This window comes from Candidatus Pelagibacter sp. HIMB1517 (assembly GCF_052047895.1).
Taxonomy (GTDB): Bacteria; Pseudomonadota; Alphaproteobacteria; order Pelagibacterales; family Pelagibacteraceae; genus HIMB114.
In genome coordinates, this window is record NZ_JBNAIW010000005.1 from 55,932 (window position 1) to 109,771 (window position 53,840).

Genomic DNA, 53,840 nt, shown 5'->3' on the forward strand with positions numbered 1-53,840 from the left:
TTAGGATGTCCAATTATGTTAGGACCATCAAGAAAAAGTTTTATTGGCAAAGTTATGAAAGATAAAGATAGTAAAGATAGATTGGGCGGTACTTTGGCTGCGGTCATAACAGGGTATAACCAAGGTGTGCAGTGTTTTAGAGTTCATGATATAAAAGAATCGTATGAAGCACTTAAAGTTCAGGAGGCTTTGAATTCGATTTAATGAAAAAATATTTTGGAACAGATGGTATTAGAGGGAAAGTAAACCAAGGTGTAATTAACGGTGAAAAATTCTTTAAATTTGGTTTGGCCGCGGCGACCTATTTTGCAAACCCAAAAAAAAATAAACCCGTTGCTATTATTGCAAAAGATACAAGGTTATCAGGTTATACATTAGAGCCTGCATTAGTATCTGGATTAACCTCTGCTGGAATGAACGTTTATACTTTTGGTCCTATGCCAACCAACGCACTAGCAATGATTACAAAGCGTATGAAAGCAAATATGGGTATCATGATTACCGCATCTCATAACCCTTATGATGATAATGGTATGAAACTATTTGGCCCAGATGGAATGAAGTTGTCAGATAAAATTGAAAAAAAAATTGAAAAAATTATTGATACCAATACTCAGAAACACCTTATCAATGCAGAAAAATTAGGAAGAGTAAAAAGATTAGAAACGGGTACCGATCTATACATTGATATTTTAAAGAAAAATTTTCCAAAAAACTTTAATCTTAAGAAACTAAAAATTGTTTTAGATTGTGCAAATGGCGCAGGTTATAAGGCTGGACCTAAATTACTTAGATCTCTTGGTGCAAAAGTTATTGCTATTGGAACTGAACCCAATGGATTAAATATAAATAAAAATTGTGGATCGACTTTTCCAAACAAAATTCAATCAGCAGTAAAAAAATATAAAGCTCATATTGGAATAGCGCTTGATGGAGATGCTGACCGAATTATTATTTGTGATGAAAAAGGAAAAATTATTGATGGTGATCAAATTATTGCAATGCTAGCCACAAGGTGGAGAAAAAAAAGATTACTCAAAGGCGGTGTTGTTGGAACTTTAATGTCTAACTATGGTTTAGAAAAATATTTTAAAAATCAAAAAATTAAATTTAAACGCGCAGATGTTGGTGACCGCTATGTAAAAGAAGTAATGAAAAAAAATAACTTTAATTTAGGAGGTGAGCAATCTGGACATATTATACTTGGAAAGTTTGCAACAACCGGTGACGGTTTATTAGTTGCTTTAGAAGTTTTATTTAGCTTAAGAAAATCAAAAAAGACAAGTAACCTATTTAACTTGTTCAAACTTACTCCTCAAATATTAGAAAATGTAACAGTAAAAGATAAAAATATTATTAATTCACTAAAATGCAAAAAGGCGATTAACCAAGCTAATAAATTAATGAAAGGCCAAGGAAGGATGCTGATTAGAAAATCTGGAACAGAGCCTAAAATTAGAATTATGGGAGAGTCTGATAATAAAAAATTATTACAAAAGTGCATTTCAATTATTAAAAAAACAGTTCATTAATGAAACCAAGAGCAAAGATTTTAATTATCGCAGGATCAGATTCTTCTGGGGGCGCTGGAATACAAGCAGACATTAAAACAGTTTCTGCACTTGGTGGCTATGCGATGACAGCAGTTACAGCCATCACAGCACAAAATACAACTGGTGTGAAATCAATTGTTGCCATACCACCAAAAGAAATTGCAAACCAAATCATGTTTACAGCAAATGATATTAAACCTGATGCCATCAAAATTGGTATGCTTCATTCTGTTGAAGTGATTAAGCAAGTTATTAGTTGCTTAAAAAAAATTAAAACAAAACATATTATTCTAGACCCAGTGATGGTTGCAAAAGGTGGGGCTAAATTAATTAATAATAAAGCAATTCAGTTTTTAGAAAAACAAATGATCAAACATGCATATTTGATTACACCTAATATTCCTGAAGCTGAAGTTTTATCAAATATGAAAATTAATACGTCAGAAGATATGATTTATGCAGGGTCAATTTTAATTAATAAAGGTGCAACGAATGTTCTAATTAAAGGAGGCCATTTAAAAGGTAGTTTTGTAAGAGATGTTTTGATTAATAAAAAAGAGATTAAAGTATTTAAAAATAAAAAAATTAATTCCAAAAATACTCATGGAACTGGTTGTACATTATCAAGCGCAATTACAACTTATTTAGCATGTGGAAAAACTATAAACAAAGCATGCGAACTCGGTATCAAATATGTTAATCAAGCTATTGGATCTAAGATTAATTATGGAAAAGGTCATGGTCCAATTAACCATCTAACATCTGTTAGTATAAATAAAGAGTTTAAGTAAGTATGAAGAATGTGGTTGTCGTAGGTTCGCAGTGGGGAGACGAGGGCAAAGGTAAAATTGTAGATTGGTTGTCAGATCAAGCAGATGTTGTTGTTCGTTTTCAAGGTGGTCATAATGCAGGACACACACTAGTTATTGATGGCATCACTTATAAATTAAAACTTTTACCTTCAGGAATTGTCAGACCTGGTAAGATTTCAGTTATTGGAAATGGCGTTGTAGTTAACCCTTGGGCACTATTAGAAGAGATTAAGTCTATTCAAGATCAGGGCGTTAAAGTAACAGAAGAAAATTTAATTATAGCTGAAACTGCTAATTTAATTTTACCTTACCACAGTGAAATGGATGAAATTAGAGAAGATGCTGCTGGAAAAGGAAAAATTGGAACAACACGAAGAGGAATTGGTCCAGCATACGAAGATAAAGTAGGAAGACGAGCAATTCGTTTAATGGATTTAAGATCTGAAAGTAACCTAGATCAAAGACTGGATATTGTGCTTCAACATCACAATGCAATTAGAAAAGGGTTGAATAAAAAGATTTATGAAAAAGAGGAATTAAAAAAAGAATTGATGAAGATTGCGCCTGAGATTTTAAAATATTCTCAACCGGTATGGAAAAAAATTGATGAATTTAAATCTGAAAACAAAAAAATATTATTTGAAGGTGCGCAAGGTATTTTACTCGATGTTGATCATGGAACCTATCCTTTTGTCACATCATCTAATACGGTAGCTGCAAATGCTGCAACAGGATCTGGTTGCGGACCAGATACCATTGGTTATGTTCTTGGAATTACAAAAGCTTATACGACTAGAGTGGGCGAAGGTCCTTTTCCAACAGAACTTGAAGATGCTGATGGAGAAAAATTAGGAAAACGTGGACATGAATTTGGAACAGTAACAAATCGAAAAAGACGTTGCGGTTGGTTTGATGGTGTACTTGTTAGACAAACGATCAAAGTTGCAGGTATTCATGGAATTGCATTAACTAAACTTGATGTCCTTGATGATTTTGATGAAATTAAATTTTGTGAAAAGTATGAACTTGATGGAAAGGAAATTGATTATTTTCCTGCAGCTGTTGAAGATCAAAAAAAAGTAAAACCAATTTATAAAACATTTAAAGGTTGGAAATCTGAAACAAAAGGAATTAGAAATATTGAAGATCTTCCAGATCTTGCAAAAATTTATGTTGGTGCCGTAGAAGATTTTATTGGTGCTAAAATTTCAAGTATTTCAACAAGTCCTGAAAGAGAAGATACCATTCTTCTCGAGAATCCTTTTGATAATTAATTTACAGAAATTAGTTTTTGATCTTTTGCCTGTTCAAGCATTTCTTTTTGTAGTTTTTCAAATGCTCTATTTTCAATTTGTCGAATTCTTTCACGACTAATATTATATTTTTGGCTTAATTCTTCTAATGTCTTTGGTTCTTCATTTAATCTTCGATCAAATAAAATTTGTTTTTCTCTTTCATTTAAAATAGACATTGCTTTGTCCAATAAAGCTTTTCTTTTATTAGTTTCTTGACGGTGTGCAATTTGTAACTCTTGATCAGCATTTTCATCAACGACCCAGTCTTGCCACTCCGATTCACCTTCTTCACCAGAAATGGTAGCATTTAATGATGCTTCAGGACCTTTCATTCGCTGATCCATTGAATTCACTTCATCTTCAGTCACATCAAGTCGGTTTGCAATTTCTGTAACTTGTTCTGGCAAAAGATCAGTTTGGTCTGATCTCATAATTTGGTTTTTCATTTTTCTTAAATTAAAAAATAACTTTTTTTGTGCAGCAGTTGTTCCAATTTTAACTAAGCTCCAGGATCTTAAAATATATTCCTGCATAGACGCTTTTATCCACCACATTGCATAGGTTGCTAATCTAAAACCTCTTTCAGGATCAAATTTTTTAACAGCAGTCATTAATCCAATATTACCTTCAGAAACTAATTCACTCATTGGAAGACCATATCCTCTGTAACCCGTTGCAATTTTTGCAACCAATCTCAAGTGAGAAGTAACTAGTTTATGAGCAGACTCTTTGTCACCTTTTTCCCTCCAATTTTTAGCTAGGATATATTCCTCAGCTGCATCCAGCATTGGAAATTTTCTTATTTTTTGTAAATAAGAATCAAAACTCCCATCAGGAGATAAAACAGGTAGATTGGTTTTACTTATTTCTTTACTCATGCTGTATATGTAATTTTTAATTTCAAACCTTCAAGGCTCAATTTTTTAGTGTTTCCAGCCTATTTTTTAATTTATTTAAATCATCTGGCAATTCTGAGGCAAAGAATACCTCCTCATTTGTTGTTGGATGAATAAATCCAAGAGTATGTGCATGTAGCGCTTGTCTTTTTAATGATTTTAAAATTTCTTCAAATTCTTGATCGATACCTCTAATCTTTTTTATTTTTTTACCATAAGTTTGGTCTCCTAAAATTGGATTACCCTTATGAGACATGTGAACTCGAATTTGATGAGTTCGTCCAGTCTCAAGAATACATTTGACTAAACTGATATCTGGAATTTTATTTCCTTTAAAAACTTCTAACGTTTCATAGTTGGTTATCGCATCTTTACCTCTGATCACATCTGCACTCATTTTTTGTCGGTTAGTTTTGTTCCTACCAATCAAGGTTTCAATTTTTCCATGAAGAGGTCTGAGAATTCCGTAGACAAAAACCAAGTAACTTCTTTTAATTGAGTGCTCCTCAAACTGTTTTGCAATAAAGGCATGTGCTTGATCATTTTTAGCAACCACTAATAGTCCACTGGTATCTTTATCAATACGATGAACTATACCAGGGCGATCTTCACCATTCATGCCTGAAAGATTATTTTTACAATGATAAAGCAAACCATTAACCATTGTATCTTCATAATTACCCGCACCTGGATGAACAACCATTCCAATAGGCTTATCTATGATAATGATATCTTGATCTTCAAATATAATGTTAAGGTCCATTTTCTTTGGAATAAGATTAATGGTTTCTTCTTTTAAATTTTCAAATTCGATCTGGTCCCCTGATTTAACTTTATGAGATGGATCTTTTAAAACTTCACCATTTAATTTAAGGAGCTCAGTTTTTATAATTTTACTAACCTTTGATCTGCTAATTTTTGGATATTGTTGTGCTACAACTTGATCAATTCTTTTTTGATCAAAGTTTTCATCAACTACAAAATTATAGTTATTCATCTGAGTTAAAGTATATCTTATATAAACAAAAAGTTTATAGAATTTGACTTAGGAAAAGTTTTGTTCTCTCATTCTCTGGGTTATCAAAGAAGTCTTTAGTCTTTTTAGCTTCTACAATATTCCCTTCATCCATAAATACGACACGGTCTGCAACTTCTTTAGCAAAACCCATCTCATGAGTTACCACGCACATTGTCATACCGCCTTTTGCTAAATCAACCATCACATCTAAAACCTCTTTAATCATTTCAGGGTCTAATGCAGATGTGGGTTCATCAAAAAGCATAATTTTTGGCTCCATACAAAGTGCTCTTGCAATTGCAGCTCTTTGTTGTTGTCCACCTGATAACTGTCCAGGAAACTTAGCAGCTTGATCATCAATTTGAACTTTTTTCAAATAATCCATCGCTAAAGCTTCAGATTCTTTTTTAGTTTTTTTCTTCACCCAAATTTGAGCAAGTGTACAATTTTCTAAAATAGATAGGTGTGGAAACAAATTAAATTGTTGAAATACCATTCCAACTTCACTTCTAATTGCTGAAATATTTTTGGTATTTTCATCAAGAGTCATACCATCCACTATGATTTCACCTTTTTGATGTTCTTCTAATCTATTAATGCATCTAATTAATGTGGACTTTCCTGATCCAGAAGGGCCACAAATAACAACTTTTTCTTTCTCGCTAACTTCAAAGTTAATGTCTTTAAGGACATGAAAATCACCGTACCATTTATTAACTTGTTTTAATTGAATTATGTTTTCCATTGTCCCTAGTTAGTTGTTTTTAATTTCCTCTCTATATTTAAACTATATCTGCTCATAGCGAAACAGAAAATCCAGTAAACTAAAGCTACAAATACATAGCCTTCTGTTGCCATTCCAAGCCAAGCAGGGTTTGTTTTTGCTAAATTTACCATTCCTAAAATTTCAAGTAGTCCAACCACAAAAACTAAAGGCGTATCTTTAAATAGTGCAATGAAAGTATTTGCAATTCCAGGTATCACTAATTTCAAAGCTTGTGGAAGAATAATAAAAATATGACTTTTCCAATATCCCATACCAATTGCTTTTGATGCATCATATTGGCCGCGACCTACAGCTTGCAATCCACCTCTAACCACTTCAGCCATATAAGCAGCTTCAAACAAGGTAATTGCAATAATAACTCTAACTAATTTATCCATATTAGTTCCTGCTGGTAAAAGAAGTGGGAACATAACGCCTGCCATAAATAAAACTGTAATTAAAGGAACCCCTCTCCAAAATTCAATAAAGCCAATTGAAAAATATCTCACCGCCGGAAGGTTTGATCTTCGTCCCATTGCCAAAAGAACACCTAATGGAAAACAGAAGATGATTGCAAATATTGATATGACAAGTGTTAAAAATAATCCTCCCCATTCTCTCGTATCAACTGGCATCAAACCAAGAAAACCACCAGAAAAAAGCATTAAGGAAAGAATTGGAAATGGAATAACTAAAAATAAAAACAGATATTTTTTATATTTTTCATTCAAAAATCTGTAAACAATGATTGATACTACCAAAAATCCAAATGGGAGATTTACTCTCCAAATTTCATCATTTGGATACATTCCATATAAAAATCTATTAAACCAAGTTTTAACAAACACCCAGCACGCTCCACCTGAAACACATTCTTTTTTACTTTCACCTGAAAAAGTTGCACTGATGAACATCCAATCAAGTAGTGGTGGAATAGTTAGGTAGATTAAGTAACTAATTGATATTGTAAGAAATGCATCAATGGGTGATGAAAAAAATTTCTCTCTAATGTAATTTAAAGTTTTATTCATATTATCTTTCTGTCAAAGAAACCTTTTTGTTGTACCAATTCATAAAGATAGAAATACTTATACTTAAAGTTAAATAAGTAAGCATCGTGATGGTTACAATTTCAATTGCTCTACCTGTTTGCATTAAAGCCGTTCCAGCAAAAACTAAAACAATATCTGGATAAGCAATAGCAGCTGCAAGAGATGAGTTTTTAGTCAGATTTAAATACTGGTTTGTTGTTGGTGGTATAATAATTCTTAATGCTTGAGGAATAACCACTAATCTTAAAATTTGAGTATTCGTTAAACCTATTGATGCTGCAGCTTCTTTTTGCCCTTTATCAATTCCTAAAATTCCAGCTCTAACATTTTCTGCAATGAAAGTTGATGTATAAATCGACAACGCAAAAGCTAGGGCTAAAAATTCTGGTATAATTGATGAACCTCCAATGTAGTTTGCAATTCCCATTTTAACTTCAAGTTTTGGATGAGAAAACTCAACACCGACACCAAAAATAAATATCACTAATGTTGGTAAAATAATTAAAATTCCAAGCGAAATTAGAAATTGAGGTAATTGTTTTCCAGTATTTTCTCTTAATCTTTTGGCATAGACATTAAAGAAATAAATAGAAATAAATGTAAAAATTAAGCCATAAATTAAGAAACTTAAATTTGTCCAAATAAACTCTGGAAAATAAATACCTTTGATATTTGCATAGATAGAGTCAAAAAACACAATGGAATTTTCTGCCTGAGGTAACAAACGAAGTACTGTGAAATACCAAAAAAAGATTTGAAGTAATAAAGAAATATTTCTAAAAAACTCAATATAAGAAGTCGCTAATCCTGATGCTAAAGGATTTGATGAAAGTCTTAATATACCAAATATAAAACCAAGAATAGTTGCAAATATAATTCCAATAACAGAAACTAGAATGGTGTTTAATAAACCTACTAAATAAGCACGACCATAAGTCATACTCGAGTCAAACTCTATTAAACTAAACTGAATATCAAATGATGCTTTATTACTTAAAAACCCAAACCCAGTATTGATACCTCTTGCTGAAAGATTTGAGCTTGCATTGAATGAAAAATAAGAAATGACTGATAAAACAAATATAATAAGAATTGCTTGTGGTAATAAAAATTTTACTCTTGGATGATCATTTAAATACTGATCAATTTTTTCTAGATGATTTTGAATAAAAGACATTTAAGGTAAATTAAAAAAAAGGGCTGGAAAATCCAGCCCTTTTTTAAATAGTGTTTTATCTAACTGGTGGTACGTAAAGTATTCCGCCTTTAGTCCATAAGTTATTTGGACCTCTGTCAGGTAAAATACCAGTATCAGCTATATGTTTTTTATAGCTTTCACCATAGTTACCAATTTGCTTGATAATTCTATAGCTCCACTGATTATCTAAACCTAAAGCTTCACCATTTTTAGTACCTTCAGCACCTACTATTCTCTGAATAGCTGGGTTCGGACTGCTCTTAAGAGAGTCAATATTGCCTGAATTTACGCCGTACTCTTCAGCTTCAATCCATACATTTAATGACCATCTAACAACATCTTCCCATTTAGCATCACCTTGTCTTACAACAGGGCCTAAAGGTTCTTTAGAAATTGTTTCTGGTAATACAATGTGGTCACCAGGTGCAGACATTTTAGTTCTTTGAGCTGCTAATCCTGATTTATCAGTTGTATAAGTATCACATCTACCAGCATCATAAGCTTGAACAACTTCGTCCGCTTTTTCAAATACTACAGGCTCATATTGAACACCTTTAGATTTAAAGAAGTCAGCCATGTTAAGCTCAGTTGTTGTTCCAGTGTTTGTACATACTTTTACACCGTTTTTAAAATCATTAACTGATTTTATTCCAGTTGCTTTTCTTACCATGAAACCTTGACCATCGTAGAAGTTTACACCAACGAATGTTAATCCGATTGAAGCATCTCTTTCTAATGTCCAAGTTGTGTTTCTTGATAGTACGTCGATTTCTCCAGCTTGTAACGCAGTGAATCTCTCTTTAGCACTTAAAGGTGTATACTTTACTTTATCTGCATCACCTAAAACTGCAGCAGCTACTGCTCTACAAACATCTACGTCGATACCTGTCCAGTTTCCTGATGCATCAGCATTAGAGAATCCTGGAAGACCTTGTGAAACTCCACATTTTACAAAGCCCTGACTTTTAGTAGTATCTAGAGTACTAGTTGTTTTTTTAGCTCCACCGCCGTCGCCGCAAGCTGTTAAAACAAAAGCTAATACTGATAAACTACCAATTGCTTTCATTATGTTTTTCATTGTTCCCCTTTTAATTTAAATTAAAGATGCCCTAAGATAGAAAAATCTATGTTAAATTACAATTGTTTAATTATTTCAGTTATGAATTTGAGATATAACAAAAACAATTAAAGGTTGTATTTATTTAATTATTTTTTGAGTAATTCGGTCAAATATAATTGCGATTAAAACAATACCTAGCCCACCAACAAAAGCTTGTCCTATATCCAATCTTCCAAGACCAACATAAACGGTCAGACCAAGTCCACCAGCTCCAATCAAGGCAGCAATCACCGCCATTGATAATGACAGCATTAAAGTTTGATTAACTCCAGCCATGATTGATCTTAAAGCTAATGGTAACTCAATTTTATACAATATTGTAAATTTACTACATCCAAGAGCTTTACCTGCATCTTTAACTCCTTTGGTCACTTGTCTTAATCCTAGATTTGTTAAACGAATGATTGGGGCTAGTGCAAAAATAATAATTGCTATAACTCCAGGAGTAAGACCCACGCCAAATAACATCACCACAGGTATTAAATAAACAAAACTTGGAATTGTTTGCATAACATCAAGTATAGGCCTTAGTATCATCTCAAAGACATTGCTTCTTGAAGCAGCAATACCAAGAGGAATTCCAATTAAACAACAAAATAATACAGCAGTAACGATCATTGCCATTGTTGTCATAGTTTCTTCCCAAATATCTAGCAGATCAATAAAAACTAAACTGACTAAAGTAAAAATAGCAAATTTTATCCCGTTAGTTCTAAATGCTGCAAAAACAAAAAAAATAATTACCAACGGTAAAGGAACAAAGTTAAAAAAATTATCTAATGCATCAAGCGTACTTTCAATAGGTACAGAAAGCTTTTTAAAGACTGGTCGTTGTGCAAACAACCAGTCTTTAACATACTTTTCAATCCACTCGGCTAATGGAACATAGCCATAATTTGAAGGGTTTAAAAAGTTCAATTCAGATTACTTTTTTGCTTTCGTTATCCAGCTATCAAATGTACTCTGGTTAGCCTTTACCCATTCTTTAGCATGACGACGAACATCTCTCTCACTTTTTTCGCCTTTGTTCATTTTTAAGTTTTGAGCAGAAATATCCGCTAAAGGTATAGAGGCAACCTCTAAAAATTTTCTCACTTCTGGATTTTTTTTCAAAAACTCAGCATTAGCGAATGGTCTAATATCGTCTGCGCCAAAACCCATGTTAATCTTTGATTTTGTTGCATTGGCAACCTTAACTGCTTTAGTATCTTTCATAGGAACTTCAATCCAAACAACATCTTTTCCTAATTTAAAAGCTCCAACAGTCCAGTTTGGCGTCCAAGTATAAAACAGAATTGACTTTCCATTTTTATATCTTGCTAAAGCATCAGCCATGGATGCAGAATACTCTGCTTTGATTGGATTGATAAAATCGCCTAAACCAAGTTCTGCAAATTGCTTTGTAATCCTTTTTTCACAGCCCCATCCTGGAGGACACGCAACCATGTCGGCTTTACCATCTCCATTTGCATCAAATTGTTTTGCATGTTTTTTAATATCCAATACAGTTTTGATATTTAATGCATCAGCAGTTTTTTTATCAATTAGGTAACCTTGCAATCCACCCTTTTTCATTACATATCCGACTGCTTTAACTTTACCTTTAACGTTTTTATCTTTTAGATAAGTTTGATGAGTACCTTCCCAGCCATTAACCCAAAGATCAGCGTCTCCAGATGCAGCCGCAAGATAAAATACTGAAGGTTTGATTGCCTGAGGTTTTTTAACTTTATATCCAAGCTTTTCTAATCCTAATTTATATACTTCGGCTTGAAAGTATCCCGTATCCCAATTTGCTTTTGCCATTTTCACAGTTTTACTAAATGCCTGTGTTGCACTTCCGAAGGCAAGTAAAAAAGTAATAGCAAATGATGCAATTATTTTTTTTGTTTGTGTCATTATTTTTCTCCTATTTTTTTATTATTTGTTTAATTTTTTGGCTTCATTTATCCAGCCATCAAATTTATTCTGATTTTTTTTGATCCAGTCTTTTGCATGTCGCTCAATGTCTTTTTGAGACTTTTCACCCTTGTACATTAAGAAATTTTGAGCTGATATGTCTGCCACTGGTATACTTGCAATTTCTAAAAATTTTTTAGCTCTTGGGCTTTTGTTTAAAAAATCTTTACTCGCAAATGGTCGAATATCGTCTAATGCAAAACCAAAATTAATTTCTTTCATTGTTGCATTTTCTGCACTTACCTTTTTTGTAGTTTTTGTTGGCACATCAATCCAAACAACGTCACGACCTAGTTTTAAGGTCCCAAATATCCAATTTGGCGCCCATGTATAATAAAAAATAGGTTTTTCATTTTTATATGCTGCGACTGTATCCGCTAAAGTTGCAGAGTACTCAGCCTTTAATGGGTTTATAAATTCACCTAAATTAAGCTCTTTAAAATGAGCAGTGATAACTTTTTCGCATCCCCATCCAGGCGGACATGCAACCAAGTCTGCTTTACCATCATTATCTCTATCAAAAATTTTTGCGTGTTTTTTTATATCTAATATAGATTTAATATTATATTTCTCTGCAGTTTTCTTATCGATTAGATAACCCTGCATCCCCCCATTTTTAGCCACGTAGCCTACTGGAATGACTTTGCCTCTAGTTTCATCTATGTAAGCTTTTTGATTTGTCTCCCAACCGTTGACCCAAAGATCAACATCTCCTTGAGCTGCACCAATATAAAAGACTGAAGGCTTTACATCCCTTAATTTTTTAATTTTGTACCCAAGCTTCTCAAGGCCTAATTTATAAATTTCAGCATGAAAATAACCGGTATCCCAGTTTGCTCGAGACATTTTTAAATTTTTTGAATATGAGCTAGTTGTAAAAAATACAACTGACAATATACATATTACTATTCGTAGAGTTTTAATCATAATCATATACCAGAAGTAGTGGTAACAAATATTTGTAATCAGCGTAACCGTATACAACTATAAAGTGGTATTTGGCATATTTTGTGGTTTGAAAAAATATATTGGCATATTTGTAAGTTTTTTTAGGACTTTTTATTTTGGCGCGCCTGCAAGGAGTCGAACCCTGAACCTCCAGAGCCGAAATCTGGCGCTCTATCCAGTTGAGCTACAGGCGCATTAATAATATTTATCAATATTTTTGTAATTATTCACCAATATTAACCAAAGTTCCGTTTCTTTTGGCGCTGACAAATGATTTGTAAAATATTGAAATAGCGAGGGTGAGGTAAATTAGATTAAGACCAATTGCGTAATTAATGTTTGTAAAACTCACTGTTTGGTTAACAAGAATATTACGTGTTTCTTCAAATATATGCGCAAGTGGCAACCCAAGTGCGATAGGCTGAACCCAACTAGGCAGAATCTCTACAGGGTAATAAATGCAACCAAGTGGGGCTATAAAAAACAAACTTGCCCATGCCACATTTTCAAATGATGGACCAAATCTAACAAGGCCTGCGGTAACTAAAAGTCCAAGGGTTACACCAAACAAATAAAGACTAAATAATAAGAGTATCAAGGGAACCCCAAGTTCAAATATGGATATTCCAAATAATGGAATAGCTATAAAGGCAGCGGGAACCAATCCAATCATGGTTCGAATTAAAGCAGATGAAGTTAATGCCATGATAATTTCAGATATTTTAAGAGGAGAGACAAATAAATTAATAATGTTTCTGCTCCATATTTCCTCTAAGAAAAGCATATTGTAGCTAATGCTTGATCTAAATAAGAAGTCGTAAAGAATTGCAGCGCTTAATATGACACCAGCAACATTATTAAAATAATCACTGTGCATCGTGAAAAATTTAGAGACAAAGCCCCAAAGAATAATTTGGACGGTTGGCCAATAAATGAGGTCAAAAATTCTTGGGAAAGATGACCTGATTAAATAAAAATGTCTTAACATTAATGAAGAAGATCTTTTAATGTTCATTTTTCTGCCTCACCAATTTTAAAAATACTTGTTCTAAATTTTCTCTTCCGTGTTTATCAATTAAATCTTTTGCTTTACCATGATCAATAATCTGACCTTCTTTCATCATTAAAACATAATCACTTAATCTTGTGACCTCATCCATATTATGAGAGGCTAAGAGGATACTAATATCATTTTCTTTTTTATACTTTTCTAGATAACTTCGTACATAGTCACCGGTATCAGGATCTAAACTTGCTGTTGGTTCATCAAGTAGTAAGATCTTTGGATCATTGATTAAAGATTTTGCTAAGGACACTCTGTTTTTTTGACCAGAAGAAAGTTCACCTGTTCTTTTATTTAAAAAATTTTTTAAGTTTAAATCTTCTATAAGTTGATCAATTTTTTCTTTAAAATTTTTTATCAAATACATTCTCCCATAAACTTTTAAATTTTCTAAGACAGTGAGTTTTTTTGGAAGCTCGACATAAGGAGATGCAAAATTCATGATATTTAAAAATTGATGATCTTTGTAATTTAATTCTTGCCCATTAATAAATATGTTTCCTGATGTTGGAGTAATTAATCCAAGTAACATTCCAATAGTTGTAGTTTTCCCACATCCATTTGGACCAAGAAGTGCTAAAGTTTCACTTTGATTAATTGAAAAATTAATTCCTTTTACAGCTTCAGTTGTTTTAAATTGTTTTTTTAAGTTTTTAACTTCAATTGATTTCATGATGATGCTCTTTTTAACCTGTCATTAATCGCTATTCCAATACCTTGATTTGGAATTTTTGTAACAGATATCGTTTTATATTTTAATTTTTTAATTTGCCTTAACTTTAGATATAGTTTTTTTGCACACTCATCCAATGATTTAGATTTTGAAAGATAGAATATATTTTTTCCTTTTAATTTTGTTTTGCCAAATACAAGCAAAGCACCACCTGGTTTTGGTTTTTGTTGGTTTAAAAAAACAGGTATACCAGGAGAGTAATGTTTTTTAAGCTGGCCAGGAGACAAAATTTCTTTAGATATATTTTTTGTAACATGTTTTATGACCTTTTGAATTTCATGCTTTGTTATTTTGCCAGGACGCAATACTTTAGGTCTTCCAACAAGATTAACTACAGTAGATTCAATTCCAACCTTTGATTGTTTACCATCTAATATGAATTTAATTTTTTTTCCAAATTCATCAAAAACATCCTTTGATGAAGTAGGGGATACATGATTACTGATATTAGCACTTGGCGCTGCTAGAGGTGCATGAGTAAGTCTTATTATTTTTCTAAAATATGTATTTGCAGGAACTCTGCATGCAATGGTGCCATTTTTATTCATAAGTTTTTTTGAAATTTTAGATTTCTTTTTTAACTTTAATACGTAGGTAATGGGTCCAGGTGAAAACTTGCGATAAAGTTTTTGAAGATATGGATTTTGCTCGGTATCTTTAAGGATAGATTGAAGGCTATCAAAGTGAACAATTAATGGGTTTTTCTTTGGTCTTTTTTTTAAACTATATATTTTTGTAACAGCACGATTTGAATATGCATTTCCAGCTAATCCGTAGACCGTTTCAGTTGGTAATGCCGCGATGCCATGGTTTTTTAATATCTTAGAGCACTTTTTTAAATTTTTATCAGTAGGGCTAAAGATATTTGAATAGTTTTTCATTTTGAAATATTTATTATGCATCAAAGTTAAAATCTATAAATGAATAAAGCAAACAAATACGCTGATATTGAAAAAATGTCCTTTGAAAAGGCAATGGCTGAACTTGAGACAATTGTTTCTGATTTAGAAAATGGGTCAATTGAGCTAGAAGAATCTATTGAAAAATATCAACGTGGCATTCAGTTAAAAAAACATTGCGATCAAAAATTAAAAGAAGCAAACATGAAAATTGATCAAATCGAAATTGATAAAAATGGCAATGTTACAGAAAAACCATTTGTAAGAAAAAAAAAATAACAATTCATGTCTAATTTTCAGCAAGAGCTAAAGCTTACTGCAGATAAGGTTAATGCTTTTCTTAAAAGTTATTTCAAGAACCAATCTGCAGATAATAAATTATACGAAGCTATGGAATACGGATTATTCTCTGGAGGCAAGATGATTAGATCTTATCTTGTTCAGTCTGCGTGTAAAATTTTTGATATTGATGAAAAAAAATATATTCCAATTGCTGCAGCAGTAGAGTGTGTTCACAGTTACTCTTTAATTCATGATGATTTACCCTCGATGGACAATGATGATTTTAGAAGAGGAAAAGAAAGTACGCATAAAGCGTATGGTGAGTACACTGCAATTTTAGCTGGAAGCTCTTTGTTAACCTTGGCATTTGAAATGATCTCTGATCCAAAGTTTGAAATTGAGGAAGATATTAAAGTCAAAATCATTCATGCTTTATCATCTTCATCTGGACATCTTGGAATTGCAGGAGGACAATTTTTTGATTTAAGTTTAAAAAAAAGCGAAGTTGATAAAGAGACTATTATTGATATGCAAAATAAAAAAACTGGAGCACTCATGGGTTTTTGTACAGAAGTTGCACCATTACTTTCTCATAAAAACGAATTAGCAAAAACATTTAGAGATCTTGGAATTAAAATAGGTTTATTATTTCAAATTGCAGATGATTTTTTAGATAAGTATGGAAAATCTGAAACTTTAGGTAAACCCACTCAACAAGATGAGAGTAAAGGAAAAAATACTTTAATTGTTCATTTAGGAGAAGAAAAAACCAAAGCACTTATTGCTGATTTAAAATCTGAAATTACAAATCAATTAAGTTCTTTTTCTCAAACTGATGAATTATTAAATTGTATTAATTTTATTATTGAGAGAAAAAATTAATTTTCTCTAAGTTCTCTTGGAAGTTTAAACTCAACGTTTTCTTTAATAATTTCTACATCTTGAACTTTAATATTTCTGATTTCTTTGATTTGATCTATTAGTCGATCAACTAATACTTCAGGCGCAGATGCACCAGATGAAACTCCTATACACTTTGATTTTTTTATAAGATCAATAGGTAATTTAAATTCTTGGTGAACAAGATAACTTTCTTTGCTTCCATTTTTTTTAGCTACTTCAACGAGTCTTTTTGAATTTGAAGATTGCTGACTTCCTACAACAAAAAAGACATCACATTTTGCTGCAATATTTTTAACCGCTGCTTGTCTATTAGTTGTTGCGTAACAAATATCACTTTTAATAGGCTCTTTAATATTTGGAAATTCTATTTTTAGAGCATCAATAATATCTTTCGTGTCATCAACGGATAGTGTTGTTTGAGTAATATAAGCTATTTTTTCTTTGTTAAGTTTGATGTTTTTTATGTCTTCAATATTTTCTATTAATGTAACTTCCCCTGCTGGTAACTGACCCATAGTTCCAATCACTTCAGGGTGATTTTTGTGACCAATAAGAATAATTTGGTAACCTTGTTTATTTAGTAACTCTGCTTCTCGGTGTACTTTTGAAACTAATGGACATGTTGCGTCAATAAACTGAATATTTTTTATTTCAGCATCTTCATAAACTTTTTTTGAAACTCCATGGGCTGAAAAAATCACTGGTCTTGTTTTATCTTCAATTTCATCAAGCTCATCAACAAAGATGACTCCTTTATTTTCTAAATTTTGAACAACATGTTTATTGTGAACGATTTCATGTCTTACATAAACTGGTGCACCAAACTTTTGCAAACTTTTTTCTACAATCTCAACGGCACGGTCAACTCCAGCACAAAAACCTCTTGGAGCACAAAGCAATATATCTAAATCTTCACTCATTATTTTTTATCTAAAATTTCTAATAATATATGAGGAAGTGTAAGTGAAGCCAAACCAATAAAAATCGTTTTAATGATATTTTCATCAAGTTTTTCACTTAATAAAAAGACAAATAATATTGCAGCTAGTGCCGTAATGCATGTTAAGGGGACCGCTTTAACAGAAAATAGCTTTAATCCATTTTTTATATCCTGCTTATCCAGTTCTCTTGCAAGTCCAATAATGTGTTTAGAAGAATGAAGAAAGCAAAAGTAAAGTGAAAAGGCAAGGATGAGAGGTAAATAGACAAATGTTAAAGTGATTAACAAAACTTCAAGTAAGGTTAATACGAGGTGATTAATACTATCTTTAAATAAATAAATTAAACCGGCAACCAAACATATTAAATTAACCGAGAATAAAATAGATTTTAAAGGAATGAGTGCCTCATAATAATTTTGTGGAACCATTAAATATTCAAAAAATAATGACGTGTTTTCAAAACTATAATGAAAGGACAATGTAATAATCAAAAAACCTTTTAAAAAACTTACTAACGTAAAGATAATGCCATTATCCTCTTTGAAAAAACTAAGATCCTCTTCTCCAAAATGATAACCAGCAGTTATTAAAAATAATAATAAGGTTACTGGTGGAAAGGTAACCCAGCTAATAATGACGATTAAACCTAAAATAATATATCCGGGAAAAAATAAGATGGACCATGCTTTATTAAATTTTGGCTCCAAAATTCTTTTGCCACGAATATGATCCAGTGCACCATGCGATACTCCAAGCACAAGAATTAAAAAGAAACAAAAAAATAGCAGGGTTAAATCATCCTGAATGAAGTTATTGGTAAATAATACGTATGAAAGGGATCCAAATATAGAGAATATAATAAGTAATATATTTTGAATTTTGTTTAATGGCATATGACTAATTAAATAAATTTTTTAAAAATAATAGTTTTGGCATCTTAGATATAATTTTCATATCATCTAACCAGCTTCCTTCACTAGATAAAAATCTAATTACGCTTTCCTGATTATTTTGATCAAAAAGTCTAAAAAATATATCAGGCATTTGATTTGTGTGGCTCTTTAATACTTTAACAAACAATTGATCTAAAAATTCATATTTAGCTGAAATTGGTCTTTTGAAACTTAATTGATCTAAAGCATTGGCAATGATTTTAGAATGTGCTTGTATGTATGGGAATGCATACCCTGTACTCATACGATTTATGTTTCCTCTGATACCGATATCATAATAACCCGTTTCATTTTTTGAGGATCTTCTAAACATTGGAATTGCACCGATTTCTTCACGAATAATATTAAATTGATTGATGCCAAGATCATTTTGAATGTACTGATGAATTTCATCAACATACTTATCTTTATTTAATCCATTTAATTTTGATAGCCAGGTTGTCTCAATTAAAGCCAGATTACTTTTAAATGGTAGAATATAAAAAAAATGAACACCTTGTTCTTTTTGTTTAAAGTCCATTAAAGTTAATTTATTTTCATCAAAAGCATTTTGATCTGTTTCAATAGTAAGGCCATAAAAATGTTGATAAAGATTTCCAATTTTAATTTCTGGTACACGGCTATCAAAGATTAATTTACTTTCTATAACTTCGTTATTATTTTTAATCTGAAAAACTTCTGAAGTTTTTTGAATGTCATTAATTTGAAATCCTAATTTGAGAACAAATTTATCATTTAAATTATTTTTAATTTTTTCATAAAATTTTAAACTATTAATCGTTTGATAGGGATATTTTGTTTGGTTAAATATTTTTATTTGCTCTTTGTTTTTCACTTCAAAATTAGACCATTGTTTTTCTAAACAATCCTCAAAGTCATGATCATCTGTTTTCCAAAAAGACCATGTACGATCATTTTGAAATTCAGTTTTAGAATCTACAATGAGAACTTTTTTATTCTGATTAGTTTTAGAAATTTGATGGGCAAGAGATAATCCTGCACATCCTGCTCCAATAATTGCAATATCATAAATCATATTTAGAAATAATTTGAATGAAGCTGATGGGTTAAATGAACAGGTTCTTTTGATTTATATTTTGTAAATACATTTGCTATTAAGATTAAAAGTTTTTCAAAAGTATTTAAGTAAATTCGTTGTTTCAAAAAAAGCGTTTTGTTTTTGATAATTTTTTTACCAATAGAGTTATAGAGTACTCCAGCAATTAAAATACTAAACTTATTTTTTCTAGGTATATAATAAATACCTTCAAAGCCACTTTGATAATATGTTTCAGCAATTTCAAGTAATTGTTTTGTTATATTAAAAATTAATCCATCATTTGACCCATCAGTAATGTCAGTTGGCTTAAAATTATTTGGCAGCATATCTTCTGGAATATAAATTCTGCCGTTTTGTGCATCTTCTTTAATATCTCTGGATATATTTGTAATTTGCATTCCAATTCCAAGATCTACAGCAAATTTCCAAGCATTATGATCATTTGCACCAAGGATCTTTGCCATCAAACCTCCAACAGTCCCAGCAACTTGATAACTGTATTTTATTAACTCACTTAAATTTTTAGGTTGCTTAAAATTGATGTCTGATGAGACACCTGTAATTAAATCATCAATAAATTTTTGATTTAACTGATATGTCCTTTGTAACTTTTTAAATTCCTTATTAATTAGGTCTTCTGGATCTTCTTTTTTATAATCTGTAATTAAATCATTAAGCTTAGTTTGTTGATCTTCCTCATCAGCCGCATCATCAAGTTGTCTGCAAAAAGCATATAAAATTGCTGCATCATTAAGTGTTTTTTTATCAAGTAATAACCCTGCAAAATAAAAAGACTTTGCATGTTTTTTTAAAATATCTTGAGCAGTATTATTCATTATTTAAATATCAAGGTGATCTAAAACTTTAGCAGAAGATAATACTCCTGGAATACCAGCTCCTGGATGTGCACCCGCTCCTACAAAATATAGATTATCTAATATTTCAGATTTGTTATGAAACCTAAAGTATGCTGATTGTGTAAATACAGGTTCAATTGAAAAACCAGATCCGTATTTGGTATTTAATTCTTTTTCAAAATAATCTGGAGTAACAAAAATTTCTGCTTCAACATGTTTAGATAGTTCTGGCATACAAGTTTGTTCTAGTTTTCTTATCACTTTATCTTTAAAAGCTTCGCCTTCTTGTTCCCAGTTTATTTGAGATTGATTATTGGGAACTGGCACCAAGACATAAAAACAATCTTTTCCAGCTGGCGCCATGCTTTGATCGGTTGCTGAAGGTCGGTGTAGGTAATAACTAAAATCATCATCAAGCGTTTTGGTATAAAAGATTTTGTCTAATAATTGTTTGTGGGATTTTCCAAGGTAAATTGTGTGGTGTTCAATATTTTCATATTTCTTTTTTGTTCCAAAATAATAAACATATAATCCCATTGAATATTTCAACCGATCAGTCTTTAAATTAAATAATTTATTATTAATTTTTGGATGTATTAGTTCATCGTAAACTTTAGGTGGATCAGCATTACAGACAACACTATGAATTTCTAAAACATCATTATTCTTTAAGACTATATTTTTAACTTTTCTATTTTCATGATTTATTTTTACAATTTCTTGTCCTTTAATAATTTTTACACCCACTTCATTCATTAATTTCTCAAATGCACTAATAATATTTCCAGTACCTCCCATGGAATAATGAACTCCCCATTTTCTCTCTAGAAACAAGATCAATGCATAAATTGAAGTCGTACTGTAAGGGTTGCCACCAACTAGTAACGGATGAATAGTAAATGCTTTTCTGAGTTTTTCATTTTTAATAAACGAAGATATGAAAGTAAAAACTGAATTATAACTTTTTAGTTTAAGTAATGCTGGAATTTGTTTGAGCATAAACCACACTTTGTGAAAAGGTTTGTCTGCTAATTTTAAAAATCCAATATTAAATATTTTTTCAGACTCAATTAATAACTTTTCAAATCCTTTTTTGTCATTTGGATCAATTTTTTCTATATCTTGTAACAGTTGGTCTAAATCTTCACCATAATTTAATTTAGATAGGTCATCAAATATGAATTGATACCAAATTTTGAGAGGAACGATGTTTACATAGTCTTGATATTTTTTATCAAACAGTTCGAAAAGTTCATAAATTAATTGTGGTGCAGTGATAACAGTGGGTCCAGCATCAAAAGTGTAGCCATCTTTTTTAAACACTCTTGCACGTCCACCAAGATCATTTTGTTTTTCAATTAAAGTAACTTCATGACCTTTTGCTTTCAGTCTTAATGCTGCAGCAATGCCACCAAAACCAGATCCTATGACTGCAATTTTTTTAACTTCACTCATTTTGAACTATCTAAAAAGTATATTAAAAGTTGCATTTTTTCAGGAAAAAAGCGTCTTTTTGTGGAAATTAATGTTTTTTAAGGGTTTTAATGAACGCAAATTTGAGTATAAATTGCCGCATCTAAAAGCGACTCCTAATGGTTTCGCTTTTTTTTGTTTAAACAAAAAGGAGAAATATGAAAAACGTAATACTACAGTCAAATGACTTCACTGGAGTTACTTTCTGGTTGATTTCAATGACTATGTTAGCAGCTACTGTTTTCTTTTTCATCGAAAGAAATTCAGTAAAAGCATCTTGGAGAACTTCAGTTACGTTATCTGGTCTAGTTACTGGTATTGCATTCGTGCACTACATGTACATGAGAGACGTTTGGGTAACAACTGGTACTTCACCAACTGTATTTAGATATATCGACTGGTTACTAACTGTGCCGTTATTGATGATTGAGTTCTACTTCATCTTATCAGCAGTTAAAAAAGTTTCTGGTGGTATTTTCTGGAGACTATTAATCGGTACTTTAATCATGCTAGTAGGTGGTTACTTAGGAGAAGCTGGTTACATCGGCATCAACTTAGGTTTCATCATTGGTATGGCTGGATGGATCTACATCCTTTATGAAGTATTTGCAGGTGAAGCAGGTCAAGAAGCGAAAAAATTAAAAGGCGCTGCTGCGAGCTGTTTCGAATTCTGTAAGTGGATCGTTACTATCGGTTGGGCGGTATATCCATTAGGTTACCTATTTGGTTATATGACTGGTTCAGCGGATGAAGTTTCGTTAAACATCATTTACAACCTAGCAGACTTTATTAACAAGTTGATCTTTGGTTTAGTGATCTGGCATACAGCTAAGTCACTTACTCCTGCATCAGCGAAGTAATAAGGCTTAGAGCTTAAATTAAGGCCCGCTTCGGCGGGCCTTTTTTTTTATTTATTCCAATAATTTTCTAATCAGTTAAAATATACACATGTCAAAAACTCCATTGCTGGATAAAATTAATTATCCTCATGACCTTCGTTCTTTTGATAAAAAAGATCTTACAACACTAGCAAAAGAATTGAGAGAAGAGATGATTGACGCTGTGTCTGTAACAGGAGGTCATCTTGGAGCAGGACTTGGTGTTGTTGAACTTACTTTAGCCATTCATTATGTATTTGATACTCCAAAAGATAGATTGATCTGGGATGTTGGGCATCAAGCCTATCCTCATAAAATTATAACAGGAAGACGTGATCGTATACGAACATTAAGACAAGGAGGCGGGTTATCAGGGTTTACCAAAAGATCTGAAAGTGAATATGATCCTTTTGGAACCGCACATAGTTCAACTTCTATATCTGCAGGACTTGGAATGTCTGTGGCTAGAGATTTAGATGGTAAAACAAATAATATTATCTCGGTCATTGGTGATGGAGCCATGAGCGCGGGTATGGCTTATGAGGCAATGAATAACGCTGGATCCATGGATTCAAGGTTAATCGTGATTTTAAATGACAATGATATGTCGATTGCACCACCAGTCGGAGCGATGAGTTCATACCTGGCAAAATTATTATCTGGGAATAAATATATTGGTTTTAGAGAGTTCTTTAAAAAACTATCAAATAAGTTTCCAAAATCTTTAAAGAAAAGCATTGGTCAAGCTGAGGAATATCTTAGAGGACTTGCAGTTGGGGGGACTTTGTTTGAAGAAATGGGTTTCTTTTATGTGGGTACTGTTGATGGTCATAACTTTGATCATCTATTGCCTGTTCTAGAAAACGTTAAAAATTCTAAACATGAAGGGCCTTTTTTAATTCATGCTATTACAGAAAAAGGAAAAGGCTATAAGCCAGCAGAAGACTCAAAAGATAGATATCACGGGGTAACTAAGTTTAATGTTGAAACAGGTGAACAGTCTAAATCAAAATCAAATATTCCATCATACACTTCAGTCTTTGGAGAAACTTTAACAAAGCATGCTGAAAAGGATAGCAAGATTGTAACTGTAACCGCGGCAATGCCATCTGGAACTGGAGTAAATATTTTTCAAAACAAATTTCCAAAAAGATCTTTTGATGTAGGGATTGCTGAGCAACACGCGGTGACTTTTGCTGCAGGACTTGCAACAGAAGGGTATAAACCTTATGCAGCAATTTATTCTACATTCTTGCAACGTGCTTACGATCAAGTGGTTCATGATGTGGCTATTCAAAAACTTCCAGTTCGATTTGCAATTGACCGTGCAGGATTAGTTGGAGCAGATGGTCCAACACATGCAGGGGCATTTGATATTACATACCTATCAACACTTCCAAACTTTATTGTGATGGCGGCAAGTGATGAGGCAGAGCTTGTAAGAATGATTAATACCTCAGTTGAAATTAATGATGCACCGTGTGCATTTAGATATCCAAGAGGGAACGGTGTTGGACTAGAACTGCCTGATATTAATGAGACCATTGAAATTGGGAAAGGCAGAGTGATACAAGAAGGGTCCACTGTTTGCATTTTAAATTTTGGAACAAGATTGGAAGAATGCAAAACAGCTGCTAAACAACTTGATCCAAAAGGAATTACTACCACCATTGTTGATGCAAGATTTGCAAAACCGCTTGATCAAGATTTAATTTTAAGATGTGCAAGAGAACATGAAATGATGATTACGATTGAAGAAGGATCAATTGGTGGCTTTGGTTCTCATGTCTCACATTTATTAGCTGAAAAAGGTTTTTTTGATAAAGGTTTGAAATTTAGATCAATGACTTTGCCAGATATATTTATCGATCAAGATACGCCTGAAAAAATGTATGACATAGCAGGTCTTAATACCAAACAAATTGTAGAAAAAATTGAGAACGTTTTTTTTAATAAAGATGGAATAAAGATTATAAAATAATCAATATGAAAAAAATTATAACTTTTTTTCTAGCATTTTTAATTTTCAAAACTGATTTATTAGCAGATATTACTAAATTAAAAGTTGATGGACGAGTTAGGTACTTTACAACTCTGGTTGATGATCTTGGAACACGTTACGATGATACAAGACCAGGACCTGCTTTAGATTTACATTTTACTTATCCTTTAACAGATAACCTATCGATTAAGAGTTTTAATAACGTTATCAATTATAATGACACGACTTCTGGTGATGAAACAATGAATACCGAGTTTAACCAAAGATTAGGATTATTATATAAGAGAAGAGGCACTATATTTTATCCGTATGGAAAAATACTTTGGCATGATGAAAATCCGGCAAAACAAGTTGACAATTCTCATCTAGGTATTGTTGTCCAACAATATTTTTCAAAAGATGTATTTATAAGTGCTGATTATAGAGAAGAGTTATCGAATGGTGCGGTTTTAGCTGGGGTAAGACATTCTCAAAGAGTGTTTGATTTAAGATATAATAAAAAAAACCTTACAAGTATTTCTGATTATCCTGTTCATTTAAAACTTGGATATGCTGAGGGTGTGAATTTACGTGGAGTTAAATCAATTAGATTTGATATGGATGTAACAAAGCGTTTAGAGCTTTCTGTAAAATATGTAGATAATATGGGAAAAGGTCCAATTTCCTCAACTTTAGACTCTCAAAACCAAGACTTCTTAGTTGGTAGTATTGGTTACAAATTCTAAAAATACTTGAAACCCATTTTAGGTTTAAATTGCCCATTTTGAGTAGTAAAATCTCATTTTAAGTTTAAGTGTTTCAAAGCTTTTAGAGAGAGGGAGAATTTATGAGTTCTGCGATTAATAAATTAACTGGTAAACAGTTAATGAAAGATCAAGTCGATCAACCCAATAGTGACTTGTCAATTGCATCTTATGCTTTTCTAGTTTTTTTGACAGATTATTATCGTAGAGTCAAAGTAGATTATAAATTAGATTTTGATACATTTATGATCATTGCTGTAGTCATGCAGCACGCAATTTATGAGTCTAATAAAATTAGAGAAGAACCTATTGCAAGATTAGATAAGTTAAAGTCAGATGTTGAGCAAACTCGTTCAGAAGGTTTTTTTAAAACACGAGGTCGTAAATTAGGAATTAACAGCATCTCAAATGTTTTAGAAATGCCTGAGGAGACTACAAGAAGAAAAATTGAAAACTTAGTTAAGAGAAAGATATTAGCAAAATCTAAAATTGATGGGATCATATTAGGTCCTGACTTTTTAAAAAATCATTCTCCATTCGCAGACAAAACACTCAAATCTTTCAAAGCTTTGATAAGACAAATGAATAGAACGGGATTAGTTGAAGAGTTTATAAAAGAAAAAATATAATTTTTTTATGAAAAAATATATTTATGGGCTATTTGATGTAGCCAACTCACCCTTTCAAGTATTAATTATCAGTCTTATTTTTTCACCTTACTTTGCTAATCAAATTGTTGGTGACCCACAGATTGGCTCTGCCTATTGGCAATGGACGGTTGGACTGTGTGCAATTGTTGTTTCTATTGTTGGAATTAAATTAGGATCATTTAGTGATCAAATTAAAGGTGGAAGAAGAAATTTTTTTTATATCACAACTTTACTTTGTATTTTTTCAACTTTTTTTCTATGGAGCTGTGCTCCTGGTACCGGGAATATTTTTAAATGCTTAGCTATTTTTTTTATTGCTAATTTTTTTTATGAGTTATGCCAAATGTTTTATAACTCATACTTATTTGATTTTTCTGAAAAAAATAATCGAGGTTTTGTATCAGGATTAGGTTTTTCCCTAGGATTTATTGCAATCATTCCATTATTACTTTTGTTAATAAATTTATTTATTTTACCAGAACAAACTTTTTTAAATTTAGATAAATCTCAATTTGAACATATTAGAATTGTGCCGGTTGCAGTGGCTATTTGGTTTTTAATTTTTTCTATCCCAATATTTGCCTTCATTCAGTTTACAGAGCCTAGACCTGTTACAAAAAAAGAAGATGTTCAGCCTTTATTAAGTTTAGTTTATCATGAAAACAAAATAACTAATCTTGGAAACTTTTTGATCGCAAGATTATTCTATGCTGATGCAATTATTGCAATACAAATTTCTTTTTCAATATTTGTGGTAAAAGTTTTAGGTTTAACTGTTAAAGAAATTTTTCAACTCGTCATCATCACATCCTTCATCCAAGCTATAGGAACATTTGTTGGTGGATTATTGAATGATAAAATTGGAAGTAAATTATTAATACAATATTCTTTATATGTTGTTTTATTTGCGATAATTGGACTTGTATCTTTCCAGGAAAGAACAGTCTTTATTATTATATTTCAAATTGGAGCTTTTTTCTTTGGCATACTTCAAAGTGCAAGCCGTGTTTTTATGACAAGTTTTGTAAGCCAAAGTAATCTTGGCCAAGGTTTTGGACTATTCACTTTGGCATCTAGATCAACAGCAATTCTTGGTCCAATTATGGTTGGAACAATTACTTATTTTACCAGTCTAGACTTTGGTTTCTTATCGATTACGGTTTTAGTGTTAGCTGGTATCATTATGTTAAGAAAGGTTGATGTTCCTAAGAGTTATTAACAACACCTTCTGAGGTTGTATTTTTGAATCAAATTGGAATCAAAACAGAATCAAAACGAGAACATTTGATTAAATAATAAAGTAAAATGTGAGTAAGTTACTGCCTCAATACGCCTGTGGAATATAAATTTAAAATATTTAAAAAACTGCCGTGGAACAAAAAACCCTAGAATTTGATACTATTATTGTAGGAGCAGGTAGTGCGGGTTGTTTATTAGCTAACCGTTTATCAGCGGATCCAAATCACAGAGTACTTCTTGTAGAAGCCGGTGGTCAGGATGATTGGATATGGATCAAAATTCCAGTTGGATATTTATATACCATTGCAAATCCAAGGACTGATTGGTGCTTTAAAACAGAGCCCGATCCTGGCTTAAATGGAAGATCTATTCATTATGCAAGGGGACGGGTTTTAGGTGGATGCTCTTCTATTAACGCTATGATTTATATGAGAGGTCAAAAGAGTGATTATGATTTATGGAACCAAGCAACTAATGATTCAACGTGGAATTGGGGAAGTGCTTTAGAGACTTATAAATCGATAGAAAATTATTTTGGTGGTGAAAATGAGTGGCACGGAACTAAGGGTGAGATTAGAGTTGAATATCCAAGAGTAAGTTGGCCAATATTAGATGCATGGAGAGATGCTGCTGATGAAAATGGTATTCCAAAAATTGAAGAGTTTAATCGAGGGGATAATGAAGGGTGTGCTTATTTTCACATGAACCAAAAAAAAGGTGTCCGTTGGTCAATGTCAGACTCTTTTTTAAAACCTATTCAAAATAGAAAAAACTTAACCATTATGACCAAGACTCAAGTTTTAAAAGTTTTAACAAGACAGAAAACTGATGAGACTAAACAAAATCAAAAATATAACGAGAGAGCTTGGGCTAATTCTAAAATTGAAACTTATGGTTTAGAGGTTGTAAATCAAAAACAAAAATTAAATGTAACAGCTAAAGAACAAGTCATTTTATCTTCTGGTGCAGTAAGCACTCCACATCTTTTACAAGTATCAGGAATAGGGTCAAAAGATTTAATAAATAAAATTAATGTTGAACATGTTCATGAATTACCTGGCGTTGGAGAAAACTTACAAGATCATTTACAAATTAGAACTGTTTATAAAGTATCAAACTGCAAAACAGTTAACACAATGTATAAAAATATATTTTCAAGAATGATGATGGGATTAGAATATTTATTTTTTAGAACTGGACCATTGACGATGCCACCATCAACATTAGGAGCTTTTACTAAAAGTGACGAAAGCCAACAAAGTGCAAATCTTGAATGGCATGTACAACCTTTATCACTTCCAAAATTTGGAGATGACTTACATCCTTTTAACGCAATCACACCTAGTGTTTGCAATTTAAGACCAACATCACGAGGTTACATTCATGCAAAAAGTTCTGATCCACTTGAATACCCAAAAATCATGTGCAACTATTTATCAACGCAAGAAGACCTTGATGTTGCGGTAAGTGGATTAAAAAAAACAAGATCAATTATGAAAAGCAATGCTTTAAAACCTTTTGCTCCCGAGGAAATGTTACCTGGTCCAAATTTAAATTCTGAATCAGAACTTCAAAATGCAGCTCGTGATCTTGGAACGACTATTTTTCATCCTGTAGGAACATGCGCGATGGGTGAAGTTGATATTAATGGAAATGCAAAAGATCCAATGACCGTATTAGACTCTGAGTGCAGACTAAGAGGAATTTCAAAATTAAGAGTGATTGATGCATCTGTTATGCCATCAATTACATCGGGAAATACCAATGCACCAGTGATGTTAATTGCAGAGACGATTGCTAAAAAGATTTTGAGAAAAAATTAACTACTTGATAGTCTTTCACTCATTCCAAGTGAAGCTTCTGGAGATATAATTCTAGCTTTTATTCTAAGTTTTGATTGTTTAATATTTACTTCGTTTTGAAGATCTCTAATTTCCTTTAAAACATTTTCTAATTGTTTTTGTTTATCATTTTCACTTTCAATTTTTAAAATCTCTTCTTTTTTCGATTGAAGCTCTTGTTGTTTTTTAAAGCCATCATCGTAAACTTTGTAATATTCTTCCCATATAATCTTAGTCTCGCTTCTTTTATTATGGATTAAAATAGCTAGGTTATTTTGACATTTTTCACACTTTAACTTTTTCTTAATGGTAAAATCCTGAAGCGTTATGAAGTCATTTTCAAATGTTATTCCATTTACTGTAGTAAAATGTAGTTTTGAGCAGCAAGGACATTTGAAAAATTTCATAGAATTCCATTAAACCCAAAACACATTTCCAACACAATATTATCCACACCCAATTTAGGGTTTTTATTTGTCAGATTGGGTTAGGCTTGATCGCAAGGATTTTTGATTTTTTTTGAAACTTTTTTTGCTCGAGCAGGTTTTCCTCTCACTCCTCGATTGAAGAAGAGAATTGCGATAGCTCCAAAGATAAAACCACCAATGTGAGCACCGTAAGCAACACCACCACCTGTACTACTTGTCGCAGCTGAACTGATGAACTGAAGAACAAACCAAAAACCTAGAACAAAAATTGCTGGGATCTTTATGATCTGGGAGAAGAACCCAAGAGGGATTAAAACGAGCACTTTGGCTTTGGGATGATTAACAATGTAAGCTCCAAGTATTCCTCCAATGGCACCACTTGCGCCAACCATAGGAATAGTAGACTCTGTATTCATATAGCCTTGTGTTAAAGTTGCAGCTATACCTGATAAGAGGTAAAAAATTATAAACTTAGTTTTTCCAAGTTCATCTTCAATATTATCTGCAAAGATCCACATATAAAGCATGTTGCCAATAAGATGCATGAACCCTCCATGCATAAACATTGAGGTAAACAATGTTGCCATAGGTGTAACTCGGTAAACTTCACTTGGAACTTCAAAATTATGAAAAAAGGATGCAGGGATAAATCCCCAGGAATAAAATATTGCTCCACTATCATAATTAGGAGATGAAAGTTCTAATAAAAAAATAACAATACATGCTCCAATTAAAAAGTAAGTTATGATTGGGGTTGAGGATGTTGGATTATCGTCTTTGAGTGGGATCACTTATTTTCCACATTGTGCTTTATGCATCAGATAATGATCTAACAAAATACATGCTAGCATCGCTTCACCAATTGGAACGGCTCGAATTCCAACACAAGGATCATGTCTTCCTCTTACAGAAATTTTTGTATTCTTTCCTTTTTTATTTACAGTCTCTCTCGTGTTTAAAATAGATGAGGTAGGTTTTACTGCAAATGAACATATGATTTCTTGTCCAGATGAAATCCCACCTAAAATTCCACCAGCTTTATTAGATTTAAATTTTACTTGTTTACCAGATGCTCTCATTTCATCTGAATTTAATTCACCTGATAATGATGCTACTTCACTTCCCGCACCAATGTTTACAGATTTTACTGCATTAATACTCATCAAACCTGCTGCAATATCTGCATCAAGTTTTGAATAAATAGGAGCACCAAGACCAACAGGAATACCTCTTGCTCTGAGTTCAATCATTGCGCCACATGAACTTCCAGATTTTCTAATATCCATGAGGTAATGTTCATAAATAGAAACAACATCTTTATCAGCAGCAAAGAACGGGTTCTTGCTAATTTGTTTATCATCCCAATTTTCTGGATTTGAAAAAACGGGACCCACTTGCGTCACTGCTCCAACAATATTAAATTTTTTTCCAAGTTTTTGTTCTAAAACTTTTCTCGCAATTGCACCTACTGCAACTCGCGCGGCAGTTTCTCTGGCAGATGATCTTCCTCCACCTCGGTAATCTCGAATTCCATATTTTTTAAAATAAGTAAAGTCAGCATGACCTGGTCTGAATTTATCTTTGATATCACCATAGTCTTTTGATTTTTGATCTTCATTGTAAATCACAAGTGAAATAGGTGTTCCTGTAGTTTTGCCTTCAAAAACACCAGATAAAATATGCACGGTATCACTTTCTTTTCTTTGCGTTACAAATTTAGATTGTCCAGGTTTTCTTCGATTAAGTTCTTTTTGAATATCAGTATCTTTTAAAGGGATATTTGGAGGACATCCATCAACCACACAACCAAGCGCAGGACCATGAGATTCACCCCATGTCGTAAATCTAAATAATTTCCCAAAAGTATTGAATGACATAAGGGTATTATATAGGTTAATTTGGCTTAATTATGAATGAAAAATTAGGACTAGATCCAGCTTTTTTAAATGAAGAAAATCCATTTGATCTATTCAAAGCATGGATGGAAGAAGCAAAAAAATCTGAACCTAATGATCCCAATGCAGTGAACGTTGCAACTGTAGACAGTGCAGGTCAACCCGATAACAGAGTAGTATTGTTAAAAGGTTTAACGGATACCAGTTTTATTTTTTACACAAATTTAGAGAGTAAAAAGAGTAAGGATTTAAAAGGAAACCCAAAGGCTTCGATGTGTTTCCATTGGAAATCATTACTCAGACAAATTCGCATTCAAGGATCCGTTGAGCTTGTTGATAGCAAAACAGCTGATGAATATTATAATTCAAGACCATATGGCAGTCGTATTGGAGCTTGGGCATCATCTCAATCTGAAGTGATGAAACACCGTGATGAGTTTGAAAATAAAATTAAAGAATTTAAAGAAAAATACCCTGATGAAAACAATGTCCCAAGACCAGCGCACTGGTCAGGCTGGGCACTAACGCCTTATAAAATAGAATTTTGGAAAGATGTAAAAAACAGATTACATCAAAGGTTGTGCTATAGCCGAATAGGGCAGGCGTGGTCTAAAGAAATTTTATATCCTTAATTAAAAGTTTTTGTAAACTTTATAAATCGTATGCTTAATATCTCTTAGATTTTTTTGATTTGCAGATACCCAAGGTTGCTTACAACCCCACTTTCTTATCGTTGGGATAAGAGAATGCTCCCAATTTAAATAACCTCTTGAATGTGATTTGTTTCCAAGATGTCTTTTTGGAAAGAAATACGTTGGATCAGGTTTTGTAATCGAATAACTTTTTTTAAATGATCTTGGATTTTTAATTTGCCAAATTGCATCATATCCCATTCGTCTTAACCAAATCGTAGCAAAGACAGCAGAGGTTGGGATATTAGAGAATATAAATATTTTAGTTTTGGTTGATGCAATAAACTTGTCTGTATTCTGAACTAAGGTTGTTGCGTTTACCTGTTTCCATCCTTTTATTTTTTTAAAATTTTTAATTTCAGAATTTAATTGAAAGTAGTGACAGCTATGATTTTTATTTTTTTGTGATGATTTTGGAATATTAAATTTTCTTGCGATTTTGTTTGCAAGATTTAAATCTGATTTAAAGTTTAGTTTTGTAGATTTGATTTTTGATTTATTTTTAAAATCTCTGTCATATCCATTTAAAACCCAGTTTTGTGTACCTCCATTGAGTACATATTTTTTATTTTTAAAATTAAAATCCTTTAGTGTTTGATAAGCAACAATACTTCGTGTTCTTCCTGCGCAGTGAACGATATAATCCTTTTTTAAATTAGTTTGGTTATTAATAAAGCAAGGAAGCTCACCTCCTGAACATTGTACTGAGTTTGGGAGTGTAAATTTTTCAAATTCTTTTTTTGGTCGTGCATCGATTTGTAAGTAATTGTGAGGTTTTTGATGAATTTTTTTGAGTTGTTTTGGGAATAGATTTTTAACTTCTGAAGTAATTTCAATCCACTCACCAAATGCTTTTGAAAATGTGTATTCCCCAGCCCAAACTGGTAACTTTTCTTTTTTCCATTTTTTATAATCACCTTCAATTTGAAAAACATTTTTATAATTTAAAGATTTAGTTATTCTTCCAACTTTTTTAGCCTGAACTGAATTTTTAATACCTATAAATAATATAGCGGTAGATTGATCGGGTAATAAATCTTTAATTATGGTTTTAAATTTAGATAAAGGACAATTGATAGTTCCAAATGCAAATCCCTGTACGTATTGCTTTCTTTCTCTGATATCTAAAAAAGCAATATTTTGTTTTAGGTTTTTTAATAGTTTAATAGCGTTTTTAACTTCAATAATTTGCATTAAACAATTTCAATCCAGTATCCATCTGGATCTTTGATAAATGCAATATTACTCATACGTCCATCTTCAGGCTTTTTTTGAAATGTAACTCCAAGTTTTTCAAAACGTTCACATGCTTTTTGCACATTAGGAACACGAAAAGCTATGTGGCCAAAGCCCCTAGGATCTTTATTTCCATCATGATAAGCAAAATCTTTATCATCTTCTGTACCGTAGTTATGAGTAAGTTCTAAAATTGATTTTTGACCAAGCACCCATGCTCTTCTTTCATCATCGGTTTCAGGAATATCTTTCACTTCCTTTTCATCAAAGCTACCTAGGAAATACAAAGAAAACTTTGCTGCTGGAAAATCAATTTTTCTTAACAATTTCATTCCCATAATTCTTGTATAAAAATCAACTGACTTTACAGGGTCTTTCACTCTGATCATGGTATGGTTTAATCTGTAACTTTGAGTTTCTTGGTCCGGGGTTTTACAATTTCCTTCAACTTCACTAAACATATGCTCTCCTATTTATCGTTTGCTTTTTTTAGTCTTAAATAAATTTTGTTAAAATTATTTTCCATTTTTTTAAAAAACTTATCTTTTTCTAATCTTTTTAAAAGCTCCTCATTAATTCCACCTTTTGTTTGGAGTAGTTTAACTGACTTATCTAAATCAAAGTTTTGGTTGTTCATTTCAAATAACATGCCAGTTAAAAATGTATTAAGATACTTATTTGCATCTTGTTTTTGAACTTTGTTTTTTTGTAAATATTTTTTTAATGTTTTTATAATAGATACATAGGTTGCCATAAAAGATGACATCACCCAAAGGTGATTATTTTGATTTTCATTTTTAGCAACCACAACAGTTCCAATAAGTTCAAACAAACTTTTTACAATTTTGTGATTTGGGTAAATAATAGTTGGGCTAAGCCCATCCTCTGCAATAGGTAGAGGTGCAGCTTTTACAATTTTTGTAACAGGTTTGCATAATTTTTTTAAAGTTTTTAAATTTATAGTTGAGACAAAGCTCACAACGATCTGACCCTTTTTAAATTTAAGTTTTGATAGCTCTTTACTTGCCACTTTTGGTAATAGGCTGACGAAAACAATTGAGGATTGATCAATGATTTCTTGATTTTTATTAAAAACTCTAATCTTTTTTGATTTACGTCTTAATTTTGATGAGTTTTTTTTTGAACGTAAAGAAATATTAATTTGCCCAAGCCTTGCTTTTGACTTAAGTAAGCCCTCAATGACTGCCGTTGTAATAGTTCCTGTTCCAATAAAACCAAGTTTCATAAAGTTAGTATTAAACTAATCAAACATGTTATCCAATTATAAAATTCCAGGTTTTTTGTTGGTATCCCTTGGAGGATTATTCCTAAGTTCTGGTGGAGCTTTATTTAAACTCTTTGAAAACCAAGACGTATGGACAATTTATTTTTGGAGATCTTTTTTCTTCACGCCTGCCGTTCTTATTTTTTTATTTTTTTCATCAAAAAATAATGTGATTAATAAATTTAAAAACGTTGGTATCATTGGTATTTTTTGTGCAGCATTATATGCAACAGGTAGCGGTGCTTATATGTTTGCCATGAAGCATACAACGGTTGCTAATGTTTTATTTATTATCAGCACTCAAACTTTTATGTTGGCAGTTGCTGGATACTTTATTCTCAAAGAAAAAATTAATTTAACTACTGGTATTGCAATTTTGATGGCATCAATTGGAATCTACATCATGATTGGAACCAAAATTTCAAACGGCACAATGCTTGGTAATGCTTTTGCTTTTATAACTCCAATTTGTTTTACAAGTATTGTCATGATTATAAGAAAATATCAGCATACAGATATGGTTCCTGCAGTCGCTCTATCTGGAGTTTTTTGTATGGTTGTTGGGGCAATGATGAGCAACAATTTAATGATGACATCTCATGATTTCTTTTTAGCTTTTTTATTTGGATCTTTACAATATGCACCAGGATTTATTTGTTTAACTCTTGGTTCAAGAACCACAGAGTCTGCAAAAGTTGGCATATTTGCTTTCTCTGAAGCTATTGCTGGACCTTTGTGGGCATGGATATTTGTTAATGAAAATCCATCTATTGGAGTTTTTATTGGTGGTACAATTATTTTCTTAGCACTATTGTTAAAATCATTTAAAAAATAATTATGAATAATATTGCAATATTAGGAGCTGGATTTTCTACCTCTACACTTTGTTATTATTTAAATGAAAAAGATATTAAAGTTTTTGAAAAGGCTAGAGGACCAGGAGGTAGATCTTCTACAAGGAAAGTAGATGATATTGGAGTGTTTGATCATGGTCTTCAATATATTTCTCCTAAAGATAAAAACTTTTCAGAATTTTTAAAATTAAATAAAAGTGTTAAGCAATGGGATGGAGATTTTGTTGAGATTGACGGGAAAGTCTCTGTTTTACCTCCGTCTGAAAAATTGATTGGTATCACCGGTAATAATGATTTTGTAAAATCAAATATCAATTTAGATCAATGTCATTTTAAAACTAGGATTGAAAGAATTGAGTATCAAAATGATCATTGGAAACTGATTGACGATAGTTCAAATGAGTACCTTGCAAAAAAAATTATTTTAACACTTCCTCAAGAACAAACGAATATTTTAATAAAAGATTTAGATTTAAAATTTGAGATAAAAGAAAATTTTATGAAACCATGTTTTACTGTCATGCTAGCTTTAAAAGAATCTCCAATTTTTAAACATTCAGGTTATGTAATTAAAAATAATAAGATTATATCTTGGTGCGCAAATGAAAGTTCCAAATTAAGAGATTTAAATAATAAGGATCTTACGTTGTTAACTCTCCAAACTACTGAAGAGTATGGTTTTGCGAACTTTAAAAGATACAGGGAAAACAAAGAGTATATCTTAAATGAAATTTTGAGTGAATTTTTAGATATTTTTAAAATTGATGAATCTGAAGTGATTCATAAAAATGTTCACGGTTGGCTATATGCTTTTTCTGAAAATCAATCTTCTGAAGTTTTTTGGGATGATAAAAAATATATTGGCATTACTGGTGATTGGTTTACAGGTGGAAGAGCTGAAAATGCTTGGATTAATGCTAAATTATTATCTGAAAAAATAGACAGATCCTAATTTTCTAATCGTAATATTTAGATTTATAAAAAAATAAATTTTATTTTTATCAGCAAATGCTTTGATATTTAGATATATTTCTCAAAATTTCTTTTGCAGGTTTGGTTTTTAAAATCCATTTTTTTGGGATATTTTTAAGACCTTTTAAGGCTGAAAAATAAGCGCCAACAAAATTTGCCCTAGAACAATTACACCCACCCGCTTTAATAGTTTTGTTGATAGCACTCTTAAAGCTACTAGAAGTCATAATTGCATGAATAGACCCATTAAATGTCCCAGGGTAACTACATGCTTTGCCAAATTTTTTAACAACAAAAGTATGAGGCTTATTTTTATTCTTTTTAACTTTTTTAATATTTTCTACAACTTCTTTAAAATAACTATTATTTTTATATTTTTTTAAAAAAAAATTTACAGGATTTTTGTATTTTTGATCTGCAAAATTTATGATTTCTAATTTTGCTAAAGCAAATTTTACACTCAGCTTATTATTTGAGACAGTTTTAATTATTAGTTTATTTTTAGTCATTGATTGATTTTGTAAGTAGTACGGCAGAGTTGCACAAAAACCATCAGACTCATTTACTTTTTTTCCACCTGTAATTTTTTTTTTTAATTTAATATTTTGTACCGTCTCCATTATATTTTGATGTATCCAAGGACCCTGAACAGGTTTTTTCCATTTAATTTTTTTATATTTTTTTCTAAACTTTAAATTTTTCCAATAATCTGAACCCTGGCCAAAATTTTTTATTATATTTTTTTTAAAATTATTAACTAATGTTTTGTTATTATTATTTTCTATGAGCGTTTTAAACATAACTTGGCCCACATCATTATATCCCGATACTTCTCCAGTATTTATTGAATAAAAAGGACATTTGTTATTTTTTAAAAATGCTACTTCTTTTTTATTTTTTAAATAAGATTTTAATTTTTTCTCATCATATACCCAGTGCAATGGCCTAGCGGCTGCATCAGCAACTGTTGCGCCCAGAAAAATATGAAGTTTTTTTAACATTAAACAGTAATACTTTATTTTAATTAAAATTATATTAATTTAAATTAAATTATGCCTCATCTTAAAAATTGGGATAATAGAACATGGCTTTCTTCAAAAGAATATATTGAAAGTTTTATTAAATTTTTAATTAAAAACAAAAAACTTAATAAAGATTCACATATATTAGATATAGGTTGCGGAAGAGGTAAAATTCTAGGAAAAATAAAAACTAAATTAAAATTAAAAAATAAACCAGTTGGTGTCGATCTAGTTAACCACAGGAATAAAGATCGAAACTTCATATTTAAGAAAACTGATGCTTTTAAATTTTTAAAAACTAACAAAAAAAAATTTGATTTAATAATTATAAAACAAACCATTCATTTTTTTCCATTAAATAAAATTTTAAAATTAACAAAGTATTGTCACAATACATTAAGTGAGAATGGAAAATTAATGATCTTTTCAATAAATGAGAAACAAAGTCAAATTCCTACATTTAATAAGATGCAGAAAAAATTGCAAATATCTTACAAGAAAGACTCAAAAATAAGAAAAAAAATTTCAACAAATTTTAACAACATTAAGGATAATGTTTTTAATTTTAAAGTTAAGATTAAACAAAAATTATATTTAGACATGATTAGAAAAAGGTATATTTCTATACTTCTTGAATTTAGTGAAAAAGAATTAATTAAAGGAATTCAAGAAATAAAAAATCGATATCCTAACATTATTAATTTTAAAGATTCGTTGATCTGTTTGATGCTCAGCAAAAGTAATTAAAAAGCTTTTCATATACGAAAGCTATTTTCATAAGAAACGGGGAAAAAAAAAATAACTATAAAAAAATCTGAATACATCCGAAAATTAGAATTTAGAATCATAATTCTTAGTCGCATCATGCTCTATGATAGAAAATTACAATTTTGGGACTAATTAAGAGACATTGTAAATATAAGTGCAAAAACCTGATATAATCTAGCCAGATATGACCAACAGTTATACTTGATACAACTAATGGTTCATTGTAGTTATTGTTTTGAATTGATAAGTAACTTTATGTGCGGGAGAGTCTGTTAAATCAGCACCGAAGGAGCAAAGCCCAGGAAACTCTCAGGTAAATGGACCGTATATAAAATAAACTCTGGAAAGCGGATTGAAGTCCCACCGAAGGAGCAAATCTCTCAGGTAAATCGACAGACGGGCACATGAACAGAGTTTATTAATGAGTCAAAACGCAGAAAAAATTACAGATTTAAAAACAGCGCTTTACGATTTTCATGTATCCGTTGGCGGAAAGATGGTTCCATTTGCGGGATACCAAATGCCAGTGCAATATCCTGAAGGCATTATGAAAGAGCACTTACATGTAAGAGCTAATGCTGGAATTTTTGATGTTTCCCATATGGGGCAATTCTCAATCTATGGAACTGAAGAAGAGTATTTGCCTTTAGAAAAAATAGTTCCTATTGATTTAAAATCATTAAATAACAACCAATCCAAGTACACTGTGTTGATGAACAAAGATGGTGGTATTGATGATGATTTAATTGTCACGAAAGTTGAGGATGGACTAAATATAGTTCTTAATGCGGCTTGCAAACATCACGATATTAAAAGAATTCACGAAGTTATTGATCCTTCAAAAACTAAATTACATGAAGACTTATCTTTAATTGCAATACAAGGTCCTAAAGCTGTTGAAATTTTAGATAATATCGTTCCTGGAGTTTCAGCTCTAACTTTTATGAACGGATCACAGTTTAAATTAAATAATGAAGATATTTATGTCACGCGCTCAGGCTATACAGGAGAAGATGGTTTTGAAGTATCGATAAAAAATTCTTTAGCTGAAAAATTTTGCAAAACATTATTAGAAGATCAAAATGTTAAGCTTATTGGTTTAGGAGCAAGAGACTCTTTAAGATTAGAAGCTGGTCTATGTTTATATGGCCATGATCTAGATACCAAAACTACACCTGTAGAAGCTAGTTTAATTTGGGCACTATCCAAAAAAAATAAAGAAGAAGGAAATTTTTTAGGCGCTTCAATTATAAAAGATCAAATCAAGAATGGTGCTTTAAAAAAGAGAGTAGGTATCAAACCTGAAAAAACAATTGCAAGAGAAGGTTCAAAAGTTTTTAAAGGTGATAAAGAAATAGGAATTATAACAAGTGGTGGATTTGGACCAAGTGTAAATGGGCCTGTTGCAATGGGTTATGTATTGAAAGAATTTTCTAATGAAGGAGAAGATTTAGAATTAGAGGTGAGGGGAAAAAGGCATGCTGCAAAAATTTTTAAGATGCCTTTTTATAAAAAAAGTTACGTAAAATAGAAAGGAAAGTTATGGCTGAAAAAAAATATTCAAAAAAACATGAGTGGGTTGAACTAGATGGAGATACAGCAACGATTGGAATAACAAAACATGCAACTGAGCAATTAGGAGATATTGTGTTTACTGAGGTTCCAGATAAAGGAAAAACATTTGAAGCTGGAGGAGAGGCTGCAGTTGTAGAGTCTGTAAAAGCAGCAAGTGATGTTTATTCACCGATTGCTGGCGAAGTTACAGAAAGTAATGAAGCAATAGTTTCTGACCCTTCTCTTGTAAATCAAGATCCAGAAGGAAACGGATGGTTTTTTAAAGTAAAGGTGACTAATCCTGAACAAATCAATGAATTGATGAGTAAAGATGATTATGACAAATTTGTAACGGAGAATGCTTAATGACAGATAACAGGAACAAAGAATTTATTAGAAGACATATTGGCCCATCATCTTCGGATCAAAATAAGATGTTATCTTATTTGGGTTTTAACTCTTTAGATGAATTTATTAAAAAAATTGTTCCTGAAAAAATTTTAGAAAACAGTGCTTTAAATATCGATTCACCCATTTCTGAAAATGCAGCGCTTCAACAATTGAAGCAAATCGCTAGTCAAAACAAGATTTTTAAAAGCTTTATTGGTATGGGTTATTACGGAACCTATACGCCAAATGTAATTTTAAGAAATTTATTAGAAAACCCAGGTTGGTATACATCTTACACTCCATATCAACCCGAAGTAGCTCAAGGAAGATTAGAGATGTTATTAAATTTCCAACAGATGGTTACTGACCTTACGGGCATGGATATCGCGAACGCTTCACTATTGGATGAGGGAACTGCGGCCGCCGAAGCTGTAGCGCTTTGTCAAAGAGTAGATAAGAGTAAACTTCACAAAATCTTTATATCTAAAAATTGCAATCCTCAAACTATTGATGTTGTTAAAACAAGAGCAGAACCTTTTAATCTCGACGTTATAATTGGAGATGATGACAATATCGATAAAGTAGAAGGAGATTTGCTTTGCTCAATTTATCAATATCCTAATACTTATGGAGAAATAAACGGAGCGGAAACTTTTATTAAAAAAACTCAAGATAAAAATGGAAAAGCTATTCTAGTAACAGATTTATTAGCTTTAACATTATTAAAACCGCCTGGAGAGATGGGTGCAGATATTGTTGTAGGTAATTCTCAACGTTTTGGTGTTCCTATGGGTTACGGTGGTCCTCATGCAGCATTTTTTGCAACTAAAGATGAATTTAAACGAGCGATGCCAGGAAGATTAATTGGTGTATCAAAAGATAGAAATAATGATCAAGCTTTGAGAATGGCTCTTCAAACAAGAGAGCAACATATTAGACGAGAAAAAGCGACAAGTAATATTTGCACAGCTCAAGCATTATTATCAATAATGGCAGCAGCATATGGAATTTATCATGGTCCAGATGGTATAAAACATATCGGAGAAAGAACGGCAAAATTTGCAAATGCATTTGCAGATATTGTAAAAACAAAATTTGAAATTTTATCAGATCAGTTTTTTGATACTGTTACAATAAATACAAAAGATAAAACACAAGAGATTTATGCAAAAGCTTTAGAGTTTAAAGTCAATTTAAGATTAATAGATCAACATGCACTTTCAGTTTCTTTTGATGAAACAACAGAAATTAAAGATTTAAATAATCTTTTAAAGATTTTTGGTTTAAATGAACAAATTGATAGTATTGATAAAGTAAATATTTCTTCAATCGAAAGTTCACTTCAAAGAACTTCACAATTTTTAACTCATGAAATTTTTAATTCTTATCATTCTGAGACAGAAATGCTTCGATATTTAAAAAAATTAGAAGATAAAGATATAGCATTAAATCGATCAATGATTGCACTCGGATCATGCACGATGAAATTAAATGCTGTTGCTGAAATGATACCGGTAACGTGGCCAGAGTTTGGCGGTATTCATCCTTTTGCACCTTTGGATCAGGCTAAGGGTTATTCAAAAATGTTTGCTGATCTAGAAGATATGCTAACAGAAATTACAGGATTTTCTGGAGTATCTTTACAACCAAATGCAGGAGCACAAGGTGAATATGCGGGATTGATGGTAATTAGAAAGTTTCATTTAAACAATGGAGACAAAGATAGAAATATTTGTTTGATACCAAGTTCAGCACATGGAACTAATCCAGCAAGTGCACAGATGGCAGGTATGAAAGTTGTCGTCGTTAATTGTGATAAAGATGGTAATGTTGATATTGATGATCTAAGCAAAAAAGCTGAAGAAAATTCAAAACAACTGGCAGCTTTAATGGTTACTTACCCTTCAACACATGGGGTATTTGAAGAGCACATTAAAGAGATTTGTGATGTTATTCATTCACATGGTGGTCAAGTATACATGGATGGAGCAAATTTAAATGCTCTAGTAGGATTAGCAAAACCTGGAAAGTTTGGACCAGATGTTTGCCACATGAATCTTCATAAAACTTTTTGTATTCCGCATGGTGGCGGTGGACCTGGAATGGGACCAATTGGTGTTGAAAAACATTTAGAACCATTTTTACCAAATCATACCCTTGTTAATTCTGGCCCTAAAACTGGGATGGGTTCTGTGTCAGCAGCACCGTGGGGAAGCGCAAGTATTCTACCGATTTCATGGATGTACATCAAAATGATGGGAGCAGAAGGTTTAAGATTAGCAACTGAAGTTGCAATATTAAACGCAAATTACATGTCAAAAAAATTAGAGAGTTCTTATCAAACTTTATACAAAGGAAAAAATAACCTGGTAGCACATGAGTGCATTTTAGACTTTAGGCCAATAAAAGCTGAGTCTGGAGTCTCTGAAGAAGATATAGCTAAAAGATTAATAGATTATGGTTATCATGCTCCAACAATGTCTTGGCCAGTTGCTGGTACATTAATGATTGAGCCAACTGAAAGTGAAAGCTTGTTAGAAATGGATAAGTTTTGTGATGCGATGATTAATATCAGAAAAGAAATTAAAATGGTTCAAAACGAAGTTTTTGATAAACAAGATAATCCACTTAAAAATGCACCTCATACGAATTTGGAATTATCATCTGACTCTTGGACACATAAGTATACAAGAGAGCAAGCAGCATTCCCGCTCAGCTATTTAAAAGTCAATAAATTCTGGCCACCTGTGGCAAGAGTAGACAATGTTCATGGCGATAGAAACTTGATTTGCTCATGCCCATCTATAGATAGTTACCGCGACGAAGAAGCGGCTTAATGAAATTAGAAGTATTATACAATCCAGGTAACGTACTTTGTGATTATCTAAAAATGAAAGATGATCATAAATTTATATTTAGAGTTTTTGTTAACTTAACTTACTACGGTCATATTTTAGGTCTATTAGCTTTATATTATTCTAAGCACTTTAGTTTTTAATGATCAAAAAGTATAAGAGCTTAATCTTAATATTATTAGTCACCTTTTTTTCATCATCAATTGCAGGTTATGTTACAAGAATAAATCTTGATCCTTGGTACCAATCATTAAATCGTTTGCCAATTTCTCCACCTGATTGGGTTTTTGCCCCTGTTTGGACAACACTTTATGCATTCATGAGTATTGCGATTTGGATTGTTTATGAAAAAACAAAAGTGAGCGAACCAAGTTTTTCAAAAAAAATTATAAAAATTTATTTTTATCATTTGGTGATTAACTTAACATGGAGCTTTGTGTTTTTTTATTATCACTTAATTTTTGCTGCTTTTATAAATATTATATTTTTAATTATAGCGATTAGTATTTTAATGTTTTTATATTTACCAAGATCAAAAATATCTTTTATACTTATGGTACCTTATTTACTTTGGGTAATCTTTGCTTCAGTTTTAAATTTTGGATTATATTTAATTAATTAAGTCTATTAACAATATAAAAAGATAATTCTTGTAGTTTTTCTACAACAAAATTTTTTTCAAAAACTGATAATGAGTCAGAAGCTACATTTGAAAAGTAATCAGCTCTTTTTTTACAAGTTTCAATAATTTGATATTTATTTATTAATTTTAATGTTTGTTCAAAGTCATTTTCAGATCTTACACTTTGAGAAAAATACTTTTGTAGCACTTCTCTTTCTTTAGGGGTTGATTTTTGAAATAGTAAAATGATTGGTAATGTTATTTTACCCTCTAAAAAATCATTTCCAATTTTTTTTCCAAACACCTTTTCTTTTGATGAATAATCTAGAATGTCGTCTGTAATTTGAAAACAAATTCCTAGATTTCTTCCATAAGATTCTAGCGCTTCTTTTTCTTTGTTTGATCTATCATTGATACAACCACCAACGCGCATTGAAGCACCAAACAAAGATGCTGTTTTTGCAGAAATAATATCTAGATAATTTTTCTCAACCATATCAACTTGTTTTTCAAATTGTAATTGCATAATTTCACCTTGCGCGATTTCAGACGATACTGATGACAAAATTTTTAAAACTTCTTGCGATCCATCATCTACCATCATTTCAAAACATCGACTAAGCAAATAATCACCTGCTAAAATTGAACTTTTATTTCCCCAAATTGCATTAGTTGTTTTAAAACCTCTTCTAGACTCACTTTTATCAATTACATCATCATGTAATAAAGTGGCATTATGAATAAGCTCTACACAAGCTGCTAAATTAATATGTCTATTACCTTTGTAGTTAAATATTTCAGAAGAGCATATTGTTAAAAGTGGCCTTAGTCTTTTGCCGCCCGTACTCATTAGGTGAGTTGCCATCTCCCCAACAAGTTCGACATGGCTTGATAGTTTTAACTTGATATGATCATCGACCTTTTTCAGCTGTTCTTGATATGCCGATTTAATTTCCTCAAAAGGGTTAGTTTTTATCTTTTTAAAAGGTAATACGTTTAAAAGCATATGTGTTATTAGCTTATTTAATGATGATTTGTTAACAATGAAATGACGCAGTTGTAATAAGCACTTTTAATTAAATTACCAATAAATATAAGTATTTTTTATAGTTATGATTTTTTCAAAAAAACCACAAGTTGCACACATTAGATTAAGCGGAGTTATTGGAAATGTTGGACGATTTCAGCAAGGCATGAGTCTAAGTAGTCATGAGCAAATTATTAAAAAAGCATTTAATCAAAAAAAACTATCTGCTGTAGCAATCTCAATTAATTCACCAGGTGGATCGCCAGTACAATCTCATTTAATTTATTCGTTAATCAGAAGATTGGCAGAAGAAAAAAAAGTAAAGGTTATAACGTTTGCTGAAGATGTGGCTGCATCCGGAGGATATATGCTGGCTTGTGCGGGTGATGAAATTTATGCAAACCCCAGTTCGATTGTAGGTTCTATTGGAGTTATATATTCATCATTTGGATTAAAAGAACTTATTAAAAAAATTGGTATTGAAAGAAGAGTTCATACTGCAGGTAAAAATAAAAGTACTCTAGATCCTTTTATGGATGAAAAGCCAGAAGACATAGAAAGATTAAAAAAAATACAATTAGATTTGCACGAACAATTCATTAGCTTAGTAAAAAATAGTAGAAAAGATAAAATCTCATCTGATAAAGATGATCAATTATTTACTGGTGAATTTTGGTCAGGTATTCAATCTAAAGAATTAGGATTAATTGATGGTCTTGGTAATATGGAAGATGTTATTCAAGAAAAATTTGGAAAAAAAGTTGTAATTAAGAAATTTGATAAACCTGAAAGCTGGTTAAAAAGAAAATTATCAAGTCAAATATCAAATCAATTTTCAAACATTGCAGACGAAATTGAAACAAGATCATTATGGAATAAATTTGGACTATGATCAAAAAGAAAAACTTAGTTAAAAAAAAAGTTAAAACGAAAGTTAAAAAACAGCCTAAAGTTAAAAAATTAAAAAAAAAAGTTCCTTATCTAACTTTTCAAGAAATTATTTTTAAACTGCAAAAATTTTGGTCAGATCAAGGATGCGTAATTTTACAACCATATGATATTGAAGTAGGCGCCGGTACATTTCATCCAGCAACTACATTAAGATCACTCGGGCCAAAGCATTGGAAAGCAGCGTATGTTCAACCATCAAGAAGGCCAACAGATGGACGTTATGGAGAAAATCCAAACCGTCTTCAGCATTACTACCAGTTTCAAGTAATTATAAAACCTTCGCCAGAAGATATTCAAAAGTTATATTTAAAAAGCTTAACGGCTCTTGGAATTATTTATAAAGATCATGATATTCGATTTGTTGAAGATGATTGGGAAAGTCCAACTTTAGGTGCATCAGGACTAGGTTGGGAAGTGTGGTGTGATGGAATGGAAATTACTCAATTTACTTATTTCCAACAAATGGCAGGGTTTGAGTGCAAGCCTGTATCATCAGAAATTACTTACGGTTTAGAGAGAATTTGTATGTATATTCAAAACAAAAATAATGTTTATGATCTTGATTGGAATCATGAAGGTGTCAAATACGGAGATGTATTTTTACAAGCTGAAAAAGAATTTTCAGCATATAATTTTGAACACGCAAATACAGAAGGCTTATTTGACCAGTTTAATAAAGTTGAAAAAGAGTCAAAGGATTTAGCAGAAAAAAAACTTTGTTTACCAGCTTACGACCAGTGTCTAAAAGCTAGTCACTTATTTAATTTGTTAGATGCAAGAGGAGTGATTAGTGTTGCTGAAAGAGCTAACTATATTACAAGAATTAGAACTTTAGCAAAAGCATGTGGAGAACTCTGGATTGAAAAACAATAATGTCAGATTTTTTTCTAGAACTTTACTCTGAAGAAATTCCACACAGCTTACAGATTCATGCTAGAAAACAAATTCACGAATTAATATTCAAGGAATTAAATGAAAATAATATTAAGTTCAAAGGATTTGATATTTTTTCTACTCCTAAACGATTAGTAGTTTTTATTGAAAATATTACTTTAAATCAAAAAATAGAATCTCAAGAAGTGAAAGGACCCAAGGTTGGGTGCAACGATCAAGCTCTTGAAGGATTTTTGAAATCTAAAAATGCACTAAAAGAGGATTTAATTCAAAAAAGTACAGATAAAGGAGAATTTTATTTTGTAAAATTACCAGCTAAAACTCTATTAACCTCTGATATTTTAAGGAAAAAATTACCTTCAATTCTTCAAACCATTAATTGGAAAAAGTCGATGAGATGGTCTGATTATGATTGTTTTTGGGGAAGGCCTTTAAAGTCTATACTGTGTTTACTTGATAATAAAGTTTTAGATTTTAGTTTTTTTCATATTAATTCATCAAACTCTACTTATGTGAATGGGCCTTTTGAAGACAAAGAAATTAAAATTAAAAATTTTAAAGATTATAAAAAAAATTTAGAAAAAAATAAAATTGAGATTGATCATAAAAAAAGAGAGCAAAAAATAAGACTGGAGTTAGAAAAAGTATTAAAAAAAAATAAATGTACTCCTGAGCTTAATAATTACTTAGTCGAAGAGGTTACAAACTTAGTTGAGACCCCAGTAATATTAAAGGGAAAATTTGATCCCGAATATTTAGTTTTGCCAGATGAATTATTAAATTTAACAATGATCAATCATCAGAGATACTTTCCGATGAAGTCTATATTCGATGATAAACTTATAAACTCGTTTCTTTTTGTTGCTAATAATTTTGATAATAAAAATTTAATTACCAAAGGTAATGAAAAAGTAATTGATGCTCGACTTTCAGATGCTAAGTTTTTTTGGGATAAAAATAAAAGACAAAATTTAGTTAAACAAGTTACAAAACTAAACTCAATTGTTTTCTATCAAAAGTTAGGAACTTTATATGACAAGACTCAAAGAATCCGTCAACTTGGATCAGTTATAGCTGATTCAATTGGAGCGAATAAAGAGGATACAGAAATTGCTGGATCGATTTGTAAGTCAGATTTAGTTTCTGACTTAGTTGGTGAATATCCTGAGCTTCAAGGAATTATTGGAAGTTATTTTGCTATTGAACAAGGTTTTAGTAAAGAAATAAGCAATGCTATTCAAAATCATTATTTACCTCTTGGCCCAAGTGGGAAAGTTCCTAAAGAAAAGATCTCAATTGCAGTTGCGATAGCTGACAAAATAGACACCCTAGTTGGATTTTTTGGTATTGATGAAAAGCCAACAAGCTCCAAAGATCCTTTTGCTTTAAGAAGAGCTTGCCTTAGTGTTTTAAGATTAATCACAGAAAACAAAGTTAGTTTGTCATTAAAGGAGATATTGAATAATTCAAAGAATTTATATCTTACTCAAAATTATCAATTAACTAATGAAAAAATCATAGAGGACCTTTTTCAATTTTTTATTGAAAGATTTAAAATTAATTTAAAAGATAAAGGTGCAAGATTAGATGTTACCAATTCAATTTTAGAAAATAATAGATCAGATGATTTTTATTTGGTTATGAAAAATATTAATGAACTTTCAAAATGTTTAAAAAAACCCCAAGGCCAGGATGTTATTTCAATTTATAAAAGATCAAAAAATATTTTAGATCAATCAAATCAAGAAGAAGAGTTTTTTGGAAATCCGGATAATGTTTTATTTCAACACCCTTCTGAAGATGAAATACTTATTAAATTAAATGAAGCTAGAGATTATTTTACAACTCCCAGTCGACTAAGAGATAATGAAAAAACCATAACTTTATTGTCAGAGTTAAAACCTATGACGGATAATTTCTTTGATAATGTAAAGGTCAACGATGATAATCAACAGGTAAGAAAAAATAGGCTAGAATTATTAACTCTCTTATGTAAAACCTTTGAAAAATTTACTGATTTTTCAAAATTAGATGGATCTTAAAAATGGCAACTTGGGTTTATAATTTTAGCAAAACTCCTAAAAAAGATAAGGCAGGTTTAAAAAACTTGCTTGGTGGAAAAGGCGCTAACCTTTCGGAAATGATAAAGATTGGCTTACCAGTTCCTCCTGGATTTACAATTACGACTGAAGCATGCAATGAGTTTTATAAAAGAAATAGAAAAAATCCTATTGGTTTAGACAAACAAGTAAAATCTGCAATTAAAGAAGTAGAAAAAAAAATCGGTAAAAAATTTGGAGATAAAAAGAATCCACTTTTAGTATCTGTAAGATCAGGAGCGAGAGTATCAATGCCTGGTATGATGGATACGGTTTTGAACTTAGGTTTAAATGATGAAACAGTTCTAGGTTTAGCCGCTAAGACTAAAAATGAAACATTTGCGTATGATAGCTATAGACGTTTTATTCAAATGTATAGCAATGTTGTACTTGGTGTTGATCATCATAATTTTGAAGATTTAATTGAAAATTATAAATTAACCAAAGGTGTAACATTAGACACTGATTTGGATGCAGAGGATTGGAAAAAATTAATTAAAGACTTTAGAGATGTTATTAAAAGAGAAATCAAAAAAGATTTTCCTCAAGATGTATATCAACAATTATGGGGAGCAGTTGGAGCAGTCTTTCAATCATGGAGAAATCAAAGAGCAAAGACTTATAGAAAATTAAATAATATACCAGAAGAGTGGGGAACAGCGGTAAATGTTCAATCAATGGTTTTTGGAAACATGGGAGATGATTGCGCAACTGGAGTTGCGTTTACAAGAAATCCATCAACTGGTGAAAAAAGTTTTTATGGTGAATATTTAATCAATGCTCAAGGCGAGGATGTTGTTGCTGGAATTAGAACGCCACAAAACATTACTAAAAAAGCAAGATTAGAAGCAAAATCAGATGCTTTATCAATGGAAGAAACAATGCCAAAAGTTTATGGGCAATTGGTTCAAATTTATAAAAAATTAGAGAAACACTACAAAGACATGCAAGATATTGAGTTTACAGTTGAAAATAAAAAACTCTGGATGCTTCAAACACGATCTGGAAAAAGAACTGCAAAAGCTGCAATAAAAATTGCTGTAGATATGGTGAAAGAAAACTTAATTAAAAAAGATGAGGCGTTATTAAGAATTGATCCTAAAATGCTAGATACCTTGCTTCATCCAACTCTAGATCCAAAAGCTGAGAAAGATATTATAGCAAAAGGACTACCAGCTTCTCCAGGAGCAGCATCTGGAAAAATTACTTTTTCTGCTGATGATGCTGAAACTTTGAAATCACAAAATCAAAAAACAATACTTGTTAGATTAGAAACATCACCAGAGGATATTCACGGTATGAATGCAGCAGAAGGAATCTTAACTTGTCGCGGTGGTATGACAAGTCACGCGGCAGTTGTAGCTAGAGGAATGGGTAAACCATGTGTATCTGGTTCAGGAACAATTCAAATTGATTATCAAAGTAAAGAATTTAAAGTTGGCAATCGAGTCTTTAAAGAGGGTGAAATCATTACAATAGATGGGTCAAGCGGAGAGGTAATGTCAGGTGAAGTTAAAACCATTAAACCAGATATTTCTGGGGATTTTTCAAAAATCATGTCTTGGGCTGATAAAACTAGAAAAATGCAAGTTAGAACTAATGCCGAAACTCCATTAGATACAAAAGTTGCAAGAGAGTTTGGGGCAGAAGGTATAGGTTTATGTAGAACTGAACATATGTTTTTTGACGAAGAAAGAATTTTATATGTCAGACAGATGATTTTATCAAAATCAAAAGAAGATCGTAGCGAAGCTTTGGGTAAAATATTACCTTTTCAAAAGAAAGATTTTTATGAAATTTTTTCCATCATGAAAGGTTTGCCCGTTACTATTAGATTATTAGATCCGCCTCTTCATGAGTTTTTACCAAAAAGTGAAAAAGAAATTTCATCTTTGGCATCTTCTTTGGGAATTTCAGAAAAAGAAATTAAAGATAGAATCTCTGATCTTCACGAAGAAAATCCAATGCTAGGTCATCGAGGTTGTAGATTAGCCATTTCTTATCCAGAAATATACGAGATGCAATGTGAAGCAATTTTTGAAGCAGTATTGCAGTGTAAGAAAGAAAAAATAAAAGTTTTACCAGAAATTATGATTCCACTTGTTGCCACAGGTCAAGAATTAGAAATTTTAAAAGAACTTGTAGATAGTAAAGCAAAAGAGATGTCAAAAAAATATAATCAAAAACTAGACTATATGGTTGGTACGATGATTGAGTTACCAAGAGCTGCGCTTAATGCTCATGATATATCTAAGCATGCAGATTTTTTTAGTTTTGGAACAAATGATTTAACTCAAACTACTCTAGGTATTAGTAGAGATGATGCGGGTAAGTTCTTAGATGATTATGTAGATAATAATATTTTTAAAATTGATCCATTTGTAAGCATAGATGTTAATGGAGTGGGACAATTGGTTGAACTTGCTTGCAAGAATGCAAAGAGAAATAAATCAAAAATTAAATTAGGAATTTGCGGTGAGCATGGTGGCGATCCAGACTCAATTATGTTCTGTCAGAAAGCAGGATTAAATTATGTTTCTTGCTCACCTTATAGAGTACCAATCGCTAGACTTTCAGCTGCCCAAGCTAAAATTTTATCAAAAAGAAATTAGTTAAAATTCAAGAGAAAAATCAAAATTTTTCACTGAGTGAGTCAAATAACCTAAAGATATTCGTTTCACTCCAGTTCTAGCATATTGAATAAAATTTTTTGGATTAATATTACCCGAAGCTTCTGTTTGAATAGTTTTAGGTATTATTCTTAAAGCTTTTTTCAAACTTACTGTTGAAAAATTATCAAGCAAAATTCTATCAATTTTTAAATCTACAATTTGTTTTAATTGATTTAGATTATCAACTTCAGCATTAATAATTTTTTTATTTTTATTTTTTTTTATAACTTGAATAATTTTATCTCGAAATTTTACTTTATCTAAATGATGATTATCTTTAATGAAAATTTCCTGTTCCAAATCATATCTATTATTAAAACCACCTCCAGCCTTTATTGCTAGTTTTTGAAGGTAACGCATGCCAGGCAACGTTTTTCTCGTACAACAAATTTTTGTTTTATATTTTTTAGTTTGATTAACTAGTTTTTTAGTTTCGGAAGCAACTCCACTTAAGTGACCTAAGAAATTTAAAATTATTCTTTCACTTTTAAGGATTGATTGTCCTTTACCTTTTAAATTTATAATTTTATTCCCTTTTTTAATTCCTTTTCCATCTGATTTAAAAATTTTAATTTTTATTTTTTTATCAATAGTTTTTAAAATTTTTTTTACTATATTTACCCCAAATAGAATCCCATTACCTTTTGAAACAATGTTTACTGATACAATTAGATTATTAGGAATTGTTAATTTGGAAGTAATATCTTGATGTACTTTATCTTCTTGGATTGAAAGATTGATTAATTGCTTTATTTGATTTTCACTCACTAATGTTATCTGCCAACAGCAATCATTTTTTCAATTGCACCTCGAGCCTTCAAAATAATTTCATTGTCAATTTCAATAAAATTATTGTCTTCTTTTAATGATTTTAAAATACTCTGTAATGTAATTTTTTTCATGTGAGGACAAAGGTTACATGGTTTAACAAAATTAATATTTGGGTTTTCAACTTGAATGTTATCACTCATTGAACATTCAGTGACTAAAAAGATATCTTTAGCTTTTGTATTTTTAACATAATCAATCATCGATCCTGTAGATCCAGTATAGTCTGAAGCTTTTATAACATCTGGAGGACATTCAGGATGAGAGACTACTTTTAAATCAGGATATTTTTTTCTTAGTTCTAAAATTTCTGTATCAGTAAACTTCTCATGGACTTCACATTTTCCTTTCCATGAAATAATTTCAACTTGAGTTTTGCTTGCTACATATTTTGCTAAATATTCATCTGGTAAAAAAATAACTTTATCTACATTAAGAGACTCGACAATTTTAACCGCATTAGCTGATGTGCAACATATATCTGTTTCAGCTTTAACATCTGCAGATGTATTGACATAAGTAACAACTGGTACTCCTGGGTTTTCTGCTTTTAACTTTCTTACATCTGCAGGGGTGATTGACTCTGCTAATGAACAACCAGCCGATAAATCAGGAAGTATAATTTTTTTTTCAGGCGACATAATTTTTGCAGTCTCAGCCATAAAATGAACACCGCACATTAAAATTTTATCTGTTTTTACTTTAGCTCCATCAATCGCTAGCCCAAGTGAGTCTCCAACAATATCAGCGACACCATAGAAAATTTCTGGCGCCTGATAGTTATGAGCTAGAATTGTGACGTCTTTTTCTTTTTTAAGTTTATTGATTTCGTAAATATAAGGAGCCATTGTTGGCCACTCAATCTCTGGGATGGCGCCTTGTATTTTTTTATATAGTGGGCTTGTTATGCTCTCTATTTCAGAATTAAACTTAAGTTCGTTACTCATAATTAAATATAATATTTATTTAAAAAAAAATATTTAACATTAATGTCACATTTTATATTCTGAATACAGTAAAAAAGCGGTCATGCTGGAATTGGTAGACAGGCACGGTTGAGGGCCGTGTGGGTTTTCCCGTGAGAGTTCAAGTCTCTCTGACCGCACCATTTCAATTCATCCAATTTGGTTTAGAAATTTTTACTTTTATATCTTTTTGAGTTTTTAGATCTTTATCATTGAATTCATTGAACTTTGACATTTTGATCATTGCAAAATTTGGATTCTCACTAACAATTTTTCCAATTATTTCTTTGTTAAAGAATATTTCTTCACCAGAACTTAGCTTATTTTCATTACTTAGGGGAAATAGTTTTTTTGATATTTTTTCTTTTAGACTCATTCTGGCTGTATTTTCTTGACCAACATAACAACCTTTGGAAAAATCAATAGCGTTTAACTCTTGCATATTCAATTCTAAAGAAAAATATTGACCTTGTATTTGATTAAAAATGCTATCAATCAGTCCATTTAAATTTATTAATTTATAATATTTTTCATTACCTTCTAAATTAATATCTAAATTGTCATTTTTTTTTGAAATAAAATATTTACCAAAATTAGGAATTCTTGGATCTTCAAAATCTAAAATTGAATTAAATTTAAAATTCTCATCTGTTGTAAATATAACATTATATAAATTTTCATCTATTATATCTACTTG

The 53,840-nt window shown here is 31.2% G+C and carries 53 protein-coding genes, 2 tRNA genes and 1 riboswitch (1 of these 56 only partly in view); of the genes, 26 read left to right on the forward strand and 29 right to left on the reverse strand.

The features are described from left to right. The 4 genes in view from folP to ACTTAT_RS03430 are tightly spaced (at most 2 nt apart) and all read left to right on the forward strand, a layout consistent with a single transcriptional unit that may run on beyond the window. Positions 1-204, forward strand: partial view of a dihydropteroate synthase gene (gene folP / locus ACTTAT_RS03415; RefSeq protein WP_440679668.1) — the end only. The gene continues 852 nt to the left of window position 1, outside the view; only the last 204 of its 1,056 coding nucleotides appear in the window; the start codon falls outside the window, past its left edge; its stop codon occupies positions 202-204. Beyond that, positions 204-1,532, forward strand: a complete 1,329-nt coding sequence (gene glmM, locus ACTTAT_RS03420) for a phosphoglucosamine mutase (protein ID WP_440679670.1) — start codon at positions 204-206, stop codon at positions 1,530-1,532. Before folP ends, glmM begins: the two co-directional genes overlap by 1 nt. Then, complete coding sequence (thiD, locus tag ACTTAT_RS03425) at positions 1,532-2,344, forward strand: bifunctional hydroxymethylpyrimidine kinase/phosphomethylpyrimidine kinase (protein ID WP_440679671.1); 813 nt, start codon at positions 1,532-1,534, stop codon at positions 2,342-2,344. The genes glmM and thiD overlap by 1 nt, the downstream gene beginning before the upstream one ends. A 2-nt stretch (positions 2,345-2,346) precedes the next feature. Continuing rightward, positions 2,347-3,639 carry an adenylosuccinate synthase gene (locus ACTTAT_RS03430; protein WP_440679672.1) on the forward strand — a complete coding sequence of 431 codons (1,293 nt, stop codon included), beginning with the start codon at positions 2,347-2,349 and terminating at the stop codon, positions 3,637-3,639. On the opposite strand, the gene rpoH is transcribed toward ACTTAT_RS03430, so the two are convergent. The 13 genes from rpoH to ACTTAT_RS03495 form a co-directional block, all read right to left on the reverse strand. Continuing rightward, positions 3,636-4,538 carry an RNA polymerase sigma factor RpoH gene (rpoH, locus tag ACTTAT_RS03435; RefSeq protein WP_440679673.1) on the reverse strand — a complete coding sequence of 301 codons (903 nt, stop codon included), beginning with the start codon at positions 4,536-4,538 and terminating at the stop codon, positions 3,636-3,638. The two genes, ACTTAT_RS03430 and rpoH, sit on opposite strands and share 4 nt — an antisense overlap. Positions 4,539-4,575: 37 nt before the next feature. Further along, on the reverse strand, positions 4,576-5,553 hold the full coding sequence (locus tag ACTTAT_RS03440; protein ID WP_440679674.1) for an RluA family pseudouridine synthase: 978 nt from the start codon (positions 5,551-5,553) through the stop codon (positions 4,576-4,578). Positions 5,554-5,587: 34 nt separating this feature from the next. Next, positions 5,588-6,319, reverse strand: a complete 732-nt coding sequence (locus tag ACTTAT_RS03445; RefSeq protein WP_009360487.1) for an amino acid ABC transporter ATP-binding protein — start codon at positions 6,317-6,319, stop codon at positions 5,588-5,590. Between the two features lie 5 nt (positions 6,320-6,324). Next, on the reverse strand, positions 6,325-7,371 hold the full coding sequence (locus ACTTAT_RS03450; protein WP_440679675.1) for an amino acid ABC transporter permease: 1,047 nt from the start codon (positions 7,369-7,371) through the stop codon (positions 6,325-6,327). Between the two features lies 1 nt (position 7,372). Beyond that, positions 7,373-8,569 carry an amino acid ABC transporter permease gene (locus ACTTAT_RS03455; protein WP_440679676.1) on the reverse strand — a complete coding sequence of 399 codons (1,197 nt, stop codon included), beginning with the start codon at positions 8,567-8,569 and terminating at the stop codon, positions 7,373-7,375. A gap of 55 nt (positions 8,570-8,624) precedes the next feature. Next, positions 8,625-9,668: an amino acid ABC transporter substrate-binding protein gene (locus ACTTAT_RS03460; protein WP_440679677.1), complete on the reverse strand. Its 1,044-nt coding sequence runs from the start codon at positions 9,666-9,668 to the stop codon at positions 8,625-8,627. A 120-nt stretch (positions 9,669-9,788) separates the two neighbouring features. Continuing rightward, positions 9,789-10,628: an ABC transporter permease gene (locus ACTTAT_RS03465; RefSeq protein WP_440679678.1), complete on the reverse strand. Its 840-nt coding sequence runs from the start codon at positions 10,626-10,628 to the stop codon at positions 9,789-9,791. Between the two features lie 6 nt (positions 10,629-10,634). After that, on the reverse strand, positions 10,635-11,609 hold the full coding sequence (gene proX, locus ACTTAT_RS03470) for a glycine betaine/L-proline ABC transporter substrate-binding protein ProX (protein WP_440679679.1): 975 nt from the start codon (positions 11,607-11,609) through the stop codon (positions 10,635-10,637). A gap of 21 nt (positions 11,610-11,630) precedes the next feature. After that, entirely contained in the window at positions 11,631-12,602 is a 972-nt protein-coding gene (gene proX, locus ACTTAT_RS03475; RefSeq protein WP_440679680.1) for a glycine betaine/L-proline ABC transporter substrate-binding protein ProX, read from the reverse strand. Positions 12,603-12,734: 132 nt separating this feature from the next. Continuing rightward, positions 12,735-12,811 (reverse strand) — tRNA-Arg (locus tag ACTTAT_RS03480). A 29-nt stretch (positions 12,812-12,840) separates the two neighbouring features. Then, a complete protein-coding gene (locus tag ACTTAT_RS03485; RefSeq protein ID WP_440679681.1) occupies positions 12,841-13,632 on the reverse strand; it encodes an ABC transporter permease in 792 nt (263 codons plus the stop codon). Next, positions 13,622-14,353, reverse strand: a complete 732-nt coding sequence (locus ACTTAT_RS03490; RefSeq protein WP_440679683.1) for an ABC transporter ATP-binding protein — start codon at positions 14,351-14,353, stop codon at positions 13,622-13,624. The genes ACTTAT_RS03485 and ACTTAT_RS03490 overlap by 11 nt, the downstream gene beginning before the upstream one ends. Then, positions 14,350-15,294: an L-threonylcarbamoyladenylate synthase gene (locus tag ACTTAT_RS03495; protein WP_440679684.1), complete on the reverse strand. Its 945-nt coding sequence runs from the start codon at positions 15,292-15,294 to the stop codon at positions 14,350-14,352. The genes ACTTAT_RS03490 and ACTTAT_RS03495 overlap by 4 nt, the downstream gene beginning before the upstream one ends. Positions 15,295-15,333: 39 nt before the next feature. Between ACTTAT_RS03495 and ACTTAT_RS03500 the strand changes: the two genes are divergently transcribed. Both ACTTAT_RS03500 and ACTTAT_RS03505 read left to right on the forward strand, forming a co-directional pair. Next, entirely contained in the window at positions 15,334-15,591 is a 258-nt protein-coding gene (locus ACTTAT_RS03500; protein ID WP_009360478.1) for an exodeoxyribonuclease VII small subunit, read from the forward strand. A gap of 6 nt (positions 15,592-15,597) precedes the next feature. Further along, on the forward strand, positions 15,598-16,476 hold the full coding sequence (locus tag ACTTAT_RS03505) for a polyprenyl synthetase family protein (RefSeq protein WP_440679685.1): 879 nt from the start codon (positions 15,598-15,600) through the stop codon (positions 16,474-16,476). Here ACTTAT_RS03505 and ispH read toward each other — a convergent pair. From ispH to crtI, 5 genes are read right to left on the reverse strand one after another with little or no spacing between them, the layout of a single operon-like run. Next, positions 16,473-17,417: a 4-hydroxy-3-methylbut-2-enyl diphosphate reductase gene (ispH, locus tag ACTTAT_RS03510; protein ID WP_440679686.1), complete on the reverse strand. Its 945-nt coding sequence runs from the start codon at positions 17,415-17,417 to the stop codon at positions 16,473-16,475. The two genes, ACTTAT_RS03505 and ispH, sit on opposite strands and share 4 nt — an antisense overlap. Beyond that, positions 17,417-18,331 (reverse strand): Brp/Blh family beta-carotene 15,15'-dioxygenase, encoded by a 915-nt coding sequence (locus ACTTAT_RS03515; RefSeq protein WP_440679688.1) that lies wholly within the window; start codon positions 18,329-18,331, stop codon positions 17,417-17,419. The genes ispH and ACTTAT_RS03515 overlap by 1 nt, the downstream gene beginning before the upstream one ends. A gap of 4 nt (positions 18,332-18,335) precedes the next feature. Further along, a complete protein-coding gene (locus tag ACTTAT_RS03520) occupies positions 18,336-19,427 on the reverse strand; it encodes a lycopene cyclase family protein (RefSeq protein WP_440679689.1) in 1,092 nt (363 codons plus the stop codon). 2 nt (positions 19,428-19,429) lie between these two features. Beyond that, a complete protein-coding gene (locus ACTTAT_RS03525) occupies positions 19,430-20,287 on the reverse strand; it encodes a phytoene/squalene synthase family protein (RefSeq protein ID WP_440679690.1) in 858 nt (285 codons plus the stop codon). A gap of 3 nt (positions 20,288-20,290) precedes the next feature. After that, positions 20,291-21,763, reverse strand: coding sequence for a phytoene desaturase family protein (crtI, locus tag ACTTAT_RS03530; protein WP_440679691.1), 1,473 nt, complete (start codon positions 21,761-21,763; stop codon positions 20,291-20,293). Between the two features lie 176 nt (positions 21,764-21,939). On the opposite strand from crtI, the gene ACTTAT_RS03535 reads away from it, so the two are divergent. The 6 genes from ACTTAT_RS03535 to ACTTAT_RS03560 all read left to right on the forward strand — a co-directional run bounded on the left by ACTTAT_RS03535 (position 21,940) and on the right by ACTTAT_RS03560 (position 29,116). Then, positions 21,940-22,641, forward strand: a complete 702-nt coding sequence (locus ACTTAT_RS03535; protein ID WP_440679692.1) for a bacteriorhodopsin-like — start codon at positions 21,940-21,942, stop codon at positions 22,639-22,641. Positions 22,642-22,729: 88 nt separating this feature from the next. After that, on the forward strand, positions 22,730-24,640 hold the full coding sequence (gene dxs, locus ACTTAT_RS03540; protein ID WP_440679693.1) for a 1-deoxy-D-xylulose-5-phosphate synthase: 1,911 nt from the start codon (positions 22,730-22,732) through the stop codon (positions 24,638-24,640). A 5-nt stretch (positions 24,641-24,645) separates the two neighbouring features. Continuing rightward, positions 24,646-25,386, forward strand: a complete 741-nt coding sequence (locus ACTTAT_RS03545; protein WP_440679694.1) for a hypothetical protein — start codon at positions 24,646-24,648, stop codon at positions 25,384-25,386. Positions 25,387-25,487: 101 nt separating this feature from the next. Then, on the forward strand, positions 25,488-26,033 hold the full coding sequence (locus tag ACTTAT_RS03550) for a hypothetical protein (protein ID WP_440679695.1): 546 nt from the start codon (positions 25,488-25,490) through the stop codon (positions 26,031-26,033). Between the two features lie 7 nt (positions 26,034-26,040). Beyond that, the gene (locus tag ACTTAT_RS03555) at positions 26,041-27,273 is read left to right on the forward strand and encodes an MFS transporter (RefSeq protein WP_440679696.1); all 1,233 of its coding nucleotides are present in this window, start codon (positions 26,041-26,043) and stop codon (positions 27,271-27,273) included. 151 nt (positions 27,274-27,424) lie between these two features. Beyond that, the gene (locus tag ACTTAT_RS03560) at positions 27,425-29,116 is read left to right on the forward strand and encodes a GMC family oxidoreductase (RefSeq protein WP_440679697.1); all 1,692 of its coding nucleotides are present in this window, start codon (positions 27,425-27,427) and stop codon (positions 29,114-29,116) included. Here the strand turns inward: ACTTAT_RS03560 and ACTTAT_RS03565 are convergent. The 3 genes from ACTTAT_RS03565 to aroC form a co-directional block, all read right to left on the reverse strand. Continuing rightward, positions 29,113-29,541 carry a hypothetical protein gene (locus tag ACTTAT_RS03565; RefSeq protein ID WP_440679698.1) on the reverse strand — a complete coding sequence of 143 codons (429 nt, stop codon included), beginning with the start codon at positions 29,539-29,541 and terminating at the stop codon, positions 29,113-29,115. The genes ACTTAT_RS03560 and ACTTAT_RS03565 overlap by 4 nt on opposite strands. A gap of 80 nt (positions 29,542-29,621) precedes the next feature. After that, positions 29,622-30,353 (reverse strand): rhomboid family intramembrane serine protease, encoded by a 732-nt coding sequence (locus ACTTAT_RS03570; RefSeq protein WP_440679699.1) that lies wholly within the window; start codon positions 30,351-30,353, stop codon positions 29,622-29,624. Continuing rightward, a complete protein-coding gene (aroC, locus tag ACTTAT_RS03575) occupies positions 30,354-31,439 on the reverse strand; it encodes a chorismate synthase (RefSeq protein ID WP_440679700.1) in 1,086 nt (361 codons plus the stop codon). It abuts the gene before it with no gap. Between the two features lie 32 nt (positions 31,440-31,471). Here aroC and pdxH point away from each other — a divergent pair, with 32 nt between their 5' ends. Continuing rightward, a complete protein-coding gene (pdxH, locus tag ACTTAT_RS03580; protein ID WP_440679701.1) occupies positions 31,472-32,089 on the forward strand; it encodes a pyridoxamine 5'-phosphate oxidase in 618 nt (205 codons plus the stop codon). On the opposite strand, the gene ACTTAT_RS03585 is transcribed toward pdxH, so the two are convergent. From ACTTAT_RS03585 to ACTTAT_RS03595, 3 genes are read right to left on the reverse strand one after another with little or no spacing between them, the layout of a single operon-like run. Continuing rightward, a complete protein-coding gene (locus ACTTAT_RS03585; protein WP_440679702.1) occupies positions 32,090-33,343 on the reverse strand; it encodes a rhodanese-like domain-containing protein in 1,254 nt (417 codons plus the stop codon). It abuts the gene before it with no gap. After that, positions 33,343-33,846 (reverse strand): lactoylglutathione lyase, encoded by a 504-nt coding sequence (gloA, locus tag ACTTAT_RS03590; protein ID WP_440679703.1) that lies wholly within the window; start codon positions 33,844-33,846, stop codon positions 33,343-33,345. The genes ACTTAT_RS03585 and gloA overlap by 1 nt, the downstream gene beginning before the upstream one ends. A gap of 8 nt (positions 33,847-33,854) precedes the next feature. Beyond that, positions 33,855-34,631 (reverse strand): NAD(P)-binding domain-containing protein, encoded by a 777-nt coding sequence (locus tag ACTTAT_RS03595; RefSeq protein WP_440679704.1) that lies wholly within the window; start codon positions 34,629-34,631, stop codon positions 33,855-33,857. Positions 34,632-34,656: 25 nt separating this feature from the next. Here ACTTAT_RS03595 and ACTTAT_RS03600 point away from each other — a divergent pair, with 25 nt between their 5' ends. Beyond that, complete coding sequence (locus ACTTAT_RS03600) at positions 34,657-35,505, forward strand: DMT family transporter (protein WP_440679705.1); 849 nt, start codon at positions 34,657-34,659, stop codon at positions 35,503-35,505. Between the two features lie 2 nt (positions 35,506-35,507). Further along, positions 35,508-36,476, forward strand: a complete 969-nt coding sequence (locus ACTTAT_RS03605; protein ID WP_440679706.1) for an NAD(P)/FAD-dependent oxidoreductase — start codon at positions 35,508-35,510, stop codon at positions 36,474-36,476. Positions 36,477-36,525: 49 nt separating this feature from the next. On the opposite strand, the gene ACTTAT_RS03610 is transcribed toward ACTTAT_RS03605, so the two are convergent. Continuing rightward, positions 36,526-37,497 (reverse strand): ADP-ribosylglycohydrolase family protein, encoded by a 972-nt coding sequence (locus tag ACTTAT_RS03610; RefSeq protein WP_440679707.1) that lies wholly within the window; start codon positions 37,495-37,497, stop codon positions 36,526-36,528. 51 nt (positions 37,498-37,548) lie between these two features. Here ACTTAT_RS03610 and ACTTAT_RS03615 point away from each other — a divergent pair, with 51 nt between their 5' ends. The 6 genes from ACTTAT_RS03615 (at position 37,549) to ACTTAT_RS03640 (ending at position 43,707) form a co-directional block, all read left to right on the forward strand. Then, the gene (locus ACTTAT_RS03615) at positions 37,549-38,265 is read left to right on the forward strand and encodes a methyltransferase domain-containing protein (protein ID WP_440679708.1); all 717 of its coding nucleotides are present in this window, start codon (positions 37,549-37,551) and stop codon (positions 38,263-38,265) included. A gap of 271 nt (positions 38,266-38,536) precedes the next feature. Then, a riboswitch (glycine riboswitch) is annotated at positions 38,537-38,621 on the forward strand. A gap of 86 nt (positions 38,622-38,707) precedes the next feature. Then, the gene (gene gcvT, locus ACTTAT_RS03620) at positions 38,708-39,817 is read left to right on the forward strand and encodes a glycine cleavage system aminomethyltransferase GcvT (protein ID WP_440679709.1); all 1,110 of its coding nucleotides are present in this window, start codon (positions 38,708-38,710) and stop codon (positions 39,815-39,817) included. 11 nt (positions 39,818-39,828) lie between these two features. After that, a complete protein-coding gene (gene gcvH, locus ACTTAT_RS03625; protein ID WP_440679710.1) occupies positions 39,829-40,206 on the forward strand; it encodes a glycine cleavage system protein GcvH in 378 nt (125 codons plus the stop codon). Continuing rightward, the gene (gcvP, locus tag ACTTAT_RS03630; protein WP_440679711.1) at positions 40,206-43,067 is read left to right on the forward strand and encodes an aminomethyl-transferring glycine dehydrogenase; all 2,862 of its coding nucleotides are present in this window, start codon (positions 40,206-40,208) and stop codon (positions 43,065-43,067) included. The genes gcvH and gcvP overlap by 1 nt, the downstream gene beginning before the upstream one ends. After that, positions 43,067-43,228, forward strand: a complete 162-nt coding sequence (locus ACTTAT_RS03635; protein WP_440679712.1) for a hypothetical protein — start codon at positions 43,067-43,069, stop codon at positions 43,226-43,228. Before gcvP ends, ACTTAT_RS03635 begins: the two co-directional genes overlap by 1 nt. After that, the gene (locus ACTTAT_RS03640) at positions 43,228-43,707 is read left to right on the forward strand and encodes a TspO/MBR family protein (RefSeq protein ID WP_440679713.1); all 480 of its coding nucleotides are present in this window, start codon (positions 43,228-43,230) and stop codon (positions 43,705-43,707) included. The genes ACTTAT_RS03635 and ACTTAT_RS03640 overlap by 1 nt, the downstream gene beginning before the upstream one ends. Here ACTTAT_RS03640 and ACTTAT_RS03645 read toward each other — a convergent pair. Next, positions 43,700-44,713, reverse strand: coding sequence for a polyprenyl synthetase family protein (locus ACTTAT_RS03645; protein ID WP_440679714.1), 1,014 nt, complete (start codon positions 44,711-44,713; stop codon positions 43,700-43,702). The genes ACTTAT_RS03640 and ACTTAT_RS03645 overlap by 8 nt on opposite strands. A gap of 106 nt (positions 44,714-44,819) precedes the next feature. Here ACTTAT_RS03645 and ACTTAT_RS03650 point away from each other — a divergent pair, with 106 nt between their 5' ends. From ACTTAT_RS03650 to ppdK, 4 genes are read left to right on the forward strand one after another with little or no spacing between them, the layout of a single operon-like run. Continuing rightward, positions 44,820-45,626: a S49 family peptidase gene (locus ACTTAT_RS03650; protein WP_440679715.1), complete on the forward strand. Its 807-nt coding sequence runs from the start codon at positions 44,820-44,822 to the stop codon at positions 45,624-45,626. Then, a complete protein-coding gene (locus ACTTAT_RS03655; protein WP_440679716.1) occupies positions 45,623-46,558 on the forward strand; it encodes a glycine--tRNA ligase subunit alpha in 936 nt (311 codons plus the stop codon). The genes ACTTAT_RS03650 and ACTTAT_RS03655 overlap by 4 nt, the downstream gene beginning before the upstream one ends. Continuing rightward, the gene (gene glyS, locus ACTTAT_RS03660) at positions 46,558-48,621 is read left to right on the forward strand and encodes a glycine--tRNA ligase subunit beta (RefSeq protein ID WP_440679718.1); all 2,064 of its coding nucleotides are present in this window, start codon (positions 46,558-46,560) and stop codon (positions 48,619-48,621) included. Before ACTTAT_RS03655 ends, glyS begins: the two co-directional genes overlap by 1 nt. A gap of 2 nt (positions 48,622-48,623) precedes the next feature. Then, positions 48,624-51,290, forward strand: coding sequence for a pyruvate, phosphate dikinase (ppdK, locus tag ACTTAT_RS03665; RefSeq protein ID WP_440679719.1), 2,667 nt, complete (start codon positions 48,624-48,626; stop codon positions 51,288-51,290). Here ppdK and nadC read toward each other — a convergent pair whose 3' ends face one another. Next, positions 51,291-52,118, reverse strand: a complete 828-nt coding sequence (gene nadC / locus ACTTAT_RS03670) for a carboxylating nicotinate-nucleotide diphosphorylase (RefSeq protein WP_440679720.1) — start codon at positions 52,116-52,118, stop codon at positions 51,291-51,293. Positions 52,119-52,123: 5 nt separating this feature from the next. Then, entirely contained in the window at positions 52,124-53,125 is a 1,002-nt protein-coding gene (gene nadA / locus ACTTAT_RS03675) for a quinolinate synthase NadA (protein ID WP_440679721.1), read from the reverse strand. Between the two features lie 76 nt (positions 53,126-53,201). Between nadA and ACTTAT_RS03680 the strand changes: the two genes are divergently transcribed. Further along, positions 53,202-53,286 (forward strand) — tRNA-Leu (locus ACTTAT_RS03680). 2 nt (positions 53,287-53,288) lie between these two features. Here ACTTAT_RS03680 and ygfZ read toward each other — a convergent pair. Next, the coding region (gene ygfZ, locus ACTTAT_RS03685; protein ID WP_440679722.1) for a CAF17-like 4Fe-4S cluster assembly/insertion protein YgfZ at positions 53,289-53,840 on the reverse strand (552 nt) is incomplete at its 5' end.

Excerpts from the sequence above, each read along its gene's own strand:
- glmM (WP_440679670.1), top strand. The coding sequence starts at position 204 with ATGAAAAAATATTTTGGAACAGATGGTATTAGAGGGAAAGTAAACCAA.
- thiD (WP_440679671.1), top strand. The coding sequence starts at position 1,532 with ATGAAACCAAGAGCAAAGATTTTAATTATCGCAGGATCAGATTCTTCT.
- ACTTAT_RS03430 (WP_440679672.1), top strand. The coding sequence starts at position 2,347 with ATGAAGAATGTGGTTGTCGTAGGTTCGCAGTGGGGAGACGAGGGCAAA.
- rpoH (WP_440679673.1), bottom strand. The coding sequence starts at position 4,538 with ATGAGTAAAGAAATAAGTAAAACCAATCTACCTGTTTTATCTCCTGAT.
- ACTTAT_RS03440 (WP_440679674.1), bottom strand. The coding sequence starts at position 5,553 with ATGAATAACTATAATTTTGTAGTTGATGAAAACTTTGATCAAAAAAGA.
- ACTTAT_RS03445 (WP_009360487.1), bottom strand. The coding sequence starts at position 6,319 with ATGGAAAACATAATTCAATTAAAACAAGTTAATAAATGGTACGGTGAT.
- ACTTAT_RS03450 (WP_440679675.1), bottom strand. The coding sequence starts at position 7,371 with ATGAATAAAACTTTAAATTACATTAGAGAGAAATTTTTTTCATCACCC.
- ACTTAT_RS03455 (WP_440679676.1), bottom strand. The coding sequence starts at position 8,569 with ATGTCTTTTATTCAAAATCATCTAGAAAAAATTGATCAGTATTTAAAT.
- ACTTAT_RS03460 (WP_440679677.1), bottom strand. The coding sequence starts at position 9,668 with ATGAAAAACATAATGAAAGCAATTGGTAGTTTATCAGTATTAGCTTTT.
- proX (WP_440679679.1), bottom strand. The coding sequence starts at position 11,609 with ATGACACAAACAAAAAAAATAATTGCATCATTTGCTATTACTTTTTTA.
- proX (WP_440679680.1), bottom strand. The coding sequence starts at position 12,602 with ATGATTATGATTAAAACTCTACGAATAGTAATATGTATATTGTCAGTT.
- ACTTAT_RS03485 (WP_440679681.1), bottom strand. The coding sequence starts at position 13,632 with ATGAACATTAAAAGATCTTCTTCATTAATGTTAAGACATTTTTATTTA.
- ACTTAT_RS03490 (WP_440679683.1), bottom strand. The coding sequence starts at position 14,353 with ATGAAATCAATTGAAGTTAAAAACTTAAAAAAACAATTTAAAACAACT.
- ACTTAT_RS03495 (WP_440679684.1), bottom strand. The coding sequence starts at position 15,294 with ATGAAAAACTATTCAAATATCTTTAGCCCTACTGATAAAAATTTAAAA.
- ACTTAT_RS03500 (WP_009360478.1), top strand. The coding sequence starts at position 15,334 with ATGAATAAAGCAAACAAATACGCTGATATTGAAAAAATGTCCTTTGAA.
- ACTTAT_RS03505 (WP_440679685.1), top strand. The coding sequence starts at position 15,598 with ATGTCTAATTTTCAGCAAGAGCTAAAGCTTACTGCAGATAAGGTTAAT.
- ispH (WP_440679686.1), bottom strand. The coding sequence starts at position 17,417 with ATGAGTGAAGATTTAGATATATTGCTTTGTGCTCCAAGAGGTTTTTGT.
- ACTTAT_RS03515 (WP_440679688.1), bottom strand. The coding sequence starts at position 18,331 with ATGCCATTAAACAAAATTCAAAATATATTACTTATTATATTCTCTATA.
- ACTTAT_RS03520 (WP_440679689.1), bottom strand. The coding sequence starts at position 19,427 with ATGATTTATGATATTGCAATTATTGGAGCAGGATGTGCAGGATTATCT.
- ACTTAT_RS03525 (WP_440679690.1), bottom strand. The coding sequence starts at position 20,287 with ATGAATAATACTGCTCAAGATATTTTAAAAAAACATGCAAAGTCTTTT.
- crtI (WP_440679691.1), bottom strand. The coding sequence starts at position 21,763 with ATGAGTGAAGTTAAAAAAATTGCAGTCATAGGATCTGGTTTTGGTGGC.
- ACTTAT_RS03535 (WP_440679692.1), top strand. The coding sequence starts at position 21,940 with ATGAAAAACGTAATACTACAGTCAAATGACTTCACTGGAGTTACTTTC.
- dxs (WP_440679693.1), top strand. The coding sequence starts at position 22,730 with ATGTCAAAAACTCCATTGCTGGATAAAATTAATTATCCTCATGACCTT.
- ACTTAT_RS03545 (WP_440679694.1), top strand. The coding sequence starts at position 24,646 with ATGAAAAAAATTATAACTTTTTTTCTAGCATTTTTAATTTTCAAAACT.
- ACTTAT_RS03550 (WP_440679695.1), top strand. The coding sequence starts at position 25,488 with ATGAGTTCTGCGATTAATAAATTAACTGGTAAACAGTTAATGAAAGAT.
- ACTTAT_RS03555 (WP_440679696.1), top strand. The coding sequence starts at position 26,041 with ATGAAAAAATATATTTATGGGCTATTTGATGTAGCCAACTCACCCTTT.
- ACTTAT_RS03565 (WP_440679698.1), bottom strand. The coding sequence starts at position 29,541 with ATGAAATTTTTCAAATGTCCTTGCTGCTCAAAACTACATTTTACTACA.
- aroC (WP_440679700.1), bottom strand. The coding sequence starts at position 31,439 with ATGTCATTCAATACTTTTGGGAAATTATTTAGATTTACGACATGGGGT.
- pdxH (WP_440679701.1), top strand. The coding sequence starts at position 31,472 with ATGAATGAAAAATTAGGACTAGATCCAGCTTTTTTAAATGAAGAAAAT.
- ACTTAT_RS03585 (WP_440679702.1), bottom strand. The coding sequence starts at position 33,343 with ATGCAAATTATTGAAGTTAAAAACGCTATTAAACTATTAAAAAACCTA.
- gloA (WP_440679703.1), bottom strand. The coding sequence starts at position 33,846 with ATGTTTAGTGAAGTTGAAGGAAATTGTAAAACCCCGGACCAAGAAACT.
- ACTTAT_RS03595 (WP_440679704.1), bottom strand. The coding sequence starts at position 34,631 with ATGAAACTTGGTTTTATTGGAACAGGAACTATTACAACGGCAGTCATT.
- ACTTAT_RS03600 (WP_440679705.1), top strand. The coding sequence starts at position 34,657 with ATGTTATCCAATTATAAAATTCCAGGTTTTTTGTTGGTATCCCTTGGA.
- ACTTAT_RS03605 (WP_440679706.1), top strand. The coding sequence starts at position 35,508 with ATGAATAATATTGCAATATTAGGAGCTGGATTTTCTACCTCTACACTT.
- ACTTAT_RS03610 (WP_440679707.1), bottom strand. The coding sequence starts at position 37,497 with ATGTTAAAAAAACTTCATATTTTTCTGGGCGCAACAGTTGCTGATGCA.
- ACTTAT_RS03615 (WP_440679708.1), top strand. The coding sequence starts at position 37,549 with ATGCCTCATCTTAAAAATTGGGATAATAGAACATGGCTTTCTTCAAAA.
- gcvT (WP_440679709.1), top strand. The coding sequence starts at position 38,708 with ATGAGTCAAAACGCAGAAAAAATTACAGATTTAAAAACAGCGCTTTAC.
- gcvH (WP_440679710.1), top strand. The coding sequence starts at position 39,829 with ATGGCTGAAAAAAAATATTCAAAAAAACATGAGTGGGTTGAACTAGAT.
- gcvP (WP_440679711.1), top strand. The coding sequence starts at position 40,206 with ATGACAGATAACAGGAACAAAGAATTTATTAGAAGACATATTGGCCCA.
- ACTTAT_RS03635 (WP_440679712.1), top strand. The coding sequence starts at position 43,067 with ATGAAATTAGAAGTATTATACAATCCAGGTAACGTACTTTGTGATTAT.
- ACTTAT_RS03640 (WP_440679713.1), top strand. The coding sequence starts at position 43,228 with ATGATCAAAAAGTATAAGAGCTTAATCTTAATATTATTAGTCACCTTT.
- ACTTAT_RS03645 (WP_440679714.1), bottom strand. The coding sequence starts at position 44,713 with ATGCTTTTAAACGTATTACCTTTTAAAAAGATAAAAACTAACCCTTTT.
- ACTTAT_RS03650 (WP_440679715.1), top strand. The coding sequence starts at position 44,820 with ATGATTTTTTCAAAAAAACCACAAGTTGCACACATTAGATTAAGCGGA.
- ACTTAT_RS03655 (WP_440679716.1), top strand. The coding sequence starts at position 45,623 with ATGATCAAAAAGAAAAACTTAGTTAAAAAAAAAGTTAAAACGAAAGTT.
- glyS (WP_440679718.1), top strand. The coding sequence starts at position 46,558 with ATGTCAGATTTTTTTCTAGAACTTTACTCTGAAGAAATTCCACACAGC.
- ppdK (WP_440679719.1), top strand. The coding sequence starts at position 48,624 with ATGGCAACTTGGGTTTATAATTTTAGCAAAACTCCTAAAAAAGATAAG.
- nadA (WP_440679721.1), bottom strand. The coding sequence starts at position 53,125 with ATGAGTAACGAACTTAAGTTTAATTCTGAAATAGAGAGCATAACAAGC.